53 protein-coding genes (2 of these 53 cut by a window edge) are annotated in these 55,564 nt (G+C 73.3%); 22 read left to right on the top strand and 31 right to left on the bottom strand.

The window, feature by feature from the left end; all coding sequences use genetic code 11:
• The 4 genes from mdlC to IF09_RS0108690 all read right to left on the bottom strand — a co-directional run.
• On the bottom strand, positions 1-1,266 hold the 5' portion of the coding sequence (gene mdlC / locus IF09_RS0108705) for a benzoylformate decarboxylase (RefSeq protein ID WP_030293650.1). The gene continues 342 nt to the left of window position 1, outside the view; the window shows 1,266 of its 1,608 coding nt (coding positions 1-1,266); its start codon is at positions 1,264-1,266; its stop codon lies off the left edge, out of view.
• A 296-nt stretch (positions 1,267-1,562) separates the two neighbouring features.
• Positions 1,563-1,949 (bottom strand): VOC family protein, encoded by a 387-nt coding sequence (locus IF09_RS0108700; protein ID WP_030293648.1) that lies wholly within the window; start codon positions 1,947-1,949, stop codon positions 1,563-1,565.
• A 51-nt stretch (positions 1,950-2,000) separates the two neighbouring features.
• Entirely contained in the window at positions 2,001-2,450 is a 450-nt protein-coding gene (locus tag IF09_RS42720; RefSeq protein ID WP_078613132.1) for a WD40 repeat domain-containing protein, read from the bottom strand.
• 39 nt (positions 2,451-2,489) lie between these two features.
• Positions 2,490-2,963, bottom strand: a complete 474-nt coding sequence (locus IF09_RS0108690; RefSeq protein ID WP_030293644.1) for a MarR family winged helix-turn-helix transcriptional regulator — start codon at positions 2,961-2,963, stop codon at positions 2,490-2,492.
• Positions 2,964-3,087: 124 nt separating this feature from the next.
• On the opposite strand from IF09_RS0108690, the gene IF09_RS0108685 reads away from it, so the two are divergent.
• Together IF09_RS0108685 and IF09_RS0108680 are read left to right on the top strand one after the other, a co-directional pair.
• On the top strand, positions 3,088-3,498 hold the full coding sequence (locus IF09_RS0108685) for an organic hydroperoxide resistance protein (protein ID WP_030293642.1): 411 nt from the start codon (positions 3,088-3,090) through the stop codon (positions 3,496-3,498).
• Positions 3,499-3,637: 139 nt separating this feature from the next.
• Positions 3,638-4,258 (top strand): hypothetical protein, encoded by a 621-nt coding sequence (locus IF09_RS0108680; protein WP_051832240.1) that lies wholly within the window; start codon positions 3,638-3,640, stop codon positions 4,256-4,258.
• A gap of 64 nt (positions 4,259-4,322) precedes the next feature.
• Here IF09_RS0108680 and IF09_RS0108675 read toward each other — a convergent pair whose 3' ends face one another.
• The 6 genes from IF09_RS0108675 to IF09_RS0108650 all read right to left on the bottom strand — a co-directional run bounded on the left by IF09_RS0108675 (position 4,323) and on the right by IF09_RS0108650 (position 10,377).
• Positions 4,323-5,378, bottom strand: coding sequence for a M4 family metallopeptidase (locus tag IF09_RS0108675; protein WP_234320920.1), 1,056 nt, complete (start codon positions 5,376-5,378; stop codon positions 4,323-4,325).
• A gap of 104 nt (positions 5,379-5,482) precedes the next feature.
• Entirely contained in the window at positions 5,483-6,208 is a 726-nt protein-coding gene (locus tag IF09_RS40010) for an alpha/beta fold hydrolase (RefSeq protein WP_063607332.1), read from the bottom strand.
• Positions 6,205-7,014, bottom strand: coding sequence for a DUF1295 domain-containing protein (locus IF09_RS0108665; RefSeq protein WP_030293638.1), 810 nt, complete (start codon positions 7,012-7,014; stop codon positions 6,205-6,207). Before IF09_RS0108665 ends, IF09_RS40010 begins: the two co-directional genes overlap by 4 nt.
• The gene (locus IF09_RS0108660) at positions 7,011-8,288 is read right to left on the bottom strand and encodes a class I SAM-dependent methyltransferase (protein ID WP_418953026.1); all 1,278 of its coding nucleotides are present in this window, start codon (positions 8,286-8,288) and stop codon (positions 7,011-7,013) included. Before IF09_RS0108660 ends, IF09_RS0108665 begins: the two co-directional genes overlap by 4 nt.
• Positions 8,285-9,049 (bottom strand): DUF1365 domain-containing protein, encoded by a 765-nt coding sequence (locus tag IF09_RS46850; protein ID WP_030293636.1) that lies wholly within the window; start codon positions 9,047-9,049, stop codon positions 8,285-8,287. The genes IF09_RS0108660 and IF09_RS46850 overlap by 4 nt, the downstream gene beginning before the upstream one ends.
• Before the next feature lie 8 nt (positions 9,050-9,057).
• Positions 9,058-10,377 carry an NAD(P)/FAD-dependent oxidoreductase gene (locus IF09_RS0108650; RefSeq protein WP_037634331.1) on the bottom strand — a complete coding sequence of 440 codons (1,320 nt, stop codon included), beginning with the start codon at positions 10,375-10,377 and terminating at the stop codon, positions 9,058-9,060.
• 282 nt (positions 10,378-10,659) lie between these two features.
• On the opposite strand from IF09_RS0108650, the gene sigK reads away from it, so the two are divergent.
• Together sigK and IF09_RS0108640 are read left to right on the top strand one after the other, a co-directional pair.
• Positions 10,660-11,280 carry an ECF RNA polymerase sigma factor SigK gene (gene sigK, locus IF09_RS0108645; protein ID WP_078613129.1) on the top strand — a complete coding sequence of 207 codons (621 nt, stop codon included), beginning with the start codon at positions 10,660-10,662 and terminating at the stop codon, positions 11,278-11,280.
• Positions 11,277-12,026 carry an anti-sigma factor gene (locus IF09_RS0108640; RefSeq protein ID WP_030293630.1) on the top strand — a complete coding sequence of 250 codons (750 nt, stop codon included), beginning with the start codon at positions 11,277-11,279 and terminating at the stop codon, positions 12,024-12,026. Before sigK ends, IF09_RS0108640 begins: the two co-directional genes overlap by 4 nt.
• 385 nt (positions 12,027-12,411) lie before the next feature.
• On the opposite strand, the gene IF09_RS0108635 is transcribed toward IF09_RS0108640, so the two are convergent.
• Positions 12,412-13,023, bottom strand: coding sequence for a helix-turn-helix domain-containing protein (locus IF09_RS0108635; protein WP_051832237.1), 612 nt, complete (start codon positions 13,021-13,023; stop codon positions 12,412-12,414).
• A 77-nt stretch (positions 13,024-13,100) separates the two neighbouring features.
• On the opposite strand from IF09_RS0108635, the gene IF09_RS0108630 reads away from it, so the two are divergent.
• On the top strand, positions 13,101-14,096 hold the full coding sequence (locus IF09_RS0108630; protein ID WP_030293628.1) for a class I SAM-dependent methyltransferase: 996 nt from the start codon (positions 13,101-13,103) through the stop codon (positions 14,094-14,096).
• Complete coding sequence (locus tag IF09_RS0108625) at positions 14,093-15,538, top strand: MFS transporter (protein ID WP_030293626.1); 1,446 nt, start codon at positions 14,093-14,095, stop codon at positions 15,536-15,538. The genes IF09_RS0108630 and IF09_RS0108625 overlap by 4 nt, the downstream gene beginning before the upstream one ends.
• 2 nt (positions 15,539-15,540) lie before the next feature.
• Here IF09_RS0108625 and IF09_RS0108620 read toward each other — a convergent pair whose 3' ends face one another.
• Positions 15,541-18,780: an amidohydrolase family protein gene (locus tag IF09_RS0108620; protein ID WP_030293624.1), complete on the bottom strand. Its 3,240-nt coding sequence runs from the start codon at positions 18,778-18,780 to the stop codon at positions 15,541-15,543.
• 229 nt (positions 18,781-19,009) lie between these two features.
• Here IF09_RS0108620 and pgm point away from each other — a divergent pair, with 229 nt between their 5' ends.
• The 3 genes from pgm (at position 19,010) to IF09_RS0108605 (ending at position 23,435) form a co-directional block, all read left to right on the top strand.
• On the top strand, positions 19,010-20,650 hold the full coding sequence (pgm, locus tag IF09_RS0108615; RefSeq protein WP_030293621.1) for a phosphoglucomutase (alpha-D-glucose-1,6-bisphosphate-dependent): 1,641 nt from the start codon (positions 19,010-19,012) through the stop codon (positions 20,648-20,650).
• Positions 20,651-20,715: 65 nt separating this feature from the next.
• Entirely contained in the window at positions 20,716-21,933 is a 1,218-nt protein-coding gene (locus IF09_RS0108610; RefSeq protein ID WP_030293620.1) for an FAD-dependent monooxygenase, read from the top strand.
• A gap of 773 nt (positions 21,934-22,706) precedes the next feature.
• Positions 22,707-23,435, top strand: a complete 729-nt coding sequence (locus IF09_RS0108605) for an SOS response-associated peptidase (protein ID WP_030293618.1) — start codon at positions 22,707-22,709, stop codon at positions 23,433-23,435.
• 172 nt (positions 23,436-23,607) lie between these two features.
• Here IF09_RS0108605 and IF09_RS0108600 read toward each other — a convergent pair whose 3' ends face one another.
• From IF09_RS0108600 to IF09_RS46845, 4 genes are all read right to left on the bottom strand, one after another.
• Complete coding sequence (locus IF09_RS0108600) at positions 23,608-23,928, bottom strand: hypothetical protein (protein ID WP_030293614.1); 321 nt, start codon at positions 23,926-23,928, stop codon at positions 23,608-23,610.
• Positions 23,929-23,992: 64 nt separating this feature from the next.
• Positions 23,993-25,198 carry an anhydro-N-acetylmuramic acid kinase gene (locus IF09_RS0108595; RefSeq protein WP_030293613.1) on the bottom strand — a complete coding sequence of 402 codons (1,206 nt, stop codon included), beginning with the start codon at positions 25,196-25,198 and terminating at the stop codon, positions 23,993-23,995.
• Complete coding sequence (locus IF09_RS0108590; protein WP_051832235.1) at positions 25,195-26,493, bottom strand: MFS transporter; 1,299 nt, start codon at positions 26,491-26,493, stop codon at positions 25,195-25,197. The genes IF09_RS0108595 and IF09_RS0108590 overlap by 4 nt, the downstream gene beginning before the upstream one ends.
• A gap of 174 nt (positions 26,494-26,667) precedes the next feature.
• Positions 26,668-27,192: a DUF5133 domain-containing protein gene (locus IF09_RS46845; protein ID WP_051832233.1), complete on the bottom strand. Its 525-nt coding sequence runs from the start codon at positions 27,190-27,192 to the stop codon at positions 26,668-26,670.
• Between the two features lie 264 nt (positions 27,193-27,456).
• Here IF09_RS46845 and IF09_RS0108580 point away from each other — a divergent pair, with 264 nt between their 5' ends.
• Entirely contained in the window at positions 27,457-27,708 is a 252-nt protein-coding gene (locus IF09_RS0108580) for an EF-hand domain-containing protein (RefSeq protein ID WP_030293610.1), read from the top strand.
• 23 nt (positions 27,709-27,731) lie between these two features.
• On the opposite strand, the gene IF09_RS0108575 is transcribed toward IF09_RS0108580, so the two are convergent.
• Both IF09_RS0108575 and IF09_RS0108570 read right to left on the bottom strand, forming a co-directional pair.
• Positions 27,732-28,286, bottom strand: coding sequence for a DoxX family membrane protein (locus tag IF09_RS0108575; protein WP_037634329.1), 555 nt, complete (start codon positions 28,284-28,286; stop codon positions 27,732-27,734).
• Between the two features lie 280 nt (positions 28,287-28,566).
• Entirely contained in the window at positions 28,567-28,851 is a 285-nt protein-coding gene (locus tag IF09_RS0108570) for a hypothetical protein (RefSeq protein ID WP_030293607.1), read from the bottom strand.
• Positions 28,852-29,073: 222 nt separating this feature from the next.
• Here IF09_RS0108570 and IF09_RS47880 point away from each other — a divergent pair, with 222 nt between their 5' ends.
• On the top strand, positions 29,074-29,964 hold the full coding sequence (locus IF09_RS47880; protein ID WP_030293605.1) for a calcium-binding protein: 891 nt from the start codon (positions 29,074-29,076) through the stop codon (positions 29,962-29,964).
• A gap of 64 nt (positions 29,965-30,028) precedes the next feature.
• Here IF09_RS47880 and IF09_RS0108560 read toward each other — a convergent pair whose 3' ends face one another.
• A complete protein-coding gene (locus IF09_RS0108560) occupies positions 30,029-30,709 on the bottom strand; it encodes a TetR/AcrR family transcriptional regulator (RefSeq protein WP_051832232.1) in 681 nt (226 codons plus the stop codon).
• Positions 30,710-30,834: 125 nt separating this feature from the next.
• On the opposite strand from IF09_RS0108560, the gene IF09_RS0108555 reads away from it, so the two are divergent.
• Positions 30,835-32,388, top strand: coding sequence for an FAD-dependent monooxygenase (locus IF09_RS0108555; protein ID WP_106975012.1), 1,554 nt, complete (start codon positions 30,835-30,837; stop codon positions 32,386-32,388).
• A gap of 217 nt (positions 32,389-32,605) precedes the next feature.
• Positions 32,606-32,947 carry a hypothetical protein gene (locus IF09_RS0108550; RefSeq protein WP_030293598.1) on the top strand — a complete coding sequence of 114 codons (342 nt, stop codon included), beginning with the start codon at positions 32,606-32,608 and terminating at the stop codon, positions 32,945-32,947.
• A gap of 16 nt (positions 32,948-32,963) precedes the next feature.
• Here the strand turns inward: IF09_RS0108550 and IF09_RS0108545 are convergent, their stop codons facing one another.
• The 4 genes from IF09_RS0108545 to IF09_RS0108530 form a co-directional block, all read right to left on the bottom strand.
• Entirely contained in the window at positions 32,964-33,371 is a 408-nt protein-coding gene (locus IF09_RS0108545) for a VOC family protein (protein WP_030293596.1), read from the bottom strand.
• Between the two features lie 102 nt (positions 33,372-33,473).
• Positions 33,474-34,340 carry a polyprenol phosphomannose-dependent alpha 1,6 mannosyltransferase MptB gene (gene mptB, locus IF09_RS41650; protein WP_267882140.1) on the bottom strand — a complete coding sequence of 289 codons (867 nt, stop codon included), beginning with the start codon at positions 34,338-34,340 and terminating at the stop codon, positions 33,474-33,476.
• 167 nt (positions 34,341-34,507) lie between these two features.
• A complete protein-coding gene (locus tag IF09_RS0108535; protein WP_030293592.1) occupies positions 34,508-35,755 on the bottom strand; it encodes a cytochrome P450 family protein in 1,248 nt (415 codons plus the stop codon).
• A 154-nt stretch (positions 35,756-35,909) separates the two neighbouring features.
• A complete protein-coding gene (locus tag IF09_RS0108530; RefSeq protein WP_051832230.1) occupies positions 35,910-38,231 on the bottom strand; it encodes a family 20 glycosylhydrolase in 2,322 nt (773 codons plus the stop codon).
• A 167-nt stretch (positions 38,232-38,398) separates the two neighbouring features.
• Between IF09_RS0108530 and IF09_RS0108525 the strand changes: the two genes are divergently transcribed.
• Entirely contained in the window at positions 38,399-38,797 is a 399-nt protein-coding gene (locus IF09_RS0108525) for a DUF4440 domain-containing protein (RefSeq protein WP_030293589.1), read from the top strand.
• Positions 38,798-38,801: 4 nt separating this feature from the next.
• On the opposite strand, the gene IF09_RS0108520 is transcribed toward IF09_RS0108525, so the two are convergent.
• Entirely contained in the window at positions 38,802-40,208 is a 1,407-nt protein-coding gene (locus tag IF09_RS0108520; RefSeq protein WP_078613127.1) for a glycosyltransferase 87 family protein, read from the bottom strand.
• Between the two features lie 113 nt (positions 40,209-40,321).
• On the opposite strand from IF09_RS0108520, the gene IF09_RS0108515 reads away from it, so the two are divergent.
• Together IF09_RS0108515 and IF09_RS0108510 are read left to right on the top strand one after the other, a co-directional pair.
• Complete coding sequence (locus IF09_RS0108515; RefSeq protein ID WP_030293582.1) at positions 40,322-41,470, top strand: molybdopterin-dependent oxidoreductase; 1,149 nt, start codon at positions 40,322-40,324, stop codon at positions 41,468-41,470.
• Positions 41,470-41,874 (top strand): hypothetical protein, encoded by a 405-nt coding sequence (locus IF09_RS0108510; protein ID WP_030293580.1) that lies wholly within the window; start codon positions 41,470-41,472, stop codon positions 41,872-41,874. Before IF09_RS0108515 ends, IF09_RS0108510 begins: the two co-directional genes overlap by 1 nt.
• Before the next feature lie 80 nt (positions 41,875-41,954).
• Here the strand turns inward: IF09_RS0108510 and IF09_RS46830 are convergent, their stop codons facing one another.
• Genes IF09_RS46830 through IF09_RS0108495 form a run of 3 tightly spaced genes read right to left on the bottom strand, consistent with a single transcriptional unit; the run spans position 41,955 to position 43,989 of the window.
• Entirely contained in the window at positions 41,955-42,614 is a 660-nt protein-coding gene (locus tag IF09_RS46830) for a class I SAM-dependent methyltransferase (RefSeq protein WP_030293578.1), read from the bottom strand.
• Positions 42,611-43,276, bottom strand: a complete 666-nt coding sequence (locus IF09_RS46825; RefSeq protein ID WP_051832228.1) for a TIGR04282 family arsenosugar biosynthesis glycosyltransferase — start codon at positions 43,274-43,276, stop codon at positions 42,611-42,613. Before IF09_RS46825 ends, IF09_RS46830 begins: the two co-directional genes overlap by 4 nt.
• A complete protein-coding gene (locus IF09_RS0108495) occupies positions 43,273-43,989 on the bottom strand; it encodes a glycosyltransferase family 2 protein (protein WP_030293575.1) in 717 nt (238 codons plus the stop codon). Before IF09_RS0108495 ends, IF09_RS46825 begins: the two co-directional genes overlap by 4 nt.
• Before the next feature lie 123 nt (positions 43,990-44,112).
• On the opposite strand from IF09_RS0108495, the gene IF09_RS0108490 reads away from it, so the two are divergent.
• On the top strand, positions 44,113-44,973 hold the full coding sequence (locus IF09_RS0108490) for a response regulator transcription factor (RefSeq protein WP_078613126.1): 861 nt from the start codon (positions 44,113-44,115) through the stop codon (positions 44,971-44,973).
• Positions 44,966-46,081 (top strand): sensor histidine kinase, encoded by a 1,116-nt coding sequence (locus IF09_RS0108485; RefSeq protein WP_030293572.1) that lies wholly within the window; start codon positions 44,966-44,968, stop codon positions 46,079-46,081. The genes IF09_RS0108490 and IF09_RS0108485 overlap by 8 nt, the downstream gene beginning before the upstream one ends.
• A 229-nt stretch (positions 46,082-46,310) precedes the next feature.
• Here IF09_RS0108485 and IF09_RS0108480 read toward each other — a convergent pair whose 3' ends face one another.
• On the bottom strand, positions 46,311-47,318 hold the full coding sequence (locus IF09_RS0108480; RefSeq protein ID WP_030293571.1) for an NAD-dependent epimerase/dehydratase family protein: 1,008 nt from the start codon (positions 47,316-47,318) through the stop codon (positions 46,311-46,313).
• 137 nt (positions 47,319-47,455) lie between these two features.
• On the opposite strand from IF09_RS0108480, the gene IF09_RS0108475 reads away from it, so the two are divergent.
• The gene (locus IF09_RS0108475; protein WP_051832226.1) at positions 47,456-48,025 is read left to right on the top strand and encodes a MepB family protein; all 570 of its coding nucleotides are present in this window, start codon (positions 47,456-47,458) and stop codon (positions 48,023-48,025) included.
• A 5-nt stretch (positions 48,026-48,030) separates the two neighbouring features.
• Here IF09_RS0108475 and IF09_RS0108470 read toward each other — a convergent pair whose 3' ends face one another.
• From IF09_RS0108470 to IF09_RS0108460, 3 genes are all read right to left on the bottom strand, one after another.
• Positions 48,031-49,134: a mechanosensitive ion channel family protein gene (locus IF09_RS0108470; protein WP_030293567.1), complete on the bottom strand. Its 1,104-nt coding sequence runs from the start codon at positions 49,132-49,134 to the stop codon at positions 48,031-48,033.
• Between the two features lie 217 nt (positions 49,135-49,351).
• Positions 49,352-52,192, bottom strand: coding sequence for a glycosyl hydrolase 2 galactose-binding domain-containing protein (locus IF09_RS0108465; protein ID WP_030293560.1), 2,841 nt, complete (start codon positions 52,190-52,192; stop codon positions 49,352-49,354).
• A gap of 17 nt (positions 52,193-52,209) precedes the next feature.
• On the bottom strand, positions 52,210-52,992 hold the full coding sequence (locus IF09_RS0108460) for a class I SAM-dependent methyltransferase (protein ID WP_078613125.1): 783 nt from the start codon (positions 52,990-52,992) through the stop codon (positions 52,210-52,212).
• A gap of 268 nt (positions 52,993-53,260) precedes the next feature.
• On the opposite strand from IF09_RS0108460, the gene IF09_RS0108455 reads away from it, so the two are divergent.
• The 3 genes from IF09_RS0108455 to IF09_RS0108445 form a co-directional block, all read left to right on the top strand.
• Entirely contained in the window at positions 53,261-54,430 is a 1,170-nt protein-coding gene (locus tag IF09_RS0108455) for an aminotransferase class V-fold PLP-dependent enzyme (protein WP_051832224.1), read from the top strand.
• A 131-nt stretch (positions 54,431-54,561) separates the two neighbouring features.
• On the top strand, positions 54,562-54,981 hold the full coding sequence (locus IF09_RS0108450) for an Ig domain-containing protein (protein WP_234320918.1): 420 nt from the start codon (positions 54,562-54,564) through the stop codon (positions 54,979-54,981).
• Positions 54,982-55,089: 108 nt separating this feature from the next.
• Positions 55,090-55,564: the 5' portion of a hypothetical protein gene (locus IF09_RS0108445; RefSeq protein ID WP_030293544.1), read on the top strand. It continues 107 nt past the right edge of the window; 475 of the gene's 582 nt are visible here — the first part of the coding sequence; the start codon lies at positions 55,090-55,092; its stop codon lies off the right edge, out of view.

Below are 55,564 nucleotides of genomic sequence, written 5' to 3'. Positions count from 1 at the left end.
GGGTGCGCCGAGCTGGGCGCCGACCGCCGCGGCGGCCCCGAAGCCGAGTCCGCCGCCCGCGGAGAACAGGTAGGAGCCCGGGGTGCTGATCCGGGTGGCTTCGTGGAACTGCGGGACGTTGGAGGGCGATTCGTTGACCCAGAGGGTGTTCTGCGCAGCGCCCTGCGCGATGGCCGTCATGGCGGCGAGCGGGGTGAGGACGCCGTCGGCCGCCTCGGGGAACCGCACCTGCTCGTGCGGCGCGGGCGTGGTCCCGCTGCCGGCCGGGAGCCGGTCCGTGAGCGCCCGTACGGTCAGCGCGAGGTCCGCGACGACCGCGTCCCCGACGGGGGCCTTGGCGGCCTCCTCGGCGTCGCGGGTGAGGAGGACGAGCTCGGTGCCCTCGGGCAGGTGCGAGCCCGGGACGTAGGGGTAGTAGCGGAACACGGGCGCCCCGACCACGACGACCAGGTCGTGCCCGGTGAGCTGGCGGCCGAGCGGGCCGATCGCCGGGGCCAGGTCCCCGCGGAACTGCGGGTGGCTGCGGGGGAAGGAGACGCGGGCCGAGACGGGCGCCGCCCAGACGGGCAGCCCGGTGCGCTCGGCGAGCGCGAGGACGGCGTCCCAGGCGCCGGAGGCGTCGACGTCGTCGCCGACGACGAGTACGGCGGAGCGGGCGCGGGAGATCCGCTCGGCGAGCGCCGCGACCGCTGCCGCATCGGGCGCGGCGGCGTGCGTGATCCGGCGGGCCGCGGCCGCCTGGCCGGCCAGGTCCTCCGACTCGGTGAGCTCCGCGTCGAAGTCGTCCATGGGCAGGGAGAGGAACACCGGCCCGTGGGGCGGGGTTTCGGCGACCTGCACGGCGCGGGCCAGGGCGGCCGGGACGTCCGCGGGGCGCGGGGGCTCGTACGCCCACTTGACGGCGGGCTGGGGGAGCAGGGTGGCCTGCGGGTTGGAAAGCAGGGCCTCCATGGTGAGCATGGCGCGCACCTGCTGGCCTGCGGTCACGACCATCGGGGTGCGGTTCGCGCGGGCGTTCAGGATCGCGCCCATCGCGTTGCCGGTGCCGGGACCGGTGTGCAGGTTGACGAGGGAGGTGGTTCCGGAGGCGAGGGCGAAACCGTCGGCCATACCGACGACGACGGCCTCCTGGAGGCCGAGCACGTACCGGAAGTCCTCAGGGAACCGCTTGAGCATCGGCAGTTCGGTCGAACCGGGGTTGCCGAAGACCGTGGTGATACCGCGTGCTCGTAGAACGTCCAGGACTGATTCTCGAACCGTGCGCATTCGGTGTCCTTCCGCGCAGCCGGGGGCACTGTCGGTGATCAATCCAGCACACTGAGTTGATCTTTACAAAAGGCCTCCACGGACCACCCGCGTCTGCTACGCGCATGGTGCGGACCCGCCCCGGTACCGGCCCCGCGCCCGGGCGCGGTTGACGCCGCGTCCACGGGCCGGGCCGGATGTCCCCCCGATGGGTGGAGCGCGCATTCACTCCACCGGCGGGGGCGCGCCGGACTCGGCCGGTACACGCCCCCGCCCCCGCGAAAGCCGGCGTACGCCGGTCGAGCCGTGCGGCTCGTTCAGGGGCGGAAGCGCAGGGGGTGGTCCGCCGGGACCTCCACCACCGCGATGCGGACACCGTCCGGGTCGGCGATCCACATCTCGATCAGGCCCCAGGGCTCCCGCCGGGGCGGCCGCAGCACCTCGGCCCCCCGCGTCCGCAGCTCCTCGTACGCCGCCTGCACGTCGGCGACTTGCAGCCACAGCCGGAGCCCGGGCGCCGGCGGGGTCTCGGCGCGGCCCGAGACCTCGAGGAAGCCGCCGCCCAGGAAGTAGACGGTGCCGCGATCCGGCCCGGTGCCGAACTCCCGGTAGACGGCGAGCCCCAGCGTGCCGCCGTAGAAGGCGCGCGAGCGCTCCGGGTCCGTGGGGGTCAGCAGGACCCGGCTGCCCAGTACATGCACCATGCCGACGAACCTAAACCCTCTGTGCGGCGTGCGCCTCGTGAGTGGGGCCCGTCAGCCGCAGCCGGGGGCGTACGGGGTGCCCGGTACGTGGCGCTGCCACAGCTCCCGGTCGTGCGGCCCGGCGGTGGCCGCGCACAGCCGGGGCGGCAGCCGCGCCGGGTCGGTCTCCCGGAGCCGGACGGTGTCGTCCCGGCCGGCCGTGACGAGGGTGTGGCCGTCCGGCGCGAAGGTCACGTCGCCGACCGGCAGGATGTGCCCGGTCGGTGGCCCGCCCAGCGGGGCGCGCGCCGCCACGTCCCACAGCCGGACCGTGGTGTCGGCCCCACCGCTGACCAGGGCGGCGCCGTCCGGGCTGAAGGCGAGCGCCGTGCACGTCCGCCGGCTGCCCGAACCAGCCGAGCGGGCCGCCCCGGGCCACCGGCCGGGCGGGGTCGCCGACGTCCCACACCGTGGTGACGGAAAGCGCCTGCCGGTGGTCGGTGTTGACGAGCGTCCGGCCATCGGGGCTGAACGTGAACGGTGAACGGCCCCGGGCGCCCGTCACACCTCCGGGACGGCGGCGTCCAGCGCGGCGGTGAGACGGTGCAGGCGCGTCTGGAGGTCGCGGATCTCGGCCAGCTCGAAGCCGGTGGCGGCGGCGATCCGGCGCGGTACCTCCGCCGCGCGGGCGCGCAGCGCCGTGCCGGCCTCGGTGGGGCCGACGTGGACGGACCGCTCGTCCTCGGTGCTGCGTTCGCGGTGGACCAGGCCGGCGGCCTCGAGGCGCTTGAGCAGGGGGGACAGGGTTCCCGAGTCGAGCCTCAGGTGGTTCCCCAGCTCCTTGACGGGCGTCGTGCCGTGCTCCCAGAGCACCAGCATGACCAGGTACTGGGGGTAGGTCAGGCCGAGGTCCTTGAGGACGACCCGGTAGAGGCCGTTGAAGGCCCTGCTCGCTGCGTTCAGCGCGAAGCAGATCTGGCCGTCCAGACGGAGGAAGTCCTCCTCGCGGAGGGTTTCGGTGGGCTGCTCGCTCATGGGGGCCAGTGTACCCGGACAAAGCTTGCGGGTCATTTAGTTGTGCACAACTAAATTGTGTGCTCTAGTAGTGGACGTCAGCCGATGACCGGCTGACAAGGTCACCACCGCGAGAGGAACCCCGATGGACGCGCTCTACACCGCTGTCGCCACCGCCAACGGCCGCGAAGGCCGCACGGTCAGCTCCGACGGCCAGATCGACCTCGCGCTCGCCATGCCCCCGGCGCTCGGCGGAAACGGCCAGGGCACCAACCCCGAGCAGCTCTTCGCGGCGGGCTACGCGGCCTGCTTCGCCAGCGCGCTCGGCCTGGTCGGCCGGCAGGCCAAGGTCGACACCGGTGAGGTGTCGGTCACCGCGGAGACCTCGATCGGCAAGGACGACACGGGCTTCGGCCTGGCCGTCACCCTGCGTGTCGAGCTCCCGGAGTCCCTCGCCGGCGAGACGGGCGCCCTGCTGGTCAAGCAGGCCCACGAGGTCTGCCCCTACTCCAAGGCCACTCGCGGCAACATCCCGGTCGAGCTGGTGATCGAGTAGTACCGATCGGGGGCCCTGTCACCAGGGCCCCCGGCCCGCCCCTGACCCCGGTCCCCGGAGCGGCCGTCAGGGGTGTCCCAGGGCCGGCTCAGGGCGTTCCCCGAGGGCCGGGCGATCCGTGCGCCGACATGATCGGCTCATGTCGAACACACGATGGCAGCGGACGGCGTTCACCGTCGGCCCGCTCTGCATGACCGCCTACGGACTCATCCGGCTGACCGACGGGGAACACGGCCCCGGACCATCCTGGTCTCTGGGGCATCTCGCCTTCCTGGCAAGTGTGTTGTGTTTCATCCCCATCGTGCTCGGGATGCGGCGGATGGCGGCGCGGGGGCGCGGCCCGGCCGGCCGGGGGCTCGCCGCCGCAGGGGCGGTGACGGGCCTGCTCGGCGCCGCAGCGGTCGCCGCCCAAGCGGTCATCGACCTCTTCGCCGGGTTCCTCAGCGAGGACCGCGAGGCCATGCGCGCGTTCTTCCGGAGCGTCAAGAGCCACGCGGGTGTGGAGCCCGCCGTCTACGGCGTCGGCCCACTCCTCTTCTACGTCGGCCTGCTGCTGCTCATGACCCGGCTCGCGGCGCTGCGGCGGATCGCCGCCTGGCGGCCCGCCGCCGTGGTCGCGGCCCTCGTGGCCACGGGCGTCAGCCTGGACCTGCTGCCGCTGGCAGGGCTGCTGTTCCTCCTCGCCTTTGCGCCCCTGGGCCGGCAGATCGACCCCCAGGACCGCAGCCCCCGCACGGCCGTGGTCCGCCCGGGCACGTGACGGGGAGCACCGGATCCCGGTACCGACCGCTGCTCCGGACCGGAACCCGGAGCAGCGGACAGGGCTACGCGATCCCCGGAATCTGCCGGGCCTTGAAAGCGGCGCGGACTGCGTCCGCGGCGCTCTTGCCGTACATCCGCTGTGCCGTCGCGATCGTCGTCAGCGCCGCGTCCTGGAAGCTCGTGTCGGGGCGGAAGCCGAACTGCGCGTTCACGATGATCCGGTCGGCGGTCCGGGCGCCCAGCGCGCCGCGGATGTCGAAGAGCGCGCGGGACCAGATCTCACCGTCCGCGTGGACCTCGCCGACCCGGTCGGCGTACACCTTGTTCCCGTCCACCCGGCGCAGGCAGTGCGGGGCGGTGCTGTAGGAGCTTGAGTCCCAGTCGGCGACACAGGCCAGGTCCGCCTTGCGCGGCCATCCGTACGCGGCGTCCGCGTGGTCACCGACCTCGACCGCAAGGTAGTCGCCGAACGCCTCGCCGATCGCACCGGCCTCCGGCGACGTGCCGAAACCGGGAACCTGTGCGTGGTGCACCGCGTGCCCGTACTCGTGGACGATCACCTCCGCGTCCTCGGCGTCGTCCACGCCGCCCTTGCCGAAGCGGATCTCGGCCTTCTTGTCGGTGAAGAAGGAGTTGTCGGCCCCGTACTGGTTGATGCGGACCGGCTGCGCGCGGTCGTTGGCGCCCGGCAGCTCGCTCCCGAAGCCGAGGCCCTGCAGGTACTCCTGTGCCTCGTTGACCCAGAAGTACGCCATGACCTGCTCGAACTGGTCATCGGTACGGCTGTACGCACCCGCGTCGGCGACCTCCGCGGAGGCGCCCGTATCCGACCGGACGTACGCCCACTTCCCCGACAGCGAGCCGCTGCCGTCCAGGTTCCGCAGTGCGGCCAGGGCATAGGCGGAAGCGGGCACGGCCCCTGTGGAGTCCTTGCCGTCGGTGAGGCTCTGATCGCCCGAGGACTGGACGGGGTTGACCATGAAGAGGCGGGCCTGCGGCAGCCCGGCGGTGGCCGTGTCGGCCGCCGAGGGCAGCGCCGCAACCGGGCCGGACAGGGTGAACAGTGCTGCGGTGGTGGTGGCCGCGGCGATGAGGCCGCGGGATGTGCGGCGAGCCATAGACATCCTCCCGTAGTGGGGTGGTGGCGAGGTGCGGCCGTGATCCTTGCGCATCCCCGGCCCCTTTGACCAGGGCCTCGACCGATTTCGCGGCCACTCCTCGATCACTGCTGCCGCATATGGGACGAGTCGCTCCGGGCGACGGTGTACCGAGACCCGGCCGGCCCGGGTACCCGGCCGGTGAACAGTTCCTCCGGGAGGGCGGTCAGGCCGAGCAGGCCCAGCGTGGTGTCGGTGGCCATCCGGTGCCAGCTGCGCGCCTGACGGAGCATCGCGTGCCGCCCGTGCGGCATGACGATGCCTCCGGCCCGGGCGCCCCGCGCACGGGCCCGCCGTACGTAGTCCCACGACGCCTGCGCATCGGTGACGCGGTCCGCCTCGTCGTGCAGGAGAACCACGGCCGTGTCCCCGAGATGCAGCACCGGTTCGCCCGGCGGGCACCACGGCGCGAGCCCGACCACGCCGTGGACCAGCGGGTCGGCCGCCGCCCGCAACGCGGCCCGGCCTCCCATGGAATGCCCGACCAGCACCACGGGCAGCGCTCCGGCCGCGCAGCGCAGTTCGCGCAGGGCCTGCCAGACGTCGTGGACCGGATCCGCGCGGTGGCCGTTCCAGCCCCGGTGCGCGTACCGGACCTCCGCCACCACCACGTCCTGCGCCGGACCGGCGTCCGCGATGGCCCGTGCGAAGGGAACCATCCGCAGCCCCGGCAGGTTCGGCCGCGCCGGCGCCTCGAGCCCCATCGGACGGCCCCCGTGCAGCAGGAGCACCGCGGCGGCCGGGTCCCGCGGCACCCGGCGCAGCGCCAGCGCGCCCGTCGGCTGCTTCATGAGTGGCCCCGCCAGGGCGGAAGGGGGAGGAACCCGCTGGTACGGGCGATGTAGCCGGCGTAGCCGGGACGCTCTGCCATATGGGCCTCCATCAGGCGCTTGCCGCTCCCCTTGATCAGCAGCAGCGTCATGGCCACGGGTGACACCAGGCACAGCAGGGCGGCCCGCCATGTGCCGCAGGCCATCAGGTAGAGCCCCCACCAGACCAGGAAGTCGCCGAAGTAGTTGGGGTGGCGGGTCCATGCCCACAGGCCCCGGTCCATGACCGTACCGTGGTGCGCCGGATCGGCCTTGAACCGGGCGAGCTGCAAGTCCGCGACGGCCTCGAAGAGCAGCCCCACCGCCCAGAGCGCGCCGCCGAGCACGGCGAGCGCGCCGATGGGGGAGCCTGCGTACGAGGCGCTCTGCACGGGCAGGGAGACCAGCCAGACCAGGCCCGCCTGGAGCAGGTACACCTTGAACAGGGCGCGCACGTGCGGGTTGCCCCGCCCCCGGGCGAGGAACTTCGCATAGCGGGGGTCCTCGCCGTGCCCGCGGCCGCGCCAGGCGACGTGCGCGGCGAGCCGTACCCCCCACACGACGGTGGCGGCGGCGACCAGGAGCCGCCGGCGGTCGTCCCCGTACCCGGAGGACAGGATGTAGGAGACCGCCGCGACCGCGGCGAAGGCGAGGCCCCAGGCGATGTCCACCGTCCGGTGCAGGCGCCGGGCCGTCCCGACGGCGAAGGCCAGGAGCAGTACGGTGACGGCCGTGGCGGCGGCAGCGGCCAGATTGCTCCCGAGGGCTTCCCAGGAGGCGGGGTTCACGGCCGGACTCCCAGGGAGAGGTCCTCGGTCAGGAGCAGTTGCCGGACATCCAGGTAGCGGGCCCGGAAGCCTGCCTCGGAGTAGGCGAGGTAGAACTCCCACATGCGCCGGAACGTCGGGTCGAAGCCGAGCGCCGCCACGGCGCCGGCCTGCTCCGTGAAACGCTCCCGCCACAGCTGCAGGGTCTGCGCGTAGTGGTCGCCGTACCCCTGGTCGGAGACGATCCGCAGCCCCGCGCCCGACGAGTGCGCCTCGATGGCCTCGCGGGAGGGGATCAGGCCGCCCGGGAAGACGTACTTGCTGATCCAGGTGTGCGTACGGGAGGTGTGCAGCATCCGCTCGTGGCCCATCGTGATCGCCTGTAGCGCGATCCGCCCGCCGGGCGCCACCGCATCGCGCAGGGCGGCGAAGTACGTGGGCCAGAAGTCCCTGCCGACCGCCTCGATCATCTCCACGCTCACCACCGCGTCGTACCGGCCCTCCAGATCGCGGTAGTCCCGCAGTTCGACGTCCACCCGGTCGGCCAGCCCCGCCGCGGCGATCCGGCGGCGGGCGAGGTGCTGCTGCTCGGCGGAGAGGGTCACGGTCGTCACGTGTGCCCCGCGGGCGGCCGCGCGCAGGGCGAGTTCGCCCCATCCGGTGCCGATCTCGAGCAGGCGCTTGCCCGGGCCGACGCAGGCGAGGTCCAGCAGCCGGTCGATCTTCCGGTGCTGCGCGGCCGGCAGGCTCTCACGGCGCGCTGGGAACGCGGTGAAGACGGCGGAGGAGTACGACAGGGTCTCGTCGAGGAACAGCGCGAATAGCTCGTTCGACAAGTCGTAGTGGCGATGGACGTTCTGCCGCGCCCCGGCCCGGGAGTTGAGCTGGGCCTCGGGCCTGCTCTGCACCCACGTCCCGCGCAGTCGGCGCAGCGGGCCGGGAACCAGGTCGTCCACGTGCGCGGCGAGGACGGTCAGCAGGCCGGTCAGATCGTCGCTGTCCCATTCGCCCGCCATGTAGGACTCGCCGAAGCCGATCAGGCCGTGCGCCCCGATCCGGCGGAAGAACGCGTCCGGGTCGTGGACCGTCAGCGACGGCCCGCTGCCGTGGGGCGGCTCGGCGCCGAACCGGCAGCGCAGGGGCAGCGCCGTCACGGCACGGCGGACGAGGCGGCGGGCGACGGCCGCGTGCCCGAAGGGCGCCGTCGGCGGGCGCACCACGTCAGGCCACGCGTGTGCATCGATCGAGTACCGCTCCACGGGTTCGTCGGCGGCTCGGGGGAGGGAAAGGGTCACGGGGCGATGCCTTCCTCGGGTGCGCGTTCGGGCCGGGGCTGGACGGGCAGCCCGCGGAGCAGCAGGTGGATGCCGTGGCGGCGGATCCCGGCCCAGACGGCAGCGGTGGACCACGGCCGCCGGGCGGCGGCGCGCAGCAGGGCGAGGGGGGTGGCGGGGCGGTGCCGGCCGCGCAGGGTCGCGGTGAAGGGCCGTTGCCCGGCGCGCTCGAGCCGGACGATGACCTCCAGCCGCTCCCGCGGCTCCGGCAGCCGCATGAGGTAGCGGCCATCGACGGGGAAGAACGGCGAGACGTACAGCTCCTTCGCCGCCTCGGCCCGGTCGGCTTCGTCCGTGCGCAGCAGGTGGCAGTGGCGCTGCCCGTACGTGTTGTGGACCTCGGCCACCACGCAGACCGGTGCGCCGGAGCGGTCGTGGCACCAGTACAGGGTCAGCGGGTTGAAGACGTACCCCAGGACCCGGGCGTGGGCCAGCATCAGGACCCGCCCGCCGTCGAGGTGCACGTCCCGGGAGGCCAGGTACGCGTCGAGGCCGGCCCGGACGGTCGGTGCGGCGGCGTCGAAGTGGTCGCGGGCGTCGAACCGGGCCAGGGTGCGCAGCGGCCATGGGAGCCGGGGGAGGGCGTCCAGGTCCACGAGCCACATGTACGTGCGGTGCCGGAAGGCGTGCCGCACCGGAGCCGTCCGCACGTGGGAGACCACGCAGTCGTAAAGGGCCGGCACGGCCACGGCGGGGAGGGGCGGGCGGAGACCCGGCGCCACGGCGGGGGTCACCACCGGACGCCGAGCGCGGCGGCGGCCCGTACGCCCGACCGGCAGCCGTCCTCGTGGAACCCCCACCCGTGGTACGCCCCGGCGAACGCCGTGACGGAGGTGTTGAGGCGGGGCAGCGATCGCTGCGCGGCCACCGACTCGGGCGTGTAGACAGGGTGCGCGTATTCCATACGGGCCAGCACGTGCTCGGGGTCGATCCGCCCGCCCGCGTTCAGCGTGACGACGTAGCGGGTGTCGCCCGGCAGGCGCTGCAGCCGCGTCATGTCATAGCTGACCCGGACCCCCTCCGCCCCCGGGCGGCAGTCGGCGAGGTGGTAGTTCCAGGAGGCCCCGGCCCTCGGCGAGCGGGGTAGCAGGGCCGTGTCGGTGTGCAGCACGGTCGGGTTCACCTCGTACCGGAAGGCGCCGAGCACCCGCTGCTCGTCCCGGGTGGGGTCCGCCAGCAGACGCAGCGCCTGGTCGGGGTGCGTGGCGATGACGACGGCGTCGTACGCGTCGGTGATGCCGTCGTCGCTGCCCACCAGGACGCCGCTCGGTATGCGGTCCACCCGGACGACCGGGCTGGCGGTCCGGACGTTGCTGATCTCCTTCGCGACCTTGTCCACGTAGGCCGCGCTGCCGCCGGTGACGGTCCTCCACCGCGGGGAGCCCGTCACGGACAGCAGCCCGTGGTGGTCGAGGAAGCGGAACAGGTACGCGGCTGGGTACTCCAGCGCGGTGTGGGCCGGGCAGGACCACACGGCGGACACGAGCGGGGCGATGAAGTGGCTGACGAAGTACGGGGAGAACCCGCCGTCGGCGAGGAACGCCCGGAGGGTGTACCGCTCCGGGCCGCCGCCGGCGGAACCGTCGCCGACGCAATTGCCGCCGCCGGGACCGCCGGCGACCGGACCGTCCGCGTCCAGCATGCGGCGCGCGCGGCGGTGGAAGAGCGGTACCTCCGCCAGCATCCGCAGGTACCGGGCGCGCAGGGCCGCCCGTCCCGTGAACAGGCCGAGGGGTCCGCGGGCACCGGCGTACTCCAGGCCGCAGCCGTCGCACCGCACCGACATGCTCATCTCGGAGTCCTGCGTGGCCACTCCGAGCTCGCGGAAGAGCCGGAGCAACAGGGGGTAGGTGCGCGCGTTGTGGACGATGAACCCCGAGTCCACGCCCACCGTACCGCCGCCCGGCGCGGGCAGTTCATGGGTGTGGGCGTGGCCTCCCAGCCGGGGGTCCGCCTCGTAGAGCGTGACGTCGCAGGCCTTTTGCAGGACGTAGGCGGCGGTCAGTCCCGCCACACCGCCGCCGATCACGGCCACGTTCCTCGTACGCACAGTTGCTCACTCCCCACCGTTCGCCACGCCGTCGTCGGTGACGGCGGTTCACCCCTGCTTCGCGGCCGAAGTGCCTGCGGATTGGTGGCAGTTGCGGCACGCGGAATCAGTTGCGGTGCAGACGGGTGCAGGTGGTGCACATTGATCGCGAATTGGCGAGCGGGTTGACCAATCCGCACAGATGTCCGCTCCGAAGACCGGTCGAGAACGCAGAGCTGGCAGCATCCGGAGCGGTCGGCTCTCTTCGTGGAAGGGCCGGCGCCTTCGACAGGAAGGACTGTCATGCGACGGACGGACCGCGGCGGACCATCCGCCACCACCGGGCAACCGCTGCCCTTCGGCGTCCCCGATGCCGTGGGCCCCCGGCTCGAAGACCTGATGTCCCGGGTGGCCCGCGGGGACAAGGACGCGTTCTCCGCCCTGTACGACGCGCTGTCCGCGACCGTCTTCGGGATGGTCGTCCGGGTCGTACGCGACCGTGCCCAGTCAGAGGAGGTGGCGCAGGAGGTGATGATCGACCTGTGGCGGCAAGCCGCCCGCTACCGCCCCGAACAGGGCAGCGTGCGTACCTGGGCCGCCACCCTCGCCCACCGCCGGGCCGTCGACCGCGTCCGCTCCGCCCAGGCCGCGGTCAACCGCGAGTACGACCAGGCAGCCCGCGACCAGGCGCGCCCGTTCGACGAGGTCGCGGAACAGGTCGAAACCCGCCTGGAGAGCGAACAGGTACGGCGCTGCATGCGCGGCCTGACCGAGATCCAGCGCCAGGCCGTCACGCTGGCCTACTACCAGGGCCTGTCCTACCGCGAGGTCGCCGAGACCCTGCGCACACCACTGCCGACGATCAAGACACGCATGCGCGACGGGCTCATCCGGCTGCGCGACTGCATGGGGGTGACCACATGAAGCACGACGGGGAACTGCACACCCTCACCGGCGCGTACGCCCTCCACGCACTCACGCCTGCGGAGCACGAGGCGTTCACCGCACACCTCGCCGACTGCCCGTCCTGCCGGCAGGAGGTGGCCGAATTCTCCGCCACCGCCGCCCGCATGGCCGCCGCTGCCGCCCTCCCACCGCCCGCGCGGATGAAGGAACAGGTCCTGTACGGCATCGACTCGGTCCGGCAACTGCCCCCGCTGCTGCCCGCGGCGGCCAAGCAGCTCACGTTCGGCGCCGTCCTGCGCCGCAAGGCCGTTCCACTGGCCCTCGCTGCGAGCCTCGCCGCGGCGGCCGCCCTCGGGGGCGTCAGCGTATGGCAGGACCAGCGCACCGACGAGGCCCGGCAGCAGGCGGAGGCCTCCGAACGCCGCCTCCAGGACCTCACCGCCGTGATGGCCGCCCCCGACGCCCGTACGGTGCACGGCCGCACCCCCGGCGGCGCCCCCACCTCCGTCGTCAGCTCCAAGCTGCAGAACCGGGCGGTCTTCATCGGCACCGGGCTCCCGGACCCCGGCGAGGGCAGGACGTACCAGCTGTGGTTCGACGACCACGGCACCATGCGCCCCGCCGGGCTCCTCGCGCACGAGGGGGCCACGCTCATGCAGGGCGGGCTCCGGGGCGCCTCCGGGGTAGGACTCACCGTCGAACCCGCCGGCGGATCCGCCCAGCCCACCAGCCGCCCCCTGATGCTCCTCGCGCTGCCGGCCTGACCAGCAGAAACGGGTGGCCGGGAATATGTAGCCCATACCCCTTGACTCACACGAAATAGGGAGGAAACTCATCAATACACCGGACAACCAGAGAGAGCCGCACTCACTTCCGGAGACGTCCTGAAGTCCGCGTGACCCCCATCTCGGCTCTGGCCAGGCCCCCGGCAGATCCTGTCGGTGCGGGAGCCCTCAGCGACGGCTGAACTCCCGGAACCGGAACAGGACCGCCGGGGACTGCTCTGTCCGGGGGCTCTGGTTCCGGGAGGGGCAAGGTCCTGCGGAACCGGGCACCAGCAGTACCCCGCCGTCGAGCGCCGTCCTCTCCCTCCCGGTCCCGGTCACCGCACAGGGCCCCGGCCGCCGGTCTTGCGACGGCCCCGTGCCGTCAACCGCGCGGCTTCGCACGGACGTGCATGCGCTCGCCCTGTCTCCCGAACAGGCTGAGGATCTCGACGGGCCGTCCGTCGGCGCTGCTGAACCAGTGGGGCAGCCGGGTGTCGAACTCGGCGACCTCGCCGGGGCCGAGGACCAGATCGTGCTCGGCGAGCACCAGTCGCAGCCGTCCCTCGAGCACGTACATCCACTCGTAGCCCTCGTGCGTACGGAGGTCCGGCTCGCCGCCCCGGTCGGAGATGACCAGCTTGTACGCCTGGAGGGGGCCCGGGCTCCGGGACAGCGGGACGAACGAACCGCCGCTCGGCAGCGTCCGGGGCGTCAGCCGGACCCGGGGATCGCCCACTTCGGGGGCGCCGACCAGGTCGTCCAGCGGCACGTGGTACGCCCCGGCCAGCGGCAGCAGCAGTTCCAGGCTGGGGCGGCGCTGCCCGGACTCCAGCCGCGACAGGGTGCTCTTCGAGATGCCGGTGGCCTCGGAGAGCGCGGCCAGGGTGAGGCCGCGCTTGGCGCGCAGCCGCTTGAGCCGGGGGCCGACCTCGTCGAGGACCGCTCGGTACGGCAACGGCGGCGTGTCCGGTGGCGTGTCGGAGGGTGTGTCCATGGAGGCATTCCACCCCGCTGTCCCGGAAACAGCAACAAGAGTTGTCGTGACCGGGCGGCAGGGGCAGGCTCCACGGCATGAACCCACACAGTGATTCCAGACCCGGGCACGGCCACGGGCACGGCCACGGGCACGGCCACGGGCACGGCCACGGACCCGGCCAGGGACACGGACACGCCGACATCGACTGGGACGTCATGGCGGCCCAGTTGGAGCGGAGCGGCGAACTCCAGCTGCCCGTCCTCCACCGGACGGCGGCCCGCCTGAACGAACTGCTCGGCCCCTCGACGGACGTCCGGCGGATCCTCGACGTCGGCAGCGGGCCGGGCGTGATGACCTGCGTGCTCGCCGAAGCCTTCGCAGGTGCCGAGACGGTCGCCGTGGACGGCACCCCCGGACTGCTGGACCGTACCCTCGCCCGCGCCGAGCGGCTCGGCCTCGGCGGCAGGGTGACCGTACGGCACGCGGAACTGCCCGGGGGCCTGCACGGCGCAGACGGGCAGGGGACGGACGGCGGCCTCGGTACGGCGGACGTGATCTGGAGCAGCAAGACCGTGCACCACCTCGGCGATCAGCAGGATGCGCTGAACGCACTCGCCGCTCTGCTCAGGCCCGGCGGGCTGCTCGCCGTGGCGGAAGGCGGCCTGCCGGTGCGCTTCCTGCCGCGCGACATCGGGATCGGCACCCCCGGTCTCCAGGCCCGGCTCGACGCAGTCCAGGAGCGCTCGTTCGAGACGATGCGCGCCGAGCTCCCCGGCAGCGTCCCCGTCGTCGAGGACTGGCCCGCGATGCTCCGCCGCGCCGGGCTCAGCGGCGTCGGCGGCTTCACGTACCTCCTCGACCTGCCGGCTCCTCTGGACGGGACGGCCCGCAGCTTCCTGCACACCCAGCTGACCCGGCTCCGGGAGAACGCGAGCGACCTCCTGAACGCGGAAGACCTCGGGACGCTCGACGTACTGCTCGATCCCGAGTCGCAGCAGGGCATCCTGCACCGGCCCGATGCCTTCCTCCTGTCCGCCACCACGGTCTTCACGGGCGTGCGTGCGGCAGAGGGCGAACGGAGCGCACGATGAAGCGCCTCGACGCAGGGCGCGTCGAGGCGCTGTCCGGGAGTGCCGAAGGGACGTCGGCCTCGGTCCGGTGGGCGCTCGCCGGTCTCTCCTTGTCCATGCTGCTGTCCTCGCTCGGCACCAGCACCGCCAACGTCGGCCTGCCCACCCTGGCGCAGGTGTTCAGCGCCTCGTTCCAGCAGGTCCAGTGGATCGTCCTGGCCTATCTCCTCGCCATCACGACCCTGATCGTCAGCGTCGGCCGGCTCGGTGACATGATCGGCCGCCGCAGGCTGCTCCTGTCCGGGATCTCCCTGTTCACTGTGGCGTCGGTGCTGTGCGGCCTGGCCCCCACGCTCTGGCTGCTGATCGCGGCCCGGGCGGCGCAGGGCCTCGGTGCGGCGACCATGATGGCCCTGACCATGGCGTTCGTCGGCGAGACGGTCCCGAAGGCGAGGACGGGCAGCGCCATGGGGCTGCTCGGCACCATGTCCTCGATCGGCACGGCGCTCGGCCCTTCTCTCGGCGGTCTGCTGCTCGCCGGCCCCGGCTGGCGGGCGATCTTCCTCGTCAATGCGCCGCTCGGCGTGCTCGCACTGTTCCTTGCCCGCAGCCTGCCCCCAGACCGGCGGGACGAGAAGAGCGGGCGGGGCCGCTTCGACCACGTGGGAACGCTGCTCCTCGCGCTGACGCTCGGGGCCTATGCCCTGGCCATGACCGTGGGGCGCGGCAGTTTCGGTCCGCTCGGCATCGTTCTCCTGCTGGCTGCCCTGCTCGGAGTGGGCCTGTTCGTACGGGCCGAGGCGAGAGCGGCATCCCCGTTGATCCGCTTGGCGGTCTTCCGCGATCCGCTCCTGAGCGCGAGCCTCGGCACGAGCGCGCTCGTCTCCACCGTGATGATGACGACCCTGGTGGTCGGCCCGTTCTACCTCTCGCGTGCGCTCGGGCTCGGCGAGGCCCTGGTGGGACTCGTCCTGTCGGTCGGCCCGCTCGTCGCCGCGCTGACCGGCGTGCCCGCCGGCCGTATCGCGGACCGCTTCGGCGCACAGCGCATGACCGTCGCGGGGCTCGCCGGCGTGGCAGTGGGCTGCGGCGCCCTGTCCCTCACGCCGGTGACGCTCGGCGTGGCCGGCTACATCGTCCCCCTCGTGGTCACCACCGCCGGCTACGCGGTGTTCCAGACGGCCAACAACACCGCCGTCATGGCAGACGTCGGCCCGGACCAGCGCGGCGTCATCTCGGGAGTGCTCAACCTGTCCCGCAACCTCGGGCTCGTGACCGGCGCGTCCGTGATGGGCGCCGTCTTCGCGCTCGCCTCGGACACGACCGACGTCACGACGGCGCATCCCGGGGCCGTGGCCCACGGGATGCGGATCACGTTCGCCGTCGCGGCGATGCTGATCGTCGCCGCGATCGCCCTCGCCGTGGGAGGCCGTACGCTCGCGCGACGCCGCCCGGGCGGCTGACGCTACCCGGGGGCGTGACAGCAGCCGTCGCGCAGCATCAGGTGCCGCTCGCTGCCCCAGTCCACCGGGTCCGCCTGCCGGTGGGCCGGGCCGCCGGCCGCCGGGGTGTCGGCCGCCGGGGTGAAGGCGGCCACGAGGTCGTCGGTCGTGTGGGGTACGCCGCCCCTGAGGACGCCGGACGTCCGGACGAGCGTGTCGAAGTCGGTGAACGGGTCCCCGTCCACGATCGTCAGGTCGGCGATCCCGCCGGGCCGGACCGTACCGAGTTCGTCGCCGAGCCCGAAGAGCCGGGCCGGCAGGACGGTCACCGTACGCAGGGCTTCGACGGGGGAGAGCCCGCCGCGGTGCAGGGCGCGCAGCCCCAGGTGCAGGGAGAGTCCGACCGGGACCAGCGGCGCGTCCGTACCGAGGACGACCAGGCCTCCCGCCGCCAGCAGCCTCCGGTAGAGGTCGGTCTCCCTGCGCAGCGTCGCCAACTGGGCGGCCGTCGGGGCCGCTGCGGCGGACCGGCGCACCAGATCGGCGTCCCAGGGCGCCATGACGGCCGTGACCCGACGGTCGTCCGCCAGCGTCGGATCGGCCCCGATCAGCGCGGTCGCCGCGAAGGGCGTGGCGATCATCGAGAGCCGTCCGTCGCCCCCGCCGTAGATCTCGGTCACGTCCTGGTGGGAGCGGCCCGAGGCGGTGAGCACGTGCCCCGCCTCGGCGCGCTCGGTGGCCTGCAGATGGGTGGTCAGATCCTGGCCCGTCTGAACGGCCAGGGAGGCCAGATGACTTCCGCACCGGACCCCCAGCCGGTCGTGGGCGAACCGGGCGGCCTCCGCCATCACCCAGGACGGGGCCCGCACATAGGTCTTGACGAAGTCCCAGTCGAGCGCGGCACCCCGTTCCAGGGACCGCCGCAGACCCTGCGCCGTGCGGTGGGCGCGCCCCATGCTGTACGCCACACGCGCCCCGTCGAGGAGTTCGCCGCTGGTCAGCAGTCGCGGCCCGGCGAGCTGCCCCGACGCCACCGCCTCGCGGATCCGGGCCTGTTCGTACGCGAACCCGCCCAGCGAGACGGCCGTCGTGATCCCGTACGTCAGCTGGCCCACGCTCTGGCGGCCCCCGTACGTGCTCTGCCACGGGTGGGTGTGGGCGTCCCACAGCCCCGGGACGACCGTCCGGGCCGAGGCGTCGACGTACCCGCTGCCCGATGCCGGAGGCCGGGACGCGCGGTGGGGTTCGACGGCGGCGATGCGTCCGGAGCGCACGACGATGTCCACGTCCTCCCGCACCGTCTCGCCCGTGCCGTCCCACAGCCGCCCGGCGTGCACGACGGTGTCGGGCGGCGTGGGCCGGCGACGGTCGAACGGCAGGCGGACGGTCCTCGGCGGTCCGCCGTCCACACCGATGAGGCGCAGCCGCGCACCCGAGAGGTACAACAGGGTCTTCGAGTCACCCGACCACGAGGGATGGTCGGCGGGTTCGGCCGTCAGGGTGCGCAGGGCGCCCCGCGGGGAGCCGTCGGGCGCGACCGGCAGCAGGCACAGCGCGGATTCCACGATCACCGCCATGAAGCGGCCGTCCGGCGACCAGACGGGCCCGCTGTCGTAACGGTCGGCGACGGAGACGTGGGGGCCCACGGCATGGAGGCGGTCGGAGCCCGAAGCCGCATCGACCACCCGGATCAGGTTGTAGCCCTCCCTGAACCGCATGTTGAGCCGATTGCGGTCACACAGGGCGATCCGGGATCCGTCGGGCGACCAGCTGGGCCGGCCCGGCAGCCCGCCCCCGCCGAGCGGCGCGGCGAGGACGCGCTCCGTGCCGCTCGCCAGGTCCCGTACGAGGAGCCGCCCGACCAGGTCGAGGCAGGCGAGCCGGCGCCCGTCGGGCGACAGCGCGGGGAAGACCCGGCCGCCGGCCGCGATCGTGCTCTCCGCCCCCGTGGCGAGGTCCCGCCGGTGGACCGCCATCAGTCCGTCGCGGTCGTCGCAGTACAGCAGGGACCGCCCGTCGGGCGCCCACGAGGGGGCGAGCAGATAGCGGGTGGGCGCCGCCTGGCGCAGCCGCCGGGGCGGGCGGCCGCCGGAGATGCTGCCGAGCCACAGCGCGTTCAGGGCGGCGAAGGCGACGTCCCGTCCGTCAGGGGACAGCGCCGGCAGGTGGATGCCCCGGACCGGGCGCACGCGGCCTTCGTCGCCGAGGCCGTACCGCTTCGTCCGGTAACGCGGACGGTCCGCCGCCACCCGCGCGCGGAAGGGGATCGTCCGGGGCGCTTCCGGCTGCTGCGGGCGGACGAGCGTGAACCGGCCGTCGACCGTGACCAGCAGCTCCCCGGCCGCCGTCCAACGCGGCGGCTGGGCCGCCACATCCCCGGCGACGGCCACCGGCCGGCCGTCGACGACGAGGACGCAGGAGGCATTCGGCGGGGGCGTGGTCCGCAGCCAGGCCGTACGGCGGCCGTCCGGCGCGACGGCAGGGGCCAGGAGCTGCGCGGCCGGTTCCTGCTCGGTGAAGGCGACGGTGACGGGACCCGATCCGTCCGCGGGTACGGAGGCGATGGTGCGCGCGTCCGCCCGGGGTCCGGTCGCGGCTGCCGTCACGGTCGCCCGGACGAAGAGGATCCGCTTCCCGTCGGGGGACCACGTGGGGTCGAAGTCCTCCCAGGCACCGCTCTGCAGGGGCCCGTCCTGCCCGGCCAGACCGGTCACCGGGGTGACGGCGCCGCTCCCCAGTTCCAGCACGTGGATCCGGTACGGGGCCCCGCCGACCGGATCCCCGGCGCGCTCGGAGGCGAAGGCGATGCGCGTGCCGTCGGGCGACCAGGCCGGCCCGCGGTGGTCGAACGGGCCCTCGGTGCGCTGCCGCAGCCCGCTTCCGTCGGGCCGCATGGTCCAGACGTGGTACGTGCCGCTGCCGTAGGCGCAGAACGCCACCCATGAGCCGTCGGGGGAGTGGACGGGCCGGCTCGCCTCCAGGCCCGCCGCGGTGAGCGGCACGGCGTCGCCCCCGGAACCCGGCACCGACCACAGCACGTTGTGGATCTCGGCGATCAGCCGGTCCCCGCCCGGAGACAGGCTCGCCGCGCCGTTCGTGGCCGCCGTGAAGGAAAGCGGGGCCGGCGCGGCCGACGGAATGCCGGTACGGGCCGCTGCCGGGGGTCCCGCTCCGAGGAGCTCCGCCGCGCCGACGGCGCCCGCGGCCGCGAGCAGCCGGCGACGGGACAGGGTCCGCGGGTCGGTGTCGAAGGGGGCGTTCATCAGCTGCCACGTCTCCGCAGTCGGGGGTCCGGGGGCCGGTATTCCTGCCGCCGGGCTCAACGACCGGCCGCCCCCGCGGTCACCTGCGGGACGCAGGGGTACTGCGTGACCGGGCGCACAGGCGCGGGCCGAGTGGCGAGGCGGCGGTGCGGGCACGTTCAGGGGGCGACACAATGACCACGGTCGTTCTCTTTGATTCAGTACGGATCCACTACGGAGGAATGGGCGGATGCTCAACGAAAGAGCGGGGCAGCAAGCGCGCCCGGAGGACCTGGTCGACGTGGCCCGGCTCGTGACGGCCTACTACGCCCTGCACCCCGATCCGGCGGATCCCGGCCAGCGCGTCAGCTTCGGCACCTCGGGACACCGCGGCTCCTCCCTCGCCACGGCCTTCAACGAGGACCACATCGCGGCGACCAGCCAGGCGATCTGCGAGTACCGGGCCCAGCAGGGCATCGACGGCCCCCTCTTCCTCGGCGCGGACACCCACGCCCTGTCCGAACCCGCCCGGGTCACCGCCCTCGAGGTCTTCGCCGCCAACGACGTGACCGTGCTCGTCGACGCCGCAGACGGCTACACCCCGACGCCCGCGGTCTCGCACGCCATCCTCACCCACAACCGCGGGCGCACCTCGGCCCTGGCCGACGGAGTGGTGGTCACCCCCTCGCACAACCCGCCGGCGGACGGCGGCTTCAAGTACAACCCGCCGCACGGCGGACCCGCCGGCTCCGAGGCGACGGGCTGGATCCAGGAGCGCGCCAACGAGATCATCACCGGCGGCATGAAGGAGGTCCGGCGGATCCCGTTCGCGCGGGCGACCGCCGCCTCGACCACCGGTACGTACGACTACCTCGGGACGTACGTGCGCGATCTGCCGTCCGTGCTCGACCTGGACGCCGTACGCGCCGCGGGCCTGCGCATCGGGGCCGATCCGCTCGGCGGGGCCTCCGTCGCGTACTGGGGACGGATCGCCGAGGAGCACGGCCTCGACCTGACCGTGGTCAACCCGCACACCGACCCCACCTGGCGGTTCATGACGCTGGACTGGGACGGCAAGATCCGGATGGACTGCTCCTCCCCGTACGCGATGGCCTCGCTGATCGAGGGCCGGGACCGGTTCCAGATCGCCACCGGCAACGACGCGGACGCCGACCGGCACGGCATCGTGACCCCGGACGGCGGTCTGATGAACCCCAACCACTACCTCGCCACGGCGATCGAGTACCTGTACGGCCACCGCGAGCAGTGGCCGGCGGCCGCGGGCATCGGCAAGACGCTGGTGTCCTCGAGCATGATCGACCGGGTGGCCGCCGACCTGGGCCGTGAACTGGTGGAGGTGCCCGTCGGGTTCAAGTGGTTCGTGGACGGACTCACCGCGGGCACCATCGGCTTCGGCGGCGAGGAATCGGCCGGAGCCTCCTTCCTGCGCCGCGACGGCTCCGTGTGGACCACCGACAAGGACGGCATCATCCTGGCCCTGCTGGCCTCGGAGATGCTGGCGGTCACGGGGCAGAGCCCCAGCGAGCGGTACGCCGGCCTGACGGCCCGCTTCGGCGAGCCCGCGTACGCCCGTATCGACGCGCCGGCCACCCGCGAGGAGAAGGCGGTACTGGGCCGGCTGTCCCCCCGGCAGGTCACCGCCGACACCCTGGCGGGGGAACCGGTCACGGCGGTGCTGACGGAGGCTCCCGGCAACGGTGCCGCCATCGGAGGCATCAAGGTCACCACGGAGAACGCCTGGTTCGCGGCCCGCCCGTCGGGCACGGAGGACGTCTACAAGATCTACGCCGAATCCTTCCTGGGCCCCGACCACCTGACCCGCGTACAGGAGGAGGCCCGCTCCGTCGTATCGGCGGCACTCGCCGACTGACCCGCGCGAGGCGCCCCGCCCCAGTAGGGTGGCGGGCCCCGGGAGAGCGCGTGGAGGGAGCACGTATGCGAGGCGGTACGGTCGCGGTGGTGGGCGGCAGCATTGCGGGCTGCGCCCTGGCGTCGGCAGCGGCCCGGGCGGGCGCGGACGAGGTGGTGGTGCTGGAGCGCACCCACGGACGGCTGGCGGACCGCGGACTCGGGCTCTGCATCCACGACGGGCGCGCCGCCGAACTCGCCGCCACCGGCGCGCTGCCCGCCGGCATCGCCGCGCACCGGCTGACCCGGCGCAGGTGGGTGGTCCGGGACGACACGGCGGCCGGGCCGGCCGGCAGGGTGTTCTGGGAGCAGCCGTTCCCGTTCCACTCGTACCACTGGGGTCTGCTGTGGAGAGGGCTGCGCGGGGCGACACCCGCCCCGGTGGTCTACCGGCAGGGCGCGGCGGTGACCGGTGTGGCCGGCGACGGCGAGCGGGCCGAGGTACGGCTCGCCCGGGGCACCGCGGAGGCGTTCGACCTGGTCGTCGGCGCCGACGGGTACCGCTCGGTGGTGCGCGAGGCGGTCTGCCCCGAATCCCGGCCGGCCTACGCCGGGTACGTCTGCTGGCGGGGGAACTTCGACGCCCGGCGGCTGGAGGCGCTCGGCGACGGCGGCTGGCCCGCCGAGTCGGTGACCACCGTCTGCTTCAGCGGCGGAAGCTGCGTCATCTACCGCATCCCCGGGCCGGACGGCCCCCGGGTGAACTGGGTCCTGTACGCCATGCCCCCGCAGACCGGGCGGCTGCCGTTCGACGACCCGACCAGCTTCCCGCCGGGCCGGGTCACCGAGGAACTCACCACGCACCTCGGCGCGTTACTGGACCGGGAGTTCCCGCCGTACTGGGCGCAGGTGATCGGGCTGACGGAGCCGGCGGACACCTTCGTCCAGCCCATCTACGACCTGGAGACGGCGCGGACGACGGCCGGGCGCCTGCTGCTCGCCGGCGATGCGGCCACCGTGGTGCGCCCGCACAACACCAGCGGGGCGGCCAAGGCCCTCCAGGACGCCACCGCGTTCGAGGACGCCTGGCGCCGGGCGGACACCTGGGACGAGCTGCTGCGCGCATACCAGGCCGCGCGGGGCGCGGCCGGGCGGGAGATGGTCGCCCTGGCCCGCCGCCTCGGCCGGGGCCAGGTGGAACAGACCCCCGCGTGGGCCGCGATGAACCACCGCGAGGCGGAGTCGTGGTGGCAGGGACAGCTCGGCGGCGCCGCGGACATCGGCGGCCAGGCCATGACCCCGTAGCCCGCCGCCGGACCATGACCGTGCCGCGTACCGGAATTCACCGGTGACTGACCGAACGTCCCTGGCACTTGTTATCGGCCAAGCAGAGCGTTGCCGCCCGTGGCGCGGTGCCGCAGGCCCTACGGTGATCCCGATGCGCCCCGGGGTGCAGCACCATGAGCCCGAGCCCGTGGCCGGGGAGTTGAGGCATGGAACAACGGTCGGGTGTCCTGGTCGCGGTCTCGGTCCTGGCGCTGGGGGCTGCCGGTACGGGAACCGCACAGGCGAGTCCCGAAACCCATGGCTGCCTGCGGGGGAGATCTTCGCCACCGACACCACCGCGGGCATCACGGACCCCGGCGACGCACGGCTGCGGGCCCGGCTGACGCGCCGGCGACCTGAAGCGGACCGCGCACGAGCGCTCCCGGGAGTCCGACGTCGACAGGGGGGGCGCGAGGGGCTCCACCACATCGCCGACGTCATCCGCAAGGAGTTCGTTCGTATCCGCCGGGCAACCGCAGGCCCCGTACGAGCCGCGCCCCGCCGTGCGGCCGACGGCCTCCGGCCCGATCGGACCCGCTCCGACCTGCGCCGATGTCGGCCGATCGTGCCGCGCACTTCCGTCGCTGAGCGGGGCAGCGGCATGGCGGCCTACGCTGGAGACGGCGGCCGTCCGCGGTGAGCGGCCCGGGCGGCCGCCCCGGTGGCTGCGGGCACGTACCCCTCCTTGAATCCCGCGCCCGCGGCGCCGGCCCGGCGGCCGGGGGAGCCGTCGCGGTGGGAGAGTGGATGCCATGTGCGGTCGATATGCCTCCAGCCGGGCCCCCGAAGACCTGGCCGGCCTGTTCGAGGCCCGCTGGGATCCCCGGGAGACGCTGGCGCCGAGCTGGAACGTGGCCCCCACCGACGAGGTCTGGGCGGTCATCGAGCGCCCCGACCGGGGGACCGGGGAGGTGCAGCGCCGGCTGCGCACCCTGCGGTGGGGCCTGGTCCCTTCCTGGGCGAAGGACCCGAACGGCGGCGCCCGGATGATCAACGCGCGGGTCGAGACGGTGCACGAGAAGCCGGCCTACCGCCGCGCCTTCACCCGGCGCCGGTGCCTGCTGCCTGCGGACGGCTTCTACGAGTGGCAGTCCGTGGCCGCCACGGCCACGGCGAAGGCGTACAAGCAGCCGTACTTCATCGCCCCGGAGGACGCCGAGGTCATGGCCATGGCCGGGCTGTACGAGTTCTGGCGCGATCCGGCCGTGACCGACGAGGACGATCCGGCCGCCTGGCTCGTCACCGCCACGATCATCACCACCGAGGCCGCCGATGCGGCCGGCCGGATCCACCCACGCATGCCCCTGGCCGTGTCCCCAGAGGACCAGGACACCTGGCTGGATCCCGCCTACCAGGACGTCCACGGCCTGCGGGCACTCCTCCACACCCCCGCCGACGGTCGCCTCGACGTACGGGCGGTCTCCACGGCGGTCAACAGCGTCAGCAACAACGGCCCGGAGCTGCTGGAGGCTCCTGCCTAGGAGGCCCGGCTGCGCCGGGCCGCCGGGCCGCCGTCAGGGCCGAGGGCCGCCATCAGCCGGGGGAAGGAGAAGACCAGCTGCGTTCCCAGTACGGTCAGGCGTGGACGCCCCGGTACGCGCACACGGCGGCCGGAATGCCGAGCGGGACGAGCCCGCACCCGCACTTGCTGGTTCATGCAGTGGTCCAGTCGGTGTGGTCGCCCGGCCCGCCGTGCAGCAGCCGCAGGACGGGCCACGTCCGGTGGTCTTCGACCAGGCCGGAGGCAGCAGCAGCCGCACCCCTGACCGGCGCCTCGGTCTCGGGCGAGGTGACGGTGAGGTCGAGCGTCCGCGCGTCGATCCGCTGCTCTTGGACCACGCGGGCCGGATCGTCCGCTGCGCGGGCAGCACCGCCTCCGGGGCCGGCTCCCGCCGCCGCTCCCACCCCCGCCGCCGGAAGCAGCAGGACCAGCCCCGTCAGTACCGCGACGGCGTGACGCCTGATCCGACGCACCAGAACCTTCCCTCCGCCTGCTGATCAACGAGGCGCGGACCTGGGGTTCCGGGCGCCGAGCCGATCACACCGCGGCCCCTGCGCTCGCCGGGCCCCCTACGGTCAGGGCGTGCGGAGCGCGGCCCGGATGCGCAGGCAGGCGCAGCGGGCGGCTGCCCGGAGTGAGCGACCCGAGCACGCGCGGTCCGGCGGCTCCGGTGCACCCCGGGGCATTGCCCGGGAGGCCGTGGAGACTGAGGTACCCGAGCACCGCGAACGCATACGCCTCCTTCGCCTCCGCGGGCAGCCCCAGCTCCTGTGACGCGCGTACCGCGGCGCCGCCCGCCAGTTCGTCGCGGAGCATCGCCATCAGCGTCGGGTTGCGTACCCCTCCCCCCGACACGAAGACCTCGGTGGCTGCGAGAGGGCGCAGCGCATCGGCCACCGTACGGGCGGTCAGGCGCGTCAGCGTGGCGACGAGGTCCTGCGGCGGGAGCTCGCCGCACCCCGCGAGCCGCGCCCGGAGGTAGCCCGCGTGGAAAAGCTCCTTGCCCGTCGTCCGGGGAGCCGGCATCCGGTAGTAGGGCTCCCCGGACAGCAACCGGTCGAGCAGCCCCTCGTGGACGCGCCCGGAGGCGGCGAGCACGCCGCCCTCGTCGTAGGCGAGCCGCCCGGCGGTCAGTTCCCGGACCGCTGCGTCGATCAGGGCGTTGCCCGGGCCGGTGTCGAACGCCACGGGATCGGCGCCCGCCGGCAGCACGGTGACGTTGGCGATCCCCCCGATGTTCAGGGCCGCGGGCACGCCGGGGCGCCCGCGCAGGAGCATCAGGTCGATCAGGCTGACCAGCGGAGCCCCCTGCCCGCCCGCCGCCACGTCCCGCGTCCGGAAGCCGGAGACGACGGGGCAGCCGCTGCGCTCCGCGATCCAGGCCGGTTCGCCGAGCTGCAGCGTGCCGTGCACCCGGCCGTCCTCGGCCCAGTGGTACACCGTCTGCCCGTGCGAGGCGACCAACTCGGCGCGTCCTGCGCACAGTTCCCGGTCGGCGCGGGCGGCGACGGCCGCGAAGGCCTGGCCGATCCGGGTGTCGAGGCGGCAGACCTCGGCCAGGGTGGTCGCCGCGGGCGGCAGGGCGGCGGCGAGGGCCTCCCGTACGTCGGCCGCGTACGGCTCGCTGACCATGCCGAGCGGCACGAGGTGCAATGTGCCGTCCTCGGGGGACAGTTCGAGGTCGGCGGCAGCGGCGTCGACGGCGTCGTACGAGGTCCCCGACATCAGCCCGATCACCCTCATCGCAGCGGCTCCCGGTGGGCGCGCCCGCGCAGGGCCAGCAGCGCGGGACAACTGAGGGCGCAGGCGCCGGCGGCGTAGTAAGCGGGCACGGCGGGGTCTCCCGTCCGTGCGATCAGGGCCGTGATGACGAGTCCGGCGCAGCCGGAGAACACCGCGTTGGCCAGGGAGTAGGCCAGGCCGAGCCCCGTACAGCGGACCCGGCGCGGGAACATCTCGGCGAGCATCGCCGGTCCGGGCCCGGCCAGCAGGCCGACCAGCGCACCCGCGAGCAACACGGCCCCGGCTCTCGCCCATGGTGATGAGCCGGGGGACTGGAGCAGGTGGACGAGGGGGAGGGCGAGCACCACGACTCCGACGGCCCCGCACAGCATCACCGGGCGCCGGCCGATCCGGTCGCTGAGGGCCCCGGCGGGCAGGATCGACGCCGCGAACCCGGCATTGGCGAGGGCGGTGGCGAGCAGGGCCTCGCGGAGGGAGGCACCGAGCGTCGCCTGGAGATAGGACGGCAGGACGACGAGGAAGGTGTAGCCGGCCGCCGACCAGCCCATGATCCGCCCGATGCCGAGCACGACGGCCCGCGCGAGCTCCCGGGCGCCGACCGGAGTGCCCCGGCCGTCTCCCGTGGGAGCCCCGGGAGGCTCCTCCAGCGCCGTACGCAGCCACAGCGCCACCGCGCCCAGCGGCAGGGCCAGCAGGAACGGGATCCGCCAGCCCCACGCGTACAGGGCCTCGGCGGGCAGTGCTGTCGCCAGGGCGGCGGCCGTACCGGCCCCGGTGAGCAGGCCGAGCGCTACGGTGAACGACTGCCACGCCCCGTAGAGGCCGCGGCGGCCGGCGGGCGCGTACTCGGTCATGAGGGAGACGGCCCCGCCGAACTCGCCGCCCGCGGAGAGCCCTTGCAGTACCCGCAGGAGCGTGAGGAGCCACGGGGCGGCGCCCCCGATGGCGGCGCGGGTCGGAAGGAGGCCGATCATCGCCGTGGCGAGGGTCATGAGGCCGACGACCACGATGAGGGTGGGCCGCCGCCCGAGGCCGTCACCGAGTCGCCCGAACAGGACGGCGCCGACGGGCCGGAAGAAGAACGCGAGTGCGAACGAGGCGTACGTGGCGACCAGCGCCTCGGCGCCGCTGCTCCCCTCATGCCGGAAGAAGTTCGCGGCGATGACGGTGGCCAGGCAGCCGTAGACGCCGAACTCGTACCACTCGACGAGATTGCCGACCGAACCGGCGAGCAGCGCCCGACGGGAGGTGGTGGTGCGGCGGGCGGCCGCGGGGCGCAGCTCGAGAGGTCTCACCCGTGCTCCGTGCCCCCTCGCTGTGACAGCGACGCCTCCGCAGGATCCGTTTCAGCAGTTCGGCGGCCCCCGACCGGCCTCGACGGGGACCAGGTCCTCGCCGGACAGCAGGGGTTCGAGGAGGGCTTCGCCGTGGGCCTGGGTCTGGGCCGGCTGCGCCGTTGCGGCGGGGACTCACCACCCGTGGCGCTCCGTTGTCGCGTCCCGGACCCTCCTCCTCACCGTGGTGCCGAGCCATTCGGCGCCGACGAGCAGTTCGGCCGAGCGGAGTGCCGTGCTCGCGTTCCGTTGGCCCATCAGGATGCACAGGGTGTACGTGGTGTCGTCGAGCTCCTTGCGCACGGCGGGGTCGTGCGGCGCGGCCAGAGCGCGGCGGCGCAGGCCGCGGTACCGCTTCAGCAACTCGCCGATGGCCTGCGGGTCGGGGAGCAGCCGCGTGTACGTTTCGGTCGCGAGCGGCGCGACGGCGGACCTGGCCCCGTCCATCGCGGCCTGCAGGGCCGCGCCCAGGGCGGCCGGCAGCGCGCGGCAGCCTCCCAGGGCGAGCACGGCCTCGGCCGTCTCGAGCAGGGCGGCTCCGGCGGCCCGCGCCGTGTCCGCCAGGATCTGGCGCGCGGTGTCGCAGCCGCACGGCACCACCGCCATCAGTACGGTCACGGCCTGCTCCGTGGCGGCGTGCTCGGGTGATGTCTCGCTCATCCGCGTGTTTCCTCCCGCTGCTGGGTCGGCTTGCGCCGGCTGTGCGCGTGGTTGCCCGGGATGGGGCACGGCCTCGTACGCCGATGGGTTCGGATCCCTCCGGGGAGAGTGCGCCGCCCGGCCGGCCGGCCCCAGGGGCCACGGCCGGACCGGGTTTCGCTCGCCCCTCGCGCTCCGGGGACCCGCCCCCGCCGACCGGCGTGGGCGGCGCCGTAGGCTGGCGGCAGGCAGCCCCTGCCGACTCCTCCCGGAAGGACGTACGTGATGAGTGCGAAGGCCCGCAAGCTGTTCGAGGCGCTCGATCTCAACCATGACGGCACCCTGACCCGCCTGGAAGTGATCACCGCCCTGCGGGCGAAGGGCCCGACCCTGGCCGCCAACGGCGACCTGCCGTTCTGGGGCCTGGGTGATGTCGATGCCTCGTCCGCGCTCTTCGACGCCGCCGACAAGAACGGCGACAACGTGCTGACGTTCGAGGAGTTCGCCCAGGAGGTCGACCGCCGCTTCGGCTGGTAGCCCCTGCGAGCCGGCGATGGCGGCTACGCCGTCTGCCCCTCGGCGTCCCGGCCCGGGCCGGACGCTTCGGCGGCGGCGAGCGTCGCGGCCCGCCGGTTGAGGACGACGGTGGCCGCGGCCGCGCTGAGCGTGAAGGCCATCACCACCGTGGCCGGCCGGTCCAGCCGGTGCCGGGTGACGTGGTCGAGCGAGAAGCAACCGGGCCCGGAAAGGCCGAGGCAGGCCGCTACGAAGCCGAGGAAGGCCGGGTACTCCAAGCCGCCGCCCTGGGCGAAGAACCCGGCCGGCGCGTGCACCGCGGCGGCGCCGGCCATGGCGCCCGCCGCGGCGGCGCCGGCCGCCGGGGTCGCAAGGCCCAGGGCGAGCAGCGCGCCACCGCCGGCCTCGCCGAGTCCGGCTGCGATCGCGCTCTCCCGTCCCGGGACGAATCCCATGTGCTCCATGCCCCGGGCCGTGCCTTCGATACCGGCTCCGCCGAACCAGCCGAAGAGCTTCTGTGCCCCGTGGGCGATCAGCACACCGCCTGCCCCCAGGCGCAGGGCGAGCAGTCCGAGATCCTTGCGATGGGTGAGCGGCATGAGGACAGACCTTTCCTTGGGCGCGGTCGCCACGACCTGGTACGTGCGGGCTGGTGCGTGTCACCAGGTCTCAAGCTTCACGTGAGCACACCGCGTGCGCATGCGGTGTGCCGCCACCGGCGCGTCCCGGACCCCGTCCGGACGCAGCCGATGTGGGCCACAGATCGCGTTCCGGCCGAGTGAGTACGCCGTGCAGGGCTGCGGTGTCGGGGAGCAGTCGGCGGCACGGGTACGGGCAGCGTCGTCCCGGCTGCCGGGAGCGGCGCCGAACGGTGCCGGATCAGCTGTCGTCCATCACCGCATCGCAGGAAGGGCACACCAGGCTCGCCTCCTGCGGCGGGTACCACGGGGAGTCCGGCTGCTCGGACGGGGTCCAGCGGGCCGGTGCCATCGCGAAGGTGTCCTTGCCGCAGACCGTGCGCGGGCCCGGCTCGTTGGCCGTCCCGGGCGCGGCAGGCGCTGCATGCACCTGGCGGACGGGTGCCTCGGTGCCCTGGGCCCGCCCCTTGCCGGCGCGGGTCGGCGCCGGAGTGCCGAACTCGTGCACCACGATGATCCCGCTCATACCTCGACGGTAGGCGACCGTCCGGGAACCCGCCCCCTCGGGGCGGAGCGGACTCCGTCCGGGTGTGCGGCCCGCTTCGGGACGGGGCCAACCGAGCGTAAGGCATACAAAAGGTTAGGCATTTCATTGCTTTCAGGCGATTCACCCCATATGTTCCCCACGGATTCGAGCCTGGTTCCTCGGACGGCCGGGCCACTGTGACCACTCCCACCGGAGGTCTGTATGCCTTGCCGTAAGTCACTCACCCTGCTGACCGCAGCCGCGCTGCTCTCCTTCGGAGTCCCTGCAGCGGCCTCCGACGCGCCCGGGGCCACCTGCTTCGGCCGCGCGGCGACGTTGACGGGGGCGGGCACGATCGCCGGGACGGCGGGCGACGACGTCATCATCGGGTCGGCGGGTGTGGACACCATCGACGGGCTCGGCGGGGACGACCTGATCTGCGGCCTGGGCGGGAACGACACGATCGCCGGAGGCCTGGGCAACGACCAGCTGGACGGCGGCGAAGGCGCGGACCTCCTGCGCGGCGACCTGATCGCCACCGGAGCCCCCGTCGACGGCGGGGGCAATGACGTCCTCTTCGGCGGGCCGGGTGACGACCGCATGGGCGGGGACAGCATGGCCTTCGGCTCCAGCGCGTCCGGCGGGGGCGACGACGTCCTGTTCGGCGAGGAGGGGAACGACGCCCTCATCGGCGACAGCCGCGGCGGCATCAACGCAACGGGTGGCGGCAGGGACGTCATCGACGGCGGGCCCGGTGACGACAGCATCACCGGCGACTCCTCGGCCGAGGCCAGCGCCGCCGGCCACGGCGCCGACGTACTCATGGGCGGGCCCGGCGTCGACGCCATCATCGGCGACAGCAACTCGGGTCACGCCGCGCACGGGAAGGGCGAGAACGGCGTGGCCGCGAAGCCTGCCCGCCCGGGCCGCCAGAACCGCCCGAGCTCGTCGGCGAAGCCTGCTCAGAGCGCGCCGGCAGTGCTCTCCCCGGCGGACGAGGCGGCGAGCGGCAATGACGTCATGGACGGGGGTGACGACGTGAAGGACACCTGCGACGGCAAGGACGGAAGCGACGTCGCCGTCCGCTGCGAGACCATGACCAACGTCCCGTAACCGGACGGCCGCGGCCGTCGGGTCACCCGGGCGCGGAGGGCCGCGGCGTCCCCGGACGCTGCGGTCAGCGGATGCCGTACCGCGCGGCGATGCCGTCGATGACGATCTGCAGACCCTCTTCGAAGTGCTCGTCGTACTCCTGGAAGAGATGTGCACCGGCGGCCGCAGTGAGCGGGTAGTCGGCCATGCGCTCGCTGCGCTCCGCCACGTCGTAGCCTTCCCGGCGCTCGCCCGGGACGGGGTGGACGCCCTGTTCCTCGATCACGAACCCCAGCGTGTACGAGAAGGCGGTCGTCATCGCCCGTACGGCCTGCGGCAGTTCGAACCCCTGCGCCAGCAGGTCCCGCAGATAGGCCTCGGACTGTTCCGCGTGCTCGGTTCCGGTGAAGCGTGACCCGGTGAACACGCGGGCTCCGTCGCGATAGGCGAGCAGGGCGCGGCGCAGACCGCGATTGGCGGCCAGCATCCGCTCGCGCCAGGGCGTCGAGGGGCCGTCCGCCCCCCGTTGCGCCGGGCTCGCGGCCATGCGCCGGAACATCTCGGTGGCCATCTCGTCGATCAGCTCTTGCTTGTTCTTGAAGTGCCAGTAGAGCGCCGGCGCCTTCACGTCCAGCTCCTGCGCGATGGCGCGGAGCGTGAGCTTGTCGAGCCCGCTCTCGTTGAGCAGCCGCAGTGCGGTCTCGGCGACGGTCAGGCGGCTGAGCGGCGGGACCCGAGGCGGCGTCTGCTGCGGCTTGGCGTTCATCGTCTGCTGTCTCCCGGGTGCACTCGTTCGAGGGTTGACAGCTTAACAACGTTAAGGGCACTCTTGCGATATCAGGCTCCTTAACGCTGTTAAGGAGAGGTCCTGCTACGCGAACGGGGCGACCGATGACGCAGCACGAGAACGAGCACGAGAACGAGCGGAAGAACGAAAAGGAGCAGCGGCACGAGGACATCGCGGCCCTGGGGGACCGGATGAGCGATGTCCTGATCGTGGGCGCCGGCCCCACCGGCCTGGTCCTGGCCTGTGACCTCGCCCGGCGCGGCGTGCGCGCGCTGGTCGTCGAGCGGTCGCCGGAACTGTTTCCCGGTTCCCGGGGCAAGGGCATCCAGCCGCGGACCCTGGAGGTTTTCCACGATCTCGGCGTCCTCGAGGAGGTCACGAGGTGGGGCGGCCGAGCCCCGATCGGCATGACGTGGCAGGGCGGCACCCGCGCCGGCGAGTACCGCATGTTCGACGACGTCGAGTCCACCGAGGACGCGCCCTATACGGGGCCCTGGATCCTGCCCCAGTGGCGTACCCAGCGGATCCTGCTCGACCGGCTCCGCGAACTGGGCGGTGACGTCGTGTTCGGGGTCGAGCTGACCGGGCTCGTCCAGGACGCCGAGGCCGTCACGGCCACGCTCATACCGACGGGAGGCGGGAGTCCGGTGACCGTCCGCGCGGGGTACGCCGTCGCTGCCGACGGCGGCCGGTCCACGGTCCGCCGGCTCGTCGGCATCAAGATGACCGGCGAGCGCGTCGACCCCGCCCCGATGCTCGTGGCCGATGTGGTCATCCCGACGCTCGACCGGGAGAACTGGCACATCTTCCCGCCCGCCGCGGACGGCACGGGATTCGCGGCCCTGTGTCCCCTGCCGCATTCGCAGGAGTTCCAGTTCGTCGCACAGCCGGCGCCGGCCGGCAACGAGTTCGCGGCGGAGGACGTGCGCGCGCTGGTGGCCGCATTCACCCACATACGGGCCGAGGAGGTCACGGAGGTCCACTGGGCTTCGGACTTCACGGTGAACGCCGCTCTCGCCGGTCGTTTCCGTGACGGCAGGGTCTTCCTTGCGGGCGATGCAGCCCACATCCACTCGCCGGCGGGTGGCCAAGGGCTCAACACCAGCGTCCAGGACGCCCACAACCTGGGCTGGAAGCTCGCGGCCGTCCTGCGTGACGGAGCCCCCGAGGCGCTGCTGGACACGTACGAGGAGGAGCGCCTGCCCAACGCCGCCGCCATGCTGGGGCTGTCGACCCGCATCCACCGCGGGGAGGAGCGGCGCGGCGCGGCCACCCGGCAACTGGGCCTCGATCAGCGGGACTCGTCGCTCACCCGCGAGACGCGTACCGGTCTGACCGAGGACGTCCTCACCGCGGGAGACCGTGCGCCGGACGGCCGGCGCGACGGGCTGCGGCTCTTCGACCTCTACCGCGGCACCCACTTCACCCTGCTCGCCGTCGACACTCCGCTGCCGGACCGGCTGCCGCCCCTCCCGGGCCTGCGTACCGCGCAGATAGGTCCGTACGAGGTGTACGGACGCGGCCTGTACCTGGTCCGCCCGGACGGATACATAGCCTGGGCCGGCTCCGCCACCGACCCGCTCGATGCCTCGGCCGGTGACCTGCACGCCTGGGCGGCCCAGGTCGCGCAGCCGCACCGGGTCGGGTCACACGGTTAGGGGTCGGGGCGGCCCGCACGGGCTTGGCCCGGCCGGGCCGGGCGCCCATCGCGCTGGACGAGGCGAGACGGGGCACGGCGAGGCGAGACGGGGCACGGGCGCGTCCGGTCACCGTCGGCCTGGAACGCAACCGCGCCGACACCCGTCTACCCGACCGGCAAGGAACAGGACCGGCCGAGGTTGCCGAGCGGCGCCCTCCCACCGTCAGGAGCATGCTGTGCCCCTTGAACGCCGCCCGCGCGCGGCCGCCGTGACCGGCTTCGCCGTGGCCGCCGCCCTGCTCGTGTTCACGGCCTTCGGCATCCACCGGGGCGCGGCGCCCGGCCTGCTGCCGGAGAGCAGTTGGGGATCCTGGCGTCAGGAGGAGATCGACCACTGGTCTGCGGACATCCGGGTCAACCGCTGGACCCACGCTGCCGAAGCCGAGATCCACTGGGGCAAGGCCGAACAGATCAGCCTCCGGGCGTACGGCGATACGGACCGCGACTCCTCCGTCGTGAACGGCGGCATCACCTTCACCCTCACTCCCGAGGGCACGCTCACCGGCAGCCACCCTTGAGGTACCCGCGCGTCGGCTACGGGCGGGCGTAGGGGCGGGTCATGATCTCCATGTTGTGGCCGTCCGGGTCGGCGAAGTACGCGCCGCGGCCGCCGAACAGGCGGTTGATGTGCCCGGGTTCGGTGTGGTGGGGGTCGGCGTAGTAGGTGACACCGACCGCCTCCAGGCGGGCGATCATGCTGTCGAACCGTTCGTCGGGCACGAGGAACGCGTAGTGCTGCGGCTGGATCGGCTCGTCGGTCATCGCGTAGTAGTCGAGCGTCACGCCGTTGCCGAGGTCGATGGGCAGGAAAGGCCCGAACGGGGCGCCGACCTCCAGCCCCAGGATCACGGCGAGGAACTCGGCCGACAGCTGCCGGTCCCTGGCATGGACGACGGTGTGGTCCAACTGGACGGCGTCCGGGTACTGCTGAGTGTTCTGCATGAGTGGTGTGTCTCCGGTTTCGGGATCCGCTGGAACGGCGCCACACGCGGGCGCCCGGGAACAAAACGCGGAGAAGCGGCGGGCCCCTGGCCCGCCCCGTGCTCACGCCGAGGCCGGGAACCCCACTCGTACATGGCCCAAGGCCGACCCGGCAGTCACAACGCCCACCTTAGTGATCACCGGGGGCCGGGACAACCCGGTTCCTCGCCGCGCTCGCCGACGCGTTCTGGCCGCCGAGCGGACCCACGCGCGCTCCTGCAGGAGAAGGCGGGGTACCGCCCCCAGCCGCAGCGGACCCCACGCCGCGAGTGCCGCCACGGCCGCCGACGGCCCCGTGACGGCAGCGAGCACGTAGGACCACGTGGGCCCCGTCCCGCTGGGCAGCACGATCACGATCAGCCCCAGCACCGCCAGCCGCGCCCGGGTGTCATCCAGCAGCCGCCAGGCGACCGCCGCCAGCGGCACCGTCCCCCACAGCACGTACCAGGGCTGTACGACCGGAGCGGTCACCACCAGTCCCGGCAGCGCCATGCCGGTGGCGTACTCGGGACCCGTACGCGGGGCACGCCACGCACAGCCCGCCGCCGCGCGGTCAGTGGGGATGCTGCTGGGTGTGTGCGGTGGCCCCAGCCGGTACACGTCCCAGCCCCGGCCTGCCAGTGCGCCCTGCGCGACATAGCTGTACGCGTCGTTGCTGAACAGCAGCGGCCCCGGTACGAGGGGCAGGACCCAGGACCACAGCACGGAGCGCAGCTCTCTGCGGCCGCCGGGCTCCCCGCTGCGCAGCAGCCCGCCCAGCCGCCACCAGGCGATCACGAGCAGCGCCAGCCCGGTGTACGCGGCCGCAGCTCCCAGTACTGTCTGCGCCCGGCTCCGCTGCGCCCACACCCCGTCGGGGACCCCGAAAGGCAGTGCGCCGGCCGACCAGCTCCCGGCCCCCAGCAGCACCGACCCGAGCGTTCCGAGCAGCCGTCAATCCCGGACCGCGACCCCCACCTCCGCCATGGCGGCAGCCCAGGGTGGAGGTGGTCGACGACCGGCCTGCGGAAGGCGTCGGGGAAGTGAACTTCGGGGGTCGCTGCGCCCTCACGCGGGCCGACTCCGCCCACGCGGGCGGTGGCTGCTCCGGGATGCGGTCAGCGGTCTGCGGATCGTACCGAGGGACCGAGACGGACGGGCAGGGTCCGGTGGCCGTTGCTGATCATGGAGGCGACGGGCACGAGCTCGTCCGCGGGGACCGCCAGTTCGAGGGCCGGGAACCGGTCGAAGAGCGCCTCGAGCGCGGCCACGACCTCGAGCCGGGCCAGCGGGGCGCCGAGGCAGAAGTGGACGCCGTGCCCGAAGGCGAGGTGGTCCTTCGTGACCCTCGTGACGTCGAAGGCATCGGCATCCGGGCCGTGCCAGTCGGGATGCCGGTTGGCGGCGGCGTACGAGGCCAGGATCGCCTCCCCCTTGGCGATGGTCCGTCCGTCGGGCAGGGCTATGTCGGCCACGGCGAAGCGCATCGGCAGGTGCTTGACCGCCGACTCGTGGCGCAGGGTCTCCTCGACGACGTCGCTCCAGCCGCTGCGGCCGGCGCGGACGTGGTCCAGCTGGTCGGGGTGGGTGAGCAGGGCAGTGACCGCCTGGTCGATGACGTTGACGGTCGTCTCGTACCCGGCACTGATCATCAGGAACAGGGTGTCGGCCAGTTCGGCGTCGGAGAGCGCGGAGCCGTCGCCCTCCTCGTCGCGGGCGGCGATGAGGAGCGAGGTCATGTCGTCGCCGGGCACGGCACGCTTGGCGGCGATGAGCTGGCCGAGGATTTCGTAGGCCCGGACCGCGTTCGCGGCAGCCTGCTCGGGGGTGAGGGTCGTGTCGAAAACCCCGTCCACCACGGAACGGAACTCACCGCGCTTCTCGTCGGGGAGGCCCATGAGGCGGCCTATGACCGCGATGGGCAGCGGGTAGGCGAGCCCTTCGCGCAGGTCCGCCACCTCACCGGGCGGGAGGGCGGCGAGCTCGTCCAGGAGGCCGGTGACGATGTCCTCCACGGTGCCGCGGAGTAAGGCGACACGGCGGGCGCTGAACGCAGGAGCCACCATCCGCCGGAGCCGCCTGTGGTCGGCTCCGTACGCGGTGAACATGTTGCTCACGGCGACCCAGATGGCGAGCGGCCACGTCTCTACTGCCTGCTCGAACTCCGGCCAGTGCGCGCGGGCGTCCTTGGACACGTCCGGGCTCGTGAGCAGCTCCTTGAGGAGCGCCGGATCGGTGACGGCCCAGGCCGTCACGCCGAGGACGTCGACGCGGGCCGCGGGCCCCTGGGCGCGCAGCAGCCGGTGCTCGGCGTGCCGGTCGGCGCCGGCCGGATCGAGAACCAGCGGGTCGGTGGAGTGGTTCACGCGGAACTCCTTCAGGAGACGGTCGTGTTGTCGTAACCGAGTGTCCTCCATGCCTCGCACAACGCGTTCGTGGGCAAGGCGTTCCACCGGGCGGCGGGCCGGAGGTCCCCCGGCACGGGCCGTCGCCGGGAGACGTCCGCGAGCCGCCGCGCCGTCAGGTGATCTGCCACCGCTGGTAGCCCGGACCGGAACTCGTCTGCTGCGTGACCAGGGCGCCGTCCGTACCCGATGCGGTGGTCAGCAGGAGCGTGCTCTTCTTGTTGGCCACCGCGTATTCGCCTCCGCCGAGGGCGGTGATCAGCCAGCGCTGGCTGTCGCCCCCGTTGCAGGTGGCCTGGACGACGGCCGCACCGGGTGCGGTGGAGCTGCCCGAGACGTCCGCGCAGAGCCTCGACGAGCCGTTGACCACGGAGTAGGAGCCGTCGGCGTTGAGCGTCAGCTGCCACTGCTGGTTGGGACCGCCGTGTGGTGTCCAGGTGATCAGCTGGGTGCCGGAGGCGCTGGAGCTCGCCGGGTCGTCGAGGGCCTTGCCGGCTGCGCCGAGGGACCGGGTGCCGCTCAACTGGCCTCCGTACACCTCGAACTCGTACAGCGAGTACCCGTACGCGGTGCCGCGTTCGGTCCCGTACACGCGGATGTGGCGGCCGGAGCCGGACAGTCCGGTGAGCTCCTGGACCCCGCCGGCGCCGGTCGTGGTCGCGTACACGGTGCGCCAGGTGGTCGCGTCGTCGGAGAGCTGGATCCGGAAGGCCTTTCCGTACGCCGCCTCCCAGCGCAGCACCACGCGGCTCACGGCCTGGCTGGATCCCAGGTCGACCTGGAGCCACTGCGGGTCGGCGTAGGCGCTGGACCAGCGGGTGCCGGGATCACCGTCGGTGGCCAGCGAGGCCGGGAAGTTGACGGTCTCCGTGCTGGAGGCGGTGGTCGGCCTGTTGCGGGCGAGGTTGCCGGGCTGGGCCAGACCCGGCCAGGCGGGGTTGTGCCCGACCGCGGCCGCGATCGGGGTGAAGGCGGCGTACGTGCTCGCCGGCTTCGGCGAGTCCCAGGTCTGCTGGGCCAGGGCGCGCAGCGGGTACATGATGCCCGCCGCGATCTGGTCCTCCGTCTCGGCGTCCGGGTTGTCGCACCACACGTGGATCAGCGAACCGGGGTTCCTCGAGGGGTCGGTGAGCGTGGCGCCGCCCTCGAAGCGGTCGGGGGTCCAGGTCTCGTACATCCACTTCGTGTCGGGTTTGGCGCCGCCGAGCACGTAATAGGTCGGAGTCCATGACTCGTTGGCGACCGTGTGGCCGGCCGCCGCCAGTTGCTGCGGGGTGAGCCCGTAGCTGTACCAGTACTCGACGAGGATGCCGGCGTTCGGGGTGACGGTTCCGTCCCCGGCCTTGATGCCGTCGTTCCACATCCGGGTGGTCTTGCCGGCCGCCCGGACCAGGCCGTCGGCCCAGTTCACGAACCCGTAGTAGGTGTCCTTGGCAGTGGCGTTCGCCCCGTAGTGGGCGCGGGCATAGCTGAGCAGCTGCGGGTACTTGGCGTAGTCGGTGACGTATTCGTCCGCGCCGATGTGCCAGTACGGGGCCGGGAACAGGGGCAGGTACTCGTTCACCAGGTCCTTGATCAGGGTGTACGAGGCCGGCAGCGAGAGGTCGATGAAATCGGGGCTGGCCGTCCCGGAACCGTTCTTGAGCCTGAGCTCGGGATGGGCCGCCAGGATCGCGTTCATGTGCCCCGGGGTGTCGATCTCGGGAACGATCGTGACGTGGTACTTCTGCCCGAGCGCGACCAGGTCGGCGATGTCCTGCTTGGAATAGTGGGCGGCGGAGACGATCTCCGGGTGCGTGGAGCTCTCGAGACGGAAGCCGAACGTGTCCGACAGGTGGAAGTGGAAGTAGTTGAGCTTGAGGTAGGCCAGCTCCTTGATGTGCTGCTTGACCCAGTCGACGGTGAAGAACTTCCGGCCCTGGTCGATCATGAGCCCGCGCTCCGCCTTGGTGGGCCAGTCCACCGCCGTGCCGGCCGGTACCGAGGGCGACTGGTGCAGGAGCTGGAGCACCGTGCGGGTGCCGTAGAACGCGCCGGTGTCGGTCCCTGCCCGGATCGCGACGGACTGACCGACGGTCAGCCGGTAGCCCTCGGCGGGCAGGCCGGGGTCGCCGAGGCTGAGCGCGATGTCGCCGGGGGCGGCGCTCCCGGTGACGACGCTGACGGGACGCCCGGCCAACGCACCCAGATCCTCGGCGAGTGTGGCGGCCTCGTCGGAGAGCTGGGCGGTGTAGGCGGGGTCGACGGCGATGCGGCTTGCGGCGGTGAAGGCGTACGTACCGGTCCCGGCCGTCCACTGGCGCAGCGCCGGAACCGTCTGTGGCGCCCCGGCGGCAGCCGGCGAGGCCCCGGGGCCGGGTCCGGCGACGGCGACACCGGGTAAGGAAAGTGCGGTCGCCGCGGTCGCGGCGGCGATGAGCAATCTGAGCAGACGCATGGCAAGTCCCCGAGTGGATGGGAGGGAAGGGGAGTTCGAAGGGTCGGCCAAAGTGCAGCCAAAGTGCAGCGCAGTGCCGGATGCATGTCAATACCTGCTCGAAAGCCCGTCCTACCGAGCAGGATCGCGCACGGCAGGGGGAGAGGGCGGCGTGTTACCGTCGCGTCATGTCCAAGGTGGAGATAGACGCGTTGACCGCCGAGTTCTTCGGCGCCTTCGACAACCGGGGCGGCAAGCCCGCCGACGTGGCCCGCATCCGGCGGCTGGTGCTCCCGGCCGGTGTGATCGTCAAGACCGGCCCGGAGCTCACGGTCTACACCGTGGACGAGTTCGTCGAGCCCCGCGAGAAGCTGCTGAACGATGGGCGGCTGGTCGAGTTCTCCGAGTGGGAGACCTCCGAACGGACGGACATCGCAGGCGACATCGCGTCGCGCTTCGGCGCGTACCGCAAGTCCGGGATCCTGGACGGTGAGCCGTTCGAGGGCGGCGGGACCAAGACCATCCAGTTCGTCCGCACCCCGCAGGGCTGGCGGATCGCCGCCTTCTCCTGGTACGACCAGCCCTGACAGGTCAACAGCGGCGATCAGCCGTACGGACCCCGCGCCGGCGTACCGCCGTGACCACGAGCACCAGGAGCACCGCGAGGCCGTACGCCGTGGCGCTCACCGCCTCGCGCGAGCCGGACGCCTGCCCCGTGACGTACACGACGGGGCCCGCGACCGCGATGCCCAGCCACTCCCAGCGTCCGTCCAGCGCCACGAGCGCGACCAGCAGCAGGGCGTACCAGGAATAGCCGGGTGTGAGCAGCGCGAACGCCCACCCCGTCACCAACAGCGCTCCGCTCCAGGGACGTCGGGGATCCCCGCGCCACAGCACGTACCCGCACACGCCCGCCATCGCGGCGATCAGCACCGGCAGCGCCCAGCCGTCCGGCAGCACCAGCCGCAGCAGCGCGTAGCGGGAACCGGCCGAGGCGTCCTCGTACCCTTCCTCCTCCACGTAACCGCCGAGGTAGCCGAGGACGGACCCGCGCGAGAGCAGGACGTACGGCAGGTACGCGAGCGCCGTGAAGGCGGCGGCCGGCAGCAGCACGGCGACCGCATCGCGCACCCGGCGGACGCCCGACAAGGCGCCCGGGAGCACGATCGCCGGCGTCAGTTTCGTGGCGACGGCGGCGCCGAGGACCAGCGCGCCGGCGGCCCGTCGCCCGAGGCGCGGTGCGGCCACGAGCCCGAGACCGGCCACGGCCAGCAGCACCCCCAGGACGTCCACGTGCGCGTTGTTCACCGCCTCGATCGGGACGGCGGGGCACCACGCCCAGTACGCCGCCCGGCGCGGGTCCGTGCCCCGGCGGCGCAGGATCAGCAGCAGCGCGCCGGTCACGCCGAGGGACAGCACCCCGGCCCCGATCTGGAGCGGCTTGTGCCGGGCGCCTGCGGGGGAGAGCCGGTCGACGGTCAGGAAGTACGCCTCCGCCACGGGCGGATAAATGGTGTGCACGGCCGGCCGGTTGATCCGGGTGCAGTGCGGGGCGCCCCCGGTGTCCCCCGTGTCCCCGCCGGTCGGGATCCGGGCCAGGTCCGGGCCGGTGCACGCGGCAGCGCCGGTGGGGAAGAGCCACGGATCGCGCAGCCGGGCCAGCGCGGGGTCCTGCGGAGCGTGGTCGTACGGGGAGATGCCGGCGGACTGGACCCGGCCGTCCCAGGCGTAGCGGTACGAGTCGGTGCTGGTCCGGGGCGCGGCCACCAGCCCCGTCGCCGTCACCGCGACGGCCCCCGCCAGCACCAGCGGCACGACCAGGCCGGCCGGGACCCGGCGCAGCGCGAGCAGGGCGACCGCGAAGAGCGCCCAGCAGGCCGCGTACCTCCAGGACAGTCCGGCGGGGTCGGTGAAGTAACCGTCGCGGCGGATGGTCCGCACGAGGGCGGCGGCGAGGACGGCGAGGGCGGAGAGGCCGAGGGCGGTACGCAGGTTCACAGCCGCAGCGTTCCAGGCAACGGCTGCACATCGGGGTGCGGCGCCGTGCACGTCCGTGTTTCGTAAGGTGTCCGAACCCCCTCCGAGTGCCTTGGCGGGCGTGTCATGGGTCCATGCGCTTCCCACTCCGGCTCCCGCCCGACCCGCCCGTCACCTTCAAGGCACGGCTGCACGACGCCCGTACCGCGACCGCCGTCGGCCGCTGGCTCGGGCTCGCCTTTGCCGTGTGTTTCGTGACCGGTGTGCTCAGCCACTACGTCCAGCACCCGCCGGTCTGGCTCGCCGACCGGCTGCCGAGCCGCCCGTACTGGGGGTACCGGCTCACCCAGGGGCTCCATGTGGTTTCCGGGATCGCGGCGGTCCCGCTGCTGCTGGTGAAGCTGTGGGCGGTGTATCCGCGGCTGTTCGAGTGGCCGCCGCTCACGTCGGTGCGGCACGCGCTCGAGCGCGCCTCCGTGGCGGTGTTGGTGGCGGCCGGCGTGTTCGAACTGTTCAGCGGGCTGCTCAACACGTTCCAGTGGTATCCCTGGCCGTTCTCCTTCGTGCCCGTGCACTTCGCGCTGGCCTGGCTCGTGGTGGGCGCGCTGATGGTGCACGTCGCCGTGAAGTGGCCCGAGATCCGGGCCCATTGGACCCGCCGCTCCGCGGGGACGCTCATGCTGCCCGAGGCCGACGGCCCGGACCGGCGCGCGCTGCTGGTGGGCGTCGCGGCGGCGGTGGGGGCGGTGACGCTGACGACCGCCGGACAGTCCGTGACCGGGCTCGGGAGGCTCGACCTGTTCGGCCCGCGTCATCCCGCGGTCGGACCGCAGGGGCTCCCGGTGAACCGTACGGCCAAGGCGGCGGGGGTCACCGCGGCATCCGTACTGGACTGGCGGCTGACCGTCGCCGGCCCGCGCCCGTACACCCTCACCCTCGACGAACTGCACGCGATGCCGCAGTACGAGGTGACGCTGCCCATTGCGTGCGTCGAGGGCTGGAGCAAGAACGCCCGGTGGACCGGGGTACGCGTACGTGACCTGCTGGACCGCGCCGGAGGCGGCCCGGGCGCCCGCGCGCGCGTGGAGTCGCTGGAGGTGGCCGGGGCGTACCGGGTGACGGAGATGGGCCGCGAGTACGCCCAGGACCCGCTCACCCTGCTCGCGCTGCGCCTGAACGGCGAGGAGCTCTCCCCGGACCACGGCTACCCGGCGCGGATCATCGCCCCCAACCGGCCCGGCGTGCTCCAGACCAAGTGGGTCGGCCGACTGGAGGTGGCGTGATGGCGTACCGATGCCTGGTGGCGGCCCTCGGGCTGGCCTTGATGGGCCTGGGCGGCGCCCTGCTGATCCAGCAGCCGTCGCCCTGGCGGATCGCGCTGTGGCTCGCGGCCGCGGTCGTGGTGCACGACGGGCTGATCGCGCCCCTCGTGGTCGCGGTCGCCGTGCTCACGGGCGCGTTCGGCCTGCGCTTGCGCGGGGTCCCGCGCGCGGCCCTGATCGTCGCGGGCTCGCTGACGGCGATCGCCCTGCCGCCGCTCCTGCGGCCGGGCGGCGCGGCCAACCCGACGGTGGTACCGCTGGACTACCTGCGCAATTGGCTGCTGACGATGGCGGCCATCGCCGGGGCCGCGGGCCTGTGGGCCGGGACGCGCGCGGCGTTGCGCGGGGCGCGCCGAAAGCCCTGAGCGACAGGACGTACGAAGGCGGCTGACGCGAAGTGGAACCGCGTCAGCCGCCTTCGTGGGTCCCGGTCGTCCGTGTGCGGTCAGCGTCGCAGCTGTACGAACGCACGGCCCGCGGCATGCCAGGTCACCGCTCGGGTCCAGCCCGCGTCCGCCGCCTCGGCACGGAGTGCACGGGTACCGAGCCGGGCCCACGGGAACGGCGCCCCGCGTCCGCCGTGACCGTCGTCGACACGGACGTCGACGCGCTCGTCGACGTCCACGGTGGCCACCTCGACCAGCAGCGAGCCGCCCGGGGCCGCGAGCCGCGCGGCGCGGCGCAGCAGCGCGCCGGGGTCGCCGCCGATGCCGATGTTGCCGTCGATCAGCAGGACCGTGCCCCACCGGCCCTCGCTGGGCAGCGGATCGAACACGGACCGGCACAGGGCGCTTCCGCCGGCGCGTATGGTGCGGGTCACCGCCTCCGGGGTCACGTCCACGCCCAGCGCGGGATGCCCGCGGCGGGCGAGGGCGGCGACCAGGCGGCCCGGCCCGCAGCCCAGGTCCAGGACCGGGCCGTCGCAGCGGGACAGGACGGTGGCGTCGGCGCTGTCGGGTTCGGCGCACCAGCGCTCCACCTCCAGCGGCAACAGCCAGCCGTCGGAGCGGCGCAGATAGAGAGGTCCTTGGCCGGTGCGCAGGGCGTCGGCGTACGGGTCGGCCCGCCAGGCCCGGGCGGCGGGCTCCGCCAGTTGCGCGGTCATCGGACGGCCGGGCACAGCTCGGCGTGCAGGACGGCGAAACGGGTCCCCGGGGCGGCGGCTGCGACCTCCGCCGCATCGCCTGGGGTGTCGACGTCGCGGAGCGCGGGGAGGTCCCGTACGGACCGCCCGGACGCGGTCAGCCGCAGCCGCTGCACCTCCCCGGTCTGCGGTACGGACATCGGTACGCCGATCAGCAGCGCGGGATCGGGCTCGGCGAGCCCGAGGGCCCAGAAGCCGCCGTCCAGGGCCGGGCCGAACCAGGCGTTCGTGCGGCTGAAGTCGAGTCCCCGGGCCAGGAGTTCCGGAGTGACCTGCGGGGTGTCCATGCCGATCAGCAGCGCGGGACCCTGGTACAGGGCGAAGGCCGCGGCCAGCCGGAGGTCGAGCACGCCATCGCACTGCGGGACCACCTCGATCCCGTCGGGCAGCCAGTGCCCCGGCGCCCCGTCGAGGTAGAGGACGCGCCGCCGGGCCGGCGTGGCGAGGACGGCGTCCAGGGTGTCCTGCAGCGCGGCACGGGCCAGGGCCGCGGCCTGCTGCGGGGTGAAGTGCGGGGTCAGCCGCGTCTTGACCCGGCCGGGGACAGGGGCCTTGGCAATGACGAGAAGAGTGCCCTCGTCGGTGCTCGGGTTGCTGCTGGGGTTGCTCCCGTCCGGACTCATGCGCCGGCCCCGCCGGCCGGGACGGACCGGGTGCCGGGCGCCTCGGCCAGCACCCGCTGCATGTCCCGTACCGCATGCCAGGTGCCCCGCCAGGTACCGGTGACCTTGGACTTCCCGGAGCGCGGCAGGTACGGGACGTCCGTCTCGGCCACCCGCCAGCCCGCGTCGGCCGCCCGTACGACCATCTGCAGCGGGTAGCCGCTGCGCCGGTCGGTCAGGCCCAGGCCCATCAGTGCCCCGCGGCGCGCGACCCGCATCGGTCCGAGGTCGTGCAGCCGCAGCCCCGTACGGCGGCGCAGCATCCGCGCCAGCGCGAGGTTCCCGGCGCGGGCGTGCGCGGGCCACGCGCCGCGGCCCTGCGGGCGGCGCCGGCCGAGCAGCAGGTCGGCCTCGCCGGCTGCGACCCGGGCCGCCATCGGAGCGAGCAGGGCGGGGTCGAGGGAGGCGTCGCAGTCGCAGAAGCAGACGAGGTCGGCGCTCGCGGCGAGCAGTCCCGCGTGGCAGGCGGCGCCGAAGCCGCGCCGCGGTTCGCTCACGACGGTCGCCCCCAGACTGCGGGCGATGTCGGCGGAGGCGTCGGTGGAGCCGTTGTCGACGACGATGGCCCGCCAGCCGGCCGGCACCCGCGCCAGCACCCAGGGGAGCGCCTCCGCCTCGTCGAGGCACGGCAGTACGAGGTCCGCCCGGGGCGGCACACAAGCAGAATCAGTCACGGTCCACACCGTAGGAAGCGGACGGGGACGAAAGGGGCTTCAAGTCCTTACGAAACGCGGACGCCGTGCGGGATCGGGGGAGGGCGCGTTCCACGCGACCGGGGCGGATGCCAGGCTTGGGCCATGGCAGTCAGCAATACGCAGAGCACGGACGAGGGCCAGGACGCCGTCGGCCCCGGCGGGGCGGGTACGCCGGACCGGTTCACGGGCAGCGTCCTGGTCGTGGAGGACGACCCGACCGTCTCGGAGGTGGTGGCCGGATACCTCGACCGGGCCGGCTTCGCCGTGCGCCGGGCCGCCGACGGACCGGCCGCCCTCCGCGCCGCCGAGGAGCAGCGCCCGGACCTGGTGATCCTCGACCTCATGCTCCCCGGGATGGACGGACTGGAGGTCTGCCGGCGGTTGCGGGCGCGCGAGCACGGCGCCGACCGTCGTCGAGGTCAGGGCGGCACCCCGCCCCTCCCGCCCGTCCCGGTCATCATGCTCACCGCACGCGGTGACGAGGACGACCGGATCCTGGGCCTGGAAGTCGGCGCGGACGACTACGTGACCAAGCCGTTCAGCCCGCGCGAACTCGTCCTGCGCGTGCAGTCGGTGCTGCGCCGGGCCGTCCCCGCCCCGCCGGCCGCCGGCCCCCGGCTCACCGCGGCGGGCCTGAGCCTGGACCCGGCCGCCCGCCGGGTGAGCAAGGACGGCCAGGAGCTCGCCCTCACCCTGCGGGAGTTCGACCTCCTCGCCTACTTCCTGCGCCACCCCGGGCAGGTCTGCGACCGGGAGCGGCTCATGCGCGAGGTCTGGGGCTGGGACTTCGGCGACCTGTCCACCGTCACCGTCCACGTCCGCAGGCTCCGCGGAAAGATCGAGGACGATGCGGCGAGCCCCCGCCTGATCCAGACCGTATGGGGCGCCGGCTATCGCTTCGACGCCCACCCCGCCCCGGCGGCCCCCGCCACGGATCCCCGGACGGAGCTCGGACATGCGTGAGCAGGACCTGCTGCTGATCGCCCTGTACGCGCTGCTCGGCGCGGGCGGCGCCGGAGCGCTGGGCGCGGTCGCCCTGCGGATGCTGCGGCGCCGCAGCATCGCCGTCTCACTCGCCGTCGTGACCGCCGTCGCCGTGTTCGCGATGCTCGCCGGCACGCTCACGGTGGCCTGGGCGATGTTCCTCTCGACGCACGACCTGACCGTGATGACCACGGTCGTCGCCGTGGCGGCCGCCGTCTCCCTGGGCGCCGCCCTGCTGCTGGGCCGCCAGGTCGTACTGCGCTGCCGCGAGCTCGTCGCCGCCGCACGGGTCTTCGGCGAGGAGGGCACGTTCACCACGCCCACCGTGCCCGCCCCCGCCGAACTCACCGCGCTCAGCCGCGAACTGGCCCTGACCAGCGAACACCTGGAGTCGTCCCGGGAGCGCGAGCGGGCCCTGGAGACCTCACGGCGTGAACTGGTCGCCTGGATCTCGCACGACCTGCGCACCCCGCTGGCCGGTCTGCGCGCCATGTCGGAGGCGCTGGAGGACGGCATGGCCGCCGACCCCGCCCGCTACCACCGGCAGATGCGCACCGAGGTGGACCGCCTCAACTCCATGGTCGGCGACCTCTTCGAGCTCTCCCGCATCCACGCGGGCGCCCTCAGCCTCAGCCCCACCCGGTTGAACCTCTACGACCTGGTGGGCGACGCCCTGGCCGGAACCGACGCACTCGCACGCGAGCACGGCGTACGGCTGGTCGGCGACGGCGCCGCACCGCTCCCGGTGGAGGCGGACGGCAAGGAGATGACCCGCGTCCTGTCGAACCTGCTGGTCAACGCCATCCGCCACACCCCGGCCGACGGCACGGTCGCGATCGCGGCCGAATCCCGTGAGGGAGCGGTGGTGCTGTCGGTCACCGACGCCTGCGGCGGCATTCCCGAGGAGGACCTCGCGCGCGTCTTCGACACCGGCTGGCGCGGCACACAGGCCCGCACCCCTCCTGGAGGCGCGGGCCTGGGCCTGGCGATCGTCCGGGGCATCGTGGAGGCCCACGACGGGCACGTACACGTCCGCAACGTCTCCGGCGGCTGCCGCTTCGAACTGACCCTCCCGGCCCCCGCCTAAGGGCTGTCCCGTAATCCCCGGCGGGCGCACGACGCCGGCTACGGCACCTCGCCGCGTTGTCGGAACGCCCGAATACGCCCAGTATGTGGGCGCCCCTCCGCCTTGCGATGCACCGCATCCGACGCCGTGCGCTGACCCACCGGGGATTACGGGACAGCCCTTAGGAACATCGGGAGGGCCGGGGGTCCGGAGAGCCGGCGGCCCGGTGGACCGGCGGACCGGTGGTGGCTCAGGGCGTGTCCGCCCCGGCCGCCAGTTCCGCCATCCCGGCGGCGAACGGCACCACCGGCCGCCAGCCCAGTTCCCGGCGCAGGCGCGCCGAGTCGGCGGTGATGTGCCGGACGTCGCCCAACCGGTACTCGCCGGTGACGACCGGGTCCGGGCCCCCGCACGCGGAGGCCAGGGCCTTGGCCATGTCTCCGACGGTCCGCGGATCGCCGCTGCCGACGTTGTACGCGGCGAAGCCGCCCACCGCGCCGCCCGGGGACTCCAGCGACTCCAGCGCCACCGCGTTGGCCACCGCCACGTCCCGCACGTGGACGAAGTCCCGCCGCTGGCCGCCGTCTTCGAAGACGCGCGGCGCCTCGCCCCTGGCCAGCGCCGAGCGGAACAGCGCGGCGACCCCCGCGTACGGGGTGTCGCGGGGCATCCCCGGCCCGTAGACGTTGTGGTAGCGCAGCGAGATCCCGCGACCGCCCGTAGCCCGCGCCCAGGAGGCCACGAGGTGCTCCTGGGCCAGCTTGGTGGTGGCGTAGACGTTCCGCGGATCCATCGGCGCATCCTCCCCGACCAGCCCGGGGGCCAAGTCGGCGCCGCAGGCCGGGCAGCGCGGCTCGAACCGGCCGGCGGCCAGATCGGCCTCGGCACGCGGCCCGGGCCGGACCACGCCGTGGGCGGTGCACTCGTACCGTCCCTCGCCGTAGACGACCATCGACCCGGCGAGCAGCAGCCTGCCCACGCCCGCCTCCGCCATCTGGGCCAGCAGCACCGCCGTACCGAGATCGTTGGCCGACACGTAGCCGGGTGCGTCCCCGAAATCCTTGCCCAGGCCGACCTTCGCCGCCTGGTGGCAGACCGCGTCGACGCCGGCCAGGGCCTCCCGCACCTGACCGGGATCCCGTACGTCCCTCCCGTCCGCCGCCAGGTCGAACACCACCGGGTCGAGCCCCCGGCCTGCAAGTTCGGAGACGATGTGCGAGCCGATGAAGCCCGCTCCTCCAGTCACGAGTACGCGCATGAGCCGACGCTATGCCGCACCGTGGCCGATGAGGCAGATGCCCGGCCGCACGTCACGGATCCGTAAGAACGAACCCGGGCCCGACCGCTGTCCGGCCAAACGTTCGAATGGCTGGGTGTGTGTGACAAGGTGAACGGATGACGGAACACCGCGAGGGCTCTGCCCTCCACCCCGGTACCGGACCGGAACCGTGGTCGGACTCGATCGGGGTCCCCGGCGATCTCCTCGCGGCGAAGTCGCGTGTCTACGACCCCTGCGGGTTCACCTGCTCGCAGCCGGTGCCCGAGGCCGAGAGCGCCGAATACGCTGCGCACGCGTTCGTCCTCGACGGCCGCCGTGTCCGGTTCCGTGCAGCCAAGACGACGCCCACCAAGGTCGGCCAGTTCGTCACCGTGTGGCAGAGGTCCGCGCGCGGGCCCATCGCGCCGTTCGACGTCGCCGATCCCGTGGACCTCGTCGTCATCAGCAGCCACGACGGCGAGGGCTTCGGCCAGTTCGTCTTCCCCATGGACGCACTGCGCCGGAACGACGTCGTATCGGTGGACGGTTGCGGCGGGAAGCGCGGCTTCCGCGTGTACCCGCCGTGGGTGACGACCGCCAACCGCCAGGCCGGGCGCGCGCAGCAGTGGCAGGTGGAGCACTTCCTCCACCTGCCACAGGACGGCCCCGTCGACCCGGCCCGCGCCGAGGAGCTGTACCACCCGTAGGCGGGTCAGCCGGTGGTGGCGGGTGAACGCGTCGGAGCCTCGCGCTGGTGCGGGACCGGGGGAGGCGTCGACGCCAGGAGCTCGTCGCGGTGGAGTGCGACCGTGCGGGTGGGGGCGGGGATCGAGATGCCCTCCACCCGGAAGCGCTGGTGCAGGCGCTTGATGAACTCGTGCTTGATCCGGTACTGGTCGCTGAACTCGCCGACGCCCAGGATCACCGTGAAGTTGATCCTGGAGTCCGCGAACGTGTGGAACCGGACGGCCCCTTCGTGGTCGGGGACCGCGCCGTTGATGTCGGCCATCACGCCGTCGACCACCTCGAGGGTCACCCGCTCGACCTGCTCCAGATCGCTCTCGTAGCCCACACCCACCTGGACCAGGATCGACAGCTGCTGCTCGGGTTGCGTGAAGTTGGTCATGTTCGTCCGCGCGAGACGCCCGTTGGGGATGATCACCAGGTTGTTCGACAGGTTGCGGACCACGGTGTTGCGCCAGTTGATGTCGACGACGTAACCCTCCTCACCACTGCTGAGGCGGATGTAGTCACCGGGCTGCACGGTCTTCGAGGCGAGGATGTGAACGCCCGCGAAGAGGTTGGCGAGTGTGTCCTGCAGGGCCAGGGCCACCGCCAGACCGCCTACGCCGAGGGCCGTGACCAGCGGCGCGATGGACACGCCCATGGTCTCGAGCGCGACGAGCACACCCATCACGAGCACCACGATGCGCGTGATGTTCACGAAGATGGTCGCCGATCCGGCCACTCCGGTCCGCGCCCCCGCCACCGACTGGACGAGCCCGGAGATGACCCGGGCGGCGCTGAGCGTGGCGATGAGGATGATCAGGGCGGTCAGGGACTGGTTCACGAAGCCCAGGATCCGTGCGTGGAGCGGCAGGGTCGAGGCGGCCACCGCGACGCCGGCGATGACCGCCGCCCAGGGGGCGAGCGTGCGCAGCGCGTCGACGATGATGTCGTCCCCGCTCCAGCGGGTCCGCTCGGCGTGCCGCCCCAGCCAGCGCACCAGGGCGCGCAGCAGCAGTCCGGCCAGGGCGCCCGCGGCGACCGCGATCCCGGCCACCAGCCAGTCGTGCAGGACGAGTTCCCGGTTCAACGGACGCCCTCCGCTTCGCGCCGGACCGGGGGAGCGGCGACGGGCGCTGCGGGTCGTCGTATGAGGTGTGTCGTCACCTTGTCACCTGTCAGTTTGTCGTGCATGGAGCCTCGTTCGGGCGCGTGTACGCATTCCGGAACGGGCTGCCATCCTGCCCCATGGGCCGGGGGACCGCTGCAGCCGGGCCGTGGTCCGCCCCCCGGCCCGGGCGACGGGCCTACCGGCGTGCTGCGGCCGGGACCGTGGCCGTCGGCGTGTTCCAGCCCGAGATCCTGATCCGGGGCGCGGAACCGCGCAGATCGGCGGTACGGTACGTCGCCGTCACGGTCGCCGACTCACCGGGCCAGAGGCTGATCTGATTGTCGGACCACTGGACGGGCAGAACGGGGACGTCCTTGCCGTCCACCAGATGCAGGTCGGTGAGCAGCGCCGGCGTGTTCCCGCCGCCGGTGTTGCGTACCGTGACGGTGGTCGTGGAGGTCGCCGGCGCATCGCTGTCCACGGCCGTCGTCGCGGTGGCGGCCACGGAGGCCTGCGCCATGGACCTCAGCCGGGTGAGATCGGCGTAGGCGGTCGCCGGGGTGTGGTACCAGTCGCTCTGGCCGTAGTCGAGGACGTCCCGGCGGGTCGAGAGCCAGTACACGTTGCGGCTCACCTCGCGGCCGGCGGCGTCCGTCAGGACCAGCCGCGCGAGATGGGTGGTGGACAGCCCCTCCACCGAGGCCGGAAGGGTCAGCGCGGTGGTCTTCGCGCCGTCCCCTCCGACGCCGAGTCCGGTCACGGTCCGGTCGTACTTCTGCGTCCCGTCCGTGTTGAAGAGGGAGATCCGCGCGGTCAGTCCCGACACCGCCGCCGCGCGGCGGTTGACGACGGCCACCGTGCGGTCGTCGTACGAGTACTGGATGTGCAGCGGCTCGTTCGCCTTCTTCGCGCCGTAGTAGGCGCCGCCCTGGTCGAGGAAGCGGTCCACGAGCTGCCAGTGCAGCGAGGTCCAGCCGCTGTTGAACATCCAGTAGATGACCCCCGTCGACGGCTTCGAGGCGTCCGTGGCGTTGCGCGCGTACGCCTCGAACTGCGCGCGGACGTTCTCGTACTGGGCGAGCTGCGCCTTCGCGACGTAGTCCTCGAGGCTGCGGGGGGCGCCGTACCGGGCGGTCAGCGCATCGTCGTACAGCTTGAGCGTGGCGTAGGTGCGGGAGGGGGAGCGGTGGTACTGCGGCGCGGCCGGGTCCTTCCAGAGGGCGGTGAGCTCGGCGGGGGACATCATGCGGCGCAGGGTGTCGAGCGTGGGGACGTCGGGGCCGGCGCTGGTCTCGGAGTTGAAGCCGGTGGCTCCGCCCTCGCGCTTGTCGTACCAGTAGCCGGGCGGCTCCCAGTCGTAGGGGCCGGGCATCCGCATCCCCGAAGGGCCGCTGAGCGGCGCCGACTTGGCGGAGGCTGCGGGGATCACCGGGGTGGGCCAGTCGGCGGCCTTCAGCGCGTCGAGGTAGCCCCTCTCGATCTCCGCGTCCGGGGCGAAATCGCTGCCGATGAGGAAGGAGACGACGCTGGGGTGATCGCGCAGGCGCGCGGCCTCGGCCGCCATGGAGGCCTTGGCGACCGGGTAGTCGGCGGTGGTCCAGCTCTCCCCGGCCTCGGTGCCGTTGACCTCGCCCTCCCACTTGGTGCAGCACTGCCAGCCCGGCAGGGTGAGGATCCCGTACCGGTCGGCGAGGTCGAAGAACTCGTCCGGTTCGAGGTGCCCCTCCAGGCGCAGGGTGTTGAGGCCGAGGTCGCGTGCGTACGCCAGCCGGTCCTCGGTGTAGGTCCGGTCCCAGCGCAGCAGCTGGTCGGGGGACCAGCCGGCGCCCCGGATCAGCAGCGGCCGGCCGTTGACGGAGTACTGCCGGGCCCCGTCCTTGTTGAGCGGGGCCTGCACGCTGCGGATGCCGAAGCCGTGGCGGGAGCGGTCGGACACGGTCCCGGACCCGGACCCGGCCGCGGACGGGGCACCGGCCCCGGGCACCGTCACCGTCAGGTCGAGCGCGTACAGCTCCTGCGCGCCCATCCCGGCGGGCCACCACACGCGCGGCGAGTCGAGGTGCAGCCGGGGCGTGTCGGCCGGGGCGAAGGCCACCGTCTTCGTCTCGTGGGCGCGCAGGGACACCTCCCGGCGGAAGGCGACGCCGGTGCCGGTGGGTCCGGCAGGTCCGGTGGGTCCGGTGGGGTCGGTGGCGCCGATGGTCCCGGAGAGGGTGGCGGTGACCGCCTCGGCCGAGTCGTTGCGCACCTGCGCCTTGACGGTCACGTCCGCTGAGGCCAGGGACGGCATGGCCAGGCTGGTGACCACGTGAGCATCGCGCAGGGCGACGGGTCCGCCGCGCCGTACGAGCACGTCGCGGACGATGCCCATGTTCTCGTCCGGCGGCGGCTGCAGCCAGTCGAGCCAGCCCATGGTCAGGTTCTTGCGGGGGTTGTTGGGCTGGATCCGGAAGGCCACCGCATTGGCGCCCGCCGTCACCAGGCCGGTGACGTCGAGCTCGTGACGGGTGTACGCGCCGACGACCTCGGACGCGGTGGCGACCTGTCGGCCGTTGACGAACACGTCCGCCGCGGAGACCACCCCGCTGAAGTCCAGGTACGTACGCGAGGACGTGTCCTCGACGGTGAACTCGGCGCGGAACCACCACGGCACGGTGAAGTCGGCGGCCGGGATGCGCTGCTGGTTGGTGGAGTAGAACGGGTCGGGGTGCTTGCCGTCCGCGACCAGGGCGGCCAGTACGGTGGAACGCGGCCCGGCCGGATACCAGCCCGTCGTCAGGTAGCCCGGGGCCGAGACGGCGGCCGCCGCGTCGGAGACCTGGGCCGTCGACCGGATGGCGTACCCGGACAGGGGCGTGGCGCTTCCCGCCGCCGCGGGGACGGCGGTCACCGCCCGTACGTGCGCCGGACGGGGGGAGGGAGCCGCGGCAGGAGCACCCGCGACGAGCGCACCCAACAGGCCGAGCACGGCCAGGACCCGGGTTTCCCACCGGGCAACCCGAAGAACGCGAACAACACGGACAGGAGAGGGGAACACAGTGGTCTCCGGGAGGCTCAGGCGGCTAGGGCGGAGGTGATCACCAGCGGCGGTTCGGCCCGCTCCGCGGCCCACGGGTACCGCTGCACGAGAGCCGGGTCGGCGACGGACAGCGCCTCGTCGACAGTCGGCCGGCGCTGGGTGACATCGCGGAAGCGGGCGCGTTCCAGCAGGGCCGGAAGCAGGTCCACGGGCCAGGCGTGGTTGCGTACCTCCTGCCAGGAACCATCGGTGCGGCGCAGCCGTAGCGGCATCTCGTCGCCCGGCCGGTACGCGGCCCCCGCCGTGCCCACGCGCAGCGAGGCGTACTCCAGCTCCGTACAGGCGGGGTCGGTGGTCAGCAGCACGAGCGGGGCCCCGGGCCGCAGCAGGCGGCGGATCTCGGCGAGCACCGCGAGCACGGCCTCCTCGGTCGGGAGCGAGGCCAGGACGTGGTTGCACATCACCGCGTCCGCGGACCCGTCGGACAGGCCGGTCACCCGGCCGTCCCTGACCAGGTGGAACTCCGCCACCTCCGTCGCCGTGCTCCGGGCCAGCGCCAGCATCTCGGCGGACGTGTCCACCCCCAGCACCCGCGCGCCCAGCAAGCGCGCCGCCCGGTCGGCCACCCGTCCGGGCCCGCAGCCGTAGTCCACGAGCACCCCGTCCGTGCCGATCCGGGGGCGGGACAGGGCCTCGAACACGAACGGATAGCCGAGCAGCCAGTCCGTGGCCGCCTCCACCGCCGCGAACGCCTCTGCCCCGGCAGGCCCGGACCAGGCGCCGCCCCCTTGCACGTGTTCCTCTGACGCGTTGCTCACAGCTCCCCACTATCGGCCCGGCGGGCCGGGCGACGGCAGCGGCGCGCCCGTCCCGTACGCGGCTCAGGGCCACGGGACCGGAAGGCTCAGGGCCGCGGGACCGGAACCGCCGGCCGATCCGCTCCGGCCGTGTACGACGGTCGGCCAAGTGGGGCGAGTGAGCCGTTCCGCCGGGGCGGCTGGTGTTTCCGGCCCCGGAGGCCGGGCAGTGTGGTGGACTCCGGCCCCGGCCCGGCTCCGTGGAGCCCCACGTCTCGAAAGGCATGACATGACCTCGCCTGTCGGCAGCGAGCTGCTCCCCAATGCCCGTGAGCTGTTCGACATCCCCGAGGGCACCGCCTACTTCAACACCGCGAGCCTGGCACCGACCCTGCGCAGCAGCCTCATCGCGGGCGAGGGCGCCCTCCTCAAGCGCGCGCAGCCGTGGCGGATCCACGGAGCCGACTGGTTCAGCGGGGCCGAGCAGCGCAGAACGCTGTTCGCGGAGCTCATCGGGGCAGCCGCGGACGACATCGCCCTCGTACCGGCGACCAGCTACGGCCTCGCGGTGGCCGCCGCCAACCTGACGGCGCCGGCCGGCAGCCGGGTCCTGGTCCTCGCCGGCGAGTACCCGTCCGGGATCTACACCTGGTGGCGGTTCGCCGAGCGTACGGGGGCCTCGATGCTCACCGTGGACCGGGAGCCCGGCCGCACCTGGACCGAGGCCGTCCTCGGCGCACTCGCCGCCCACGACGACGGCGTGGCCGTGGTCTCGGTCCCCCGGGTGCACTGGACCGACGGCGCCCTGCTCGACCTGGACCGGATCGCCGAGGCCACCCGGGCCGCGGGCGCCGCCCTGGTCGTCGACGCCAGCCAGTCCGCCGGGGCGATCCCGATCGACATGCGCACGCTGCAGCCCGACTACCTCGTCAGCGTCGGCTACAAGTGGCTCCTCGGCCCTTTCGGGCTCGGTTACCTGTACGTGGCTCCGGAACACCAGGAGGGGCGGCCGCTGGAGGAGAACTGGATCCTGCGCAAGGACTCCCAGGACTTCGCACGGCTCGTCGACTACCGCACCGAGTACCAGCCCGGCGCCCGCCGCTTCGACGTGGGCGCGCGCACCGCCTTCGAGCTCACCCCGATGGCCACCGCCGCACTCGAACAGATCTCGGCCTGGACCGTCCCCCGCATCGCCGTCACCCTGGCGGCGACCACGGCCCGGATCGCCTCGGCGGCCCGCGAGCGGGGCCTGCCCGTCCCGGCCCCTCGGGGCCCGCACATGCTCGGCATCACGGTCCCCGAGGGGCTCCAGCAGCGCGTGGTGGCCGCGCTGGAGGAGGCGAACGTGTTCGTCGGGGCCCGGGGCCCGGCCATCCGCATCAGCCCGCACCTCCACACCACCGGCGCCGACATCGACCAGCTGCTCACTGCGCTGGACGCCGCGCTGAACCGGCCTTGACGCCTGCAGCCGAGCCAGTCGGCCGGAACCGGCCTCCGCGGCGTTCTAGAGGAAATCGCATGCCCGTGCGTAGGATTCCGATGTCCCATCGCACTTTGAACACAGCTTCCACACAAGCGAGTTCGGAGGTCATGTTGAGATCCAGCAAGCGTGTCCCGCGTCGATTAGCGGCCCTGGCCGTGGGCTTGGCGGCCGTCCTGGCCGCCCCCGTCGGCTCCTCGGTGGCGGTTGCCGCCGTGCAGCCCACCGCACCTGCGGTCAGTTCCGTGGCCGCAGCACCGGTGGTGGGCTTCCCCGGCAACCAGGTCAACTACCAGTACGACAGCGTCCGGCTGCAGATGACCGCCGGAGGCGGCACGACCCCGTACACCTGGTCGGCAGCCAATCTGCCGCCCGGCCTGTCGGTCAACTCGTCGACCGGGCTGATCTCCGGCGTGACGCGCACCAGCGGCACCCGCACCGTGACGGTCACCGTCAAGGATGCGAAGGGCGCCACGGGCTTCACCACGTTCACCTGGCGCGTGATCCGCGACGCCTGCCCGCGCTGCTGACCCGCCGGCCCTGAGAACCCCGTCGCGGGCGGGGCGGCCGGCGCACGCCGCGCCCCGCCCGCGAACCATCGGTGCCGCGCCGGCGTCCCACCGGGGGAGGGGGTGTTCATGTCAGGAGCGGAACCGCAGGCGTGGCGGCTCCCCGCGCTGGTGCCCGTCATGGCGGCCACGGCCGTGTACGCCTGGGCCCACTGGTGCTACGGCGGCACCTCGGCGCCGTCCGGCACGGTCGCGTTGGCGGGCGGAGCGGTGCTCGTCGTCGGCGCCTCGGCGGCGTACTTCGCGCTCGTGCGCGGGAACGGCAGTCTCTTCGGGGCGCTCTTCCTGGCCCTGGGGCTGCTGCTGACCGTGACGGCCGCGGATCAGGCCGCCTCGCGCGGGGAGGTCGCCCTGTGCGTCGTGCGCGAGGTCCAGGCCAAGGTGCAGGCATCCGCCGGAGAAGGCGCTCCGGCGGAGAAGACCGTGTACCGCCACGTGCTGGACTGCCCCGGCGGCTACCCCGATGAGCTCAGGGACGACCGGCGCATCGCCGGCACGGGTGCGGAGGTGCGGGTCGCCTACGACGCCCGGCACCGGGCGTCCC

This window comes from Streptomyces katrae, from assembly GCF_000717655.1.
GTDB classification, from domain to species: domain Bacteria; phylum Actinomycetota; class Actinomycetes; order Streptomycetales; family Streptomycetaceae; genus Streptomyces; species Streptomyces katrae_B.
Note: the sequence above shows the minus strand (reverse complement) of the source record. Positions and strands in the feature narration are given on the sequence as shown.

Excerpts from the sequence above, each read along its gene's own strand:
- IF09_RS0108700 (WP_030293648.1), bottom strand. The coding sequence starts at position 1,949 with ATGGTGCATGTACTGGGCAGCCGGGTCCTGCTGACCCCCACGGACCCG.
- IF09_RS42720 (WP_078613132.1), bottom strand. The coding sequence starts at position 2,450 with ATGGCCGGACGCTCGTCAACACCGACCACCGGCAGGCGCTTTCCGTCA.
- IF09_RS0108690 (WP_030293644.1), bottom strand. The coding sequence starts at position 2,963 with ATGAGCGAGCAGCCCACCGAAACCCTCCGCGAGGAGGACTTCCTCCGT.
- IF09_RS0108685 (WP_030293642.1), top strand. The coding sequence starts at position 3,088 with ATGGACGCGCTCTACACCGCTGTCGCCACCGCCAACGGCCGCGAAGGC.
- IF09_RS0108680 (WP_051832240.1), top strand. The coding sequence starts at position 3,638 with ATGTCGAACACACGATGGCAGCGGACGGCGTTCACCGTCGGCCCGCTC.
- IF09_RS0108675 (WP_234320920.1), bottom strand. The coding sequence starts at position 5,378 with ATGGCTCGCCGCACATCCCGCGGCCTCATCGCCGCGGCCACCACCACC.
- IF09_RS40010 (WP_063607332.1), bottom strand. The coding sequence starts at position 6,208 with ATGAAGCAGCCGACGGGCGCGCTGGCGCTGCGCCGGGTGCCGCGGGAC.
- sigK (WP_078613129.1), top strand. The coding sequence starts at position 10,660 with ATGCGACGGACGGACCGCGGCGGACCATCCGCCACCACCGGGCAACCG.
- IF09_RS0108640 (WP_030293630.1), top strand. The coding sequence starts at position 11,277 with ATGAAGCACGACGGGGAACTGCACACCCTCACCGGCGCGTACGCCCTC.
- IF09_RS0108635 (WP_051832237.1), bottom strand. The coding sequence starts at position 13,023 with ATGGACACACCCTCCGACACGCCACCGGACACGCCGCCGTTGCCGTAC.
- IF09_RS0108630 (WP_030293628.1), top strand. The coding sequence starts at position 13,101 with ATGAACCCACACAGTGATTCCAGACCCGGGCACGGCCACGGGCACGGC.
- IF09_RS0108625 (WP_030293626.1), top strand. The coding sequence starts at position 14,093 with ATGAAGCGCCTCGACGCAGGGCGCGTCGAGGCGCTGTCCGGGAGTGCC.
- IF09_RS0108620 (WP_030293624.1), bottom strand. The coding sequence starts at position 18,780 with ATGAACGCCCCCTTCGACACCGACCCGCGGACCCTGTCCCGTCGCCGG.
- pgm (WP_030293621.1), top strand. The coding sequence starts at position 19,010 with ATGCTCAACGAAAGAGCGGGGCAGCAAGCGCGCCCGGAGGACCTGGTC.
- IF09_RS0108610 (WP_030293620.1), top strand. The coding sequence starts at position 20,716 with ATGCGAGGCGGTACGGTCGCGGTGGTGGGCGGCAGCATTGCGGGCTGC.
- IF09_RS0108605 (WP_030293618.1), top strand. The coding sequence starts at position 22,707 with ATGTGCGGTCGATATGCCTCCAGCCGGGCCCCCGAAGACCTGGCCGGC.
- IF09_RS0108595 (WP_030293613.1), bottom strand. The coding sequence starts at position 25,198 with ATGAGGGTGATCGGGCTGATGTCGGGGACCTCGTACGACGCCGTCGAC.
- IF09_RS46845 (WP_051832233.1), bottom strand. The coding sequence starts at position 27,192 with ATGAGCGAGACATCACCCGAGCACGCCGCCACGGAGCAGGCCGTGACC.
- IF09_RS0108580 (WP_030293610.1), top strand. The coding sequence starts at position 27,457 with ATGAGTGCGAAGGCCCGCAAGCTGTTCGAGGCGCTCGATCTCAACCAT.
- IF09_RS0108575 (WP_037634329.1), bottom strand. The coding sequence starts at position 28,286 with ATGCCGCTCACCCATCGCAAGGATCTCGGACTGCTCGCCCTGCGCCTG.
- IF09_RS0108570 (WP_030293607.1), bottom strand. The coding sequence starts at position 28,851 with ATGAGCGGGATCATCGTGGTGCACGAGTTCGGCACTCCGGCGCCGACC.
- IF09_RS47880 (WP_030293605.1), top strand. The coding sequence starts at position 29,074 with ATGCCTTGCCGTAAGTCACTCACCCTGCTGACCGCAGCCGCGCTGCTC.
- IF09_RS0108560 (WP_051832232.1), bottom strand. The coding sequence starts at position 30,709 with ATGAACGCCAAGCCGCAGCAGACGCCGCCTCGGGTCCCGCCGCTCAGC.
- IF09_RS0108555 (WP_106975012.1), top strand. The coding sequence starts at position 30,835 with ATGACGCAGCACGAGAACGAGCACGAGAACGAGCGGAAGAACGAAAAG.
- IF09_RS0108545 (WP_030293596.1), bottom strand. The coding sequence starts at position 33,371 with ATGCAGAACACTCAGCAGTACCCGGACGCCGTCCAGTTGGACCACACC.
- IF09_RS0108530 (WP_051832230.1), bottom strand. The coding sequence starts at position 38,231 with ATGCGTCTGCTCAGATTGCTCATCGCCGCCGCGACCGCGGCGACCGCA.
- IF09_RS0108525 (WP_030293589.1), top strand. The coding sequence starts at position 38,399 with ATGTCCAAGGTGGAGATAGACGCGTTGACCGCCGAGTTCTTCGGCGCC.
- IF09_RS0108515 (WP_030293582.1), top strand. The coding sequence starts at position 40,322 with ATGCGCTTCCCACTCCGGCTCCCGCCCGACCCGCCCGTCACCTTCAAG.
- IF09_RS0108510 (WP_030293580.1), top strand. The coding sequence starts at position 41,470 with ATGGCGTACCGATGCCTGGTGGCGGCCCTCGGGCTGGCCTTGATGGGC.
- IF09_RS46830 (WP_030293578.1), bottom strand. The coding sequence starts at position 42,614 with ATGACCGCGCAACTGGCGGAGCCCGCCGCCCGGGCCTGGCGGGCCGAC.
- IF09_RS46825 (WP_051832228.1), bottom strand. The coding sequence starts at position 43,276 with ATGAGTCCGGACGGGAGCAACCCCAGCAGCAACCCGAGCACCGACGAG.
- IF09_RS0108490 (WP_078613126.1), top strand. The coding sequence starts at position 44,113 with ATGGCAGTCAGCAATACGCAGAGCACGGACGAGGGCCAGGACGCCGTC.
- IF09_RS0108485 (WP_030293572.1), top strand. The coding sequence starts at position 44,966 with ATGCGTGAGCAGGACCTGCTGCTGATCGCCCTGTACGCGCTGCTCGGC.
- IF09_RS0108480 (WP_030293571.1), bottom strand. The coding sequence starts at position 47,318 with ATGCGCGTACTCGTGACTGGAGGAGCGGGCTTCATCGGCTCGCACATC.
- IF09_RS0108475 (WP_051832226.1), top strand. The coding sequence starts at position 47,456 with ATGACGGAACACCGCGAGGGCTCTGCCCTCCACCCCGGTACCGGACCG.
- IF09_RS0108455 (WP_051832224.1), top strand. The coding sequence starts at position 53,261 with ATGACCTCGCCTGTCGGCAGCGAGCTGCTCCCCAATGCCCGTGAGCTG.
- IF09_RS0108450 (WP_234320918.1), top strand. The coding sequence starts at position 54,562 with ATGTTGAGATCCAGCAAGCGTGTCCCGCGTCGATTAGCGGCCCTGGCC.